We start from the raw sequence: 57,671 nt of genomic DNA on the forward strand, positions 1-57,671 counted from the left end.
CGCCGTTCGAGGAGGAGATCATCATGTGGTGGAACTTCATCGGGCGGTCGCACGAGGACATCGCGCAGGCGCGTTCGGACTGGATGACCGGGACCCGGTTCGGCGAGGTGAAGGGTTACGACGGAGATCCGCTGCCCGCTCCAGAACTCCCGTCCGTGCCCCTGAAACCCCGGGGTCGGGTGCGCTGATCTGCGTGGATGCGCGTTGAAGGGGGCGCGTGGGCGATGCAGAACTCGGTGCCGGAGCCGGTCGATTGCCGCTGCGACGAAGACCCTGAAGGAGGCCCCCGGGGGCGGCTCTAGAGTCCAGGGTGGGACCTTGTGTGGCAGGGTCTGGCAAACCCAATGCTGACCCAATGCTGACCCAATGCTGACTTACCTGACGGTGTGTCAGTTCAGCGGAGGGTTCTGTGTTCGCAGGTCCAGTGCGTCTAGGTGTCTCTGCCGGCGGGCGGGGCGCGCCTCAATGCTGACCCCTTTCGCGGCTGCGGTGGACAAGGTGCACAAGAGGACTCCGACAGCTTTGACCCTGTGTGCCAACTGGTGTGGCTGGTTGTAGATACTGAACAACCACGGCCGCCCATCAGCTTGCTGGGCGCCGACCTCCCACGCCCAGCTTTCCGGCGTTCCGCATCGAGAACTCGACGCTGCCCCGTTGGGTTTGCTGACCACATCCGTTCGAGCTCGTGTCGGGACAGTGCGGTGGCCTTGATTGACGCGCTCTGACTGGTAAGAGGTTCTTCGTCTCCTGGTGGTACACGCCTGACCTCCCTTCTGACCTGCGACAAAGGGTGGAGACGTCTGGTGTGAGGCTGAGTTGGTCCGCACCTGGTCCGGATCTTAGTGAGGAGACATGACGCTAGCGAGTGGGCCTCGCGGTCCCACATGGCACAGGCAGGCAAATCCGTCTCGGAGCGTCCAGCCAGTCCAAAGCGAACGCCTATGTCCAGTTTCGGGCCTTCGAGTTGGAGGGTGCCCACGGGGTTGGGGCCTCTTCGTGTGACTGGTCAAGGGGCCAGGTCATAGCCCTCGGATCCGCCTTGGCTGCTTCCACTACGCTCCCGAGCCCGCCCCAGGTGGCGCGGATGTGGGCGGGGTTGTACTCGCACGCTGCCTCGCGGTTCGGCAAAGGGCGCCCATCCTGTTGGTGGGGGAACGCGCGGTGTTGGGGGCGCGGGTTCTGGCGGCACAAGGGATACGGTTTACCTCCACTCGCGCGGAGGCGAGGGGTGAGAGCCGAGCATCGAACTGGCCTCCGGGACCACCACGAGCACGCCCGCTTCTTCGCTGGACTTCGCCGCCCTTGCGCTCGCGGGGATGGGCCAGGTCGGCTTCACGGTCGGGTACGGGGCCAGGCACGATGCACCTCGCTTGTCTGTTGGTGGCCACCGTTACGATCAATGTGTGTCCATAGAGGCGATCACTTCCAGCGTCACGGCAGCTGTCGCCCTTGTCGGCGTACCTGCGGTCTACATCCAAGCCCGCGCGGCTCGCCTCTCGGCAGTCGCCGCAGGCCGAGCGCAACTGGAGCACGCGCGGCGGACCAGCCAGCACGCGGCGTGTGTTGAAGTGTTGGCTGCCGCAGACGAGTTGAAGCGGTCATGCGATGTCAGCGGCAGCGCGGCATCATGGCTGGGCATGATCTACGAAGGTCAAGCGGATGAGGATGAGTCAGTCAGGGCGCGGGCCGCCGCGGGGCGGCAGGAAGCTGAGCAGCGACAGAACGAAGCATTTGATCACGCCTTCGAGGCGTATGAGCGTCTACGCAAGGCGGTGGCACGCCTGGAACTGGAAGGGCCAGATCGTCTCATAGCGCCGGCCGCTCGGTTGGCCGACATGGGGGACCTGCTTCAGCTACCTGGTGGGACCCCCACGTTTGACGAGGATGAGCCCGTCTGGGTAACCGAGCACGATCAGCGGCCTTTTGCGTGGGTCGTGAGCCAGTTCCAGCAAGCTCGCACCGAGTTTGTTCGGGGCACTCGTACCTACTTCAACAGCATCTGATGGCGGAGTCCTGGAACGTATGTCCGGTCAGGAAGCGCGCCGACAGCCAGCCGCGGAAGGCGAGAGCACGAAGGGGGCGCAGTCCCGCGGTGCCGGTGACGGCCGGTCGGAGCTCGCTATGGCGGCCGATGCCGAACCACTTCCAGACGTGCTCGGAGAGGGTGTGTCCTCGGTCGTCTCGGGCAAGGGCTACTCCGAGCAGACCCTGGGCTGGACCTGCCCGCCGATCCGCACCGTAGAAGCAGCCGACCGTTGGACCTGGTTGATCCTCGCTGCCTTCACCCAGCTACGTCTCGCCCGTCCCCCGACGGCCGTGGGAGACCCCGCCCGACAGGCTCGACCTCGCCCGAGTCCGCCGCGACTTTTGGCACCTCCGCCCAAAGGCCGCCTGCCCAGCCGGAGCACCGAAAGAGACGCAGCCCGGCCCAGGACGGCCGCTCGGCCGTAAGAACAGCCAACCCACCCCACGCTACGACGTGCACACCATCGGCAAAAACGGCACCGCAAAGCGACGAACGAAGAAATCAACAACTCCATGCCCACGCCGCACAAGTTGAAGATCAATTTCACGCTCCGTCGCCCTCGCGGTGTTGGCGCCCACCGGTCTGCCGGATTCTCGCCGGGCGGAGACCACGAAGAGCGTAGGATCCCGTAATTATCGATCAAGGGCCGCGCCGCCCGGGGGCTCCTTCCCGGAGAAGAGGGCGTCGCGGCCTCTGTCGGCGGGGGACTGTGTGTACTTGGCGCATCTACGGGTCGAGAACTTCCGGGTCTTCGGACCCGCAGCGCAGGGCGACGGCGAGCGGAATGATTCGCTGAGCCTGTCGTTCACAGCCGGGACGAATGTGCTCGTGGGGGAGAACGACAGCGGGAAGACGGCGATCGTCGACGCGATCCGGCTGTGCCTGCAGTCCGCGGCGGCGGATTACTACCGGGTCTCTCAGGACGACTTCCACCTCGGGAAGGGCGGGAGGGCGGAAACCTTCACCATCGGGTGCGCCTTCACCAACCTGTCGACCGAGGAGCAGGCGGTCTTCCTGGAACTGCTCACCCACGACCGCGACGGCACCGCCTGGTTGTGTGTCACGCTCAAGGCCCAGCGGATGGATCCGCTGCGCAACCGGGTCTCGGTCACCACCCGGGCCGGACCGGATGGCAACGGCCCCGCCCTGGACGGCGCTGCTCGCGAACTCCTGCGCGCCACCTACCTGCGCCCCCTTCGCGATGCAGAGGCGGAACTGCGCTCGGGCCGCGGGTCACGGCTGTCCCAGATCCTCGCCGGCTACCCGGCGATGAAGGACCAGGACGTCGATGACTTCGACCCGACCGGTGATGAACCCCCGTCGTCCCTGAGGGGAATCCTGCGGCGTGCTGAGTGCGATATCCGCGACAACAAGGCTGTCGCGGAGGTGAGTGAGGACATCAACTCGGCGTACCTGCAGCGGTTCGCGATCGGTGACGACGTCCTTCGCGCCAAGATCAGCGTTGCCACGGATGCGACGCTGGTCCGCGCGCTCGAGCGGCTGGAACTGAACCTCTTCACAGCATCCGACGAGTGGACGCGACGCGGACTCGGTTACAACAACGCCCTGTTCATGGCCGCGGAGCTGCTCCTGCTGGGCAAGAACGAACTGGCTCCTCTGCTGCTGATCGAGGAGCCCGAGGCGCACCTTCACCCACAGTTGCAGACTCGGATCATGGACCTGCTGCGGGACAAGGCGCAGGGGCCGCAGGATGGTGACAGGGTGCCTGTGCAGGTCATCCTTACCACCCACAGCCCCAACCTCGCCTCCTCGACGCCGGTCGAGTGCCTGACCCTCGTCGCCCGGGGGCGTACGTTTCCGCTGCGGCGCGGTATGACGCGCCTGACCGAGGGGGATTACGCGTTTTTGACCCGGTTCCTGGACGTCACCAAGGCGAACATGTTCTTCGCCCGGGGTCTGGCGATGGTCGAGGGAGACGCCGAGGCGATCTTCCTGCCAGCGCTCGCCGACGCCCTGGGCATGCCCTTCAACGAGCACGGGATCAGCGTGGTCAACGTCGGTCACGTCGGCCTGTTCCGCTACAGCAGGGTCTTCCAACGCACTGGTGAGCAGATTCCGGTCCGCGTGGCCTGTATCCGCGACCGCGATCTCGTGCCAGCCGGCACTCCCGAGGTCATGAGGGGCAAGCTTGCGCGCTGGACCGATATGACGGAGGAGGCGATCTCCGCGTACGTCGCGAACCTCACCACCGGCGACGACGGGCCGGTGAAGACGTTCGTGTCCGACTGGTGGACGCTGGAGTACGACCTCGCGATCACGTCCTGGACCATGGCCAGGCTGATGTACCGCGCGGTCAAGTTGGCATCCGTCGCAGCACGGTCCTGGCCGGACGCCGACAAGACGGAGAAGGCCATCGCACGGGCCGACCGGGTTGTCGACACGTGGATAGGGCAGGGCCTTTCTCTGGAAGAGGCCGCCCTGAAGATCTACCGGCCGCTCAAGCTGGATAACGTCAGCAAGCCGATCACCGCACAGTTCGCCGCCCAGTTGCTTGCCTCGACGCCGCTGGTTCGCAGCGACGTCCCGCCCTACCTGCTCGATGCTTTCACGCACCTGTGCGGCGAGGTGGCCCCGTGACCCGCACCTACCTGCCCGATGCCTTCGCCACGGACAAGGTAGAGGCCATGGTGAAACTCCTGGGGCTGGACCCGCTCGATGCCGAGCAGTGGGACTTCCTGCAGAACGAGAGCACGCAGGACCTCCAGGCCGCCCCGGGGTCGGGCAAGACAACCTTGATCGGACTCAAGCTCGCCCTGATGGCCGACGCGTGGACCTCCCCGACGCGCGGGGTGTGCGTGCTGTCGCACACCAACACGGCCAAGAACGAGATCGCCGACCGGGTGGGCCTTCTCGCCGCGGGACGCAGCCTGCTGCGCTATCCGCACTTCATCGGCACCATCCAGTCCTTCGTGCACACCTTCCTTGCGCTGCCGGCCGTGCGGGCCAAGAGAGTGGAGGTCCGGTCCGTCGACGACGCGGCCTTCGAGACCGCAGCGCTGCGGCTCCTGCAGCGCCCCGAATACTCCACCCTGCGCAGCTATGTGGAGCACCAGCACGAGGGCACCTCCATCGTCACCGGGGCGACGTTCACCTACCGGGACGGCGAACTCGTGGTTACCGGAGCGGCCGGGGATCCGCGCTTCGGCCCCCAGTCTCCCAGCGGAAAACAGCTGGACCACCTCAAACGGACTCTGGCACGCCGGGGCATCTTCCGCTTCCAGGACATGTACGCCATCGCCCAGGAGTATCTCGCCCGGCACCCGGGTATCGCCGCGGCGGTCACCACGCGCTTCCCGTTCGTTCTCCTCGACGAAACGCAGGACACCAGCGCCACCCAGCACGAACTGCTGGATCTCGTGTTCGCTTCCTCCTCCACCGTCGTGCAGCGGGTGGGCGACACCAACCAGGGCATCTACAGCGACGCGGCCTCCGTAGGAGGGTCCGCCTCCCTGTTCCCGCTGCCGGGGGCGCCGGAGCTGCCGGTCAGCCGCCGCTTCGGGCCGCAGATCGCGGCCGTGGCCAGCCGTCTGGCCGTCCGGCGGCCCCAGCACGTCCGCGGGGCCGGCCCCGACGGCCAGGTCGCGGTTCTGCTGTTCGACGAAACCACGGTGTCCGACGTCGTACCGACCTTCGAGCGCATGGCCGCTGTTACCGTCCCCGAGGACGTCCTGGTGCGGCGTCCACCACGTGTACTGGGTGCGCGACAGAACCCGAAAACCTCACCCGTCTACCCGCAGTCGATCTCCTGCTACCTGCCCGGATACACCCCGACCAGCCGCCAGACGGCTCACCGCACCCTGATCGGCGCGGCCCGCGCTGCAAGCGCCCGGTGGAGGACAGCCCCGGACAGCCACGAAGCGGCCACCGAGTTGTGGAACGCCGTGCGCGCGTCCGTCTCGTCAACGACCGGCGACGGGCTCCCGGCCCTCAGCCGCGTGGAGAGGTCAATGGCGACGACCGGAGGCAAGGTGCGGATCCTACTGCGTGAACTCCTCCTCAACGCAGACGGGTTCGACGCAGCGAGCTGGGAGGAGGCCACCGAGCAGCTGGCCGTCCAGCTGAAGCTCCTCACCGGCTGCCAACTGCGCCAGTCTGAAATGGAATTCACCACCGCTGTTGCGGCAGGCACGGTTCTCGGGCCCGCTCCCGCGGCCGTCGCCGCAGTACCGGCGGCGCGGGCCGTACCGGGGACCATCCAGAGCGCGAAGGGCGAGACCCACGCGGCAACACTGATCCTGGAGTGCCTGGGGAAGACCGGCAGGAAGTTCGACGTGACCGAGGCGCTGCGCATGATCGCCGAAGGGAGCGACCCGCTGCGCGAGCTGAAGAGCGTCCAGGCCGCCGTGCAGCTCGTCTTCGTCGGCGCGACACGCCCAACCCACCTTCTGGTGCTCGCCGCCCACCGCGACCGCAGCAAAAAGTACGCAGACGCGATGGCCGGCGCTGGCTGGGATATCCGGGACCTCACCAAGCACTGAGCCTTCGCCAGTTTGAATTCGCAGGTTAAGGGACCGGGGTGGCCGGTCCTCGGGATGCTCGTGCTGGTCGTGGGCGGGAGCCCTGTTGGCGGTCAGACGCTGCGTGGTCTTCTGCGCCCAGCAGGGCTCCTCGCGGTCGATGCGGACCAGGACAAGCGTGTTCTCGGCGACGGTGTGCCAGGCGTTGGCTTCCAGTGCGCCGCGATCTGTTCGGTGTCGGGGCCGGTGACGGTGGCGACGACGGCGCTCGCGTGGATGGGGTGGGTATCGAGCAGGACCCGGGCGTCGGGTGAGGGGCGTGGGCTGCGGCCTAATTCAGCTTCGTGCAGTCGTGCCGCCCTGGGCAGCTGCTGTCGCCGACTGGAACCCTAACGGCCGCTGGAGTGCGATGGGCGGACTGGTTTCGTGAGGAACTGCCTGGAGCCCAATGTTTAATTGGCACGCCGGGTGCCTCGTGCGTCAAGAAGCCGCACGTAACGCACACAGCGCACGTAACGCACGCGAGCGTTATGCCCAGAATGTCCGCCGCAGGGTGCTGACCTGCGGCTACTTCCACGCGTTTGCGCTCCACATGTTTCGCGATGACGCAGCATGTGGAGTGTGTGGCGATCTTTGAGCCCGCCGAGAAGGGCCGCTGACCTGCAGTTTTGCCTGGTGTGCATTATGGTCGTTGTGTGTGTTACGGGCGATATCTTGACGCACGAGCGACGCACGTGACGCACGCATGACGCACTCTCTGATGGGGCATCAGATGCATGAAAGCCGCCTCTGTCCCCCCGGGTCGTCTGGGACAGAGGCGGCTTTCATGCGCTCAGCGAGAGCTTTGGCGCGGACCGCTGTGGCGGTCACAGTGTCCGCCGAGCCCGATGTCGTGGGCACCGTACCGAGTGGTGTTCCGCACCTGAGTTGAGATGGTCTCGCGACTCATCCGCCGGCCCCAGGGCGTGAGGAACAAGGGGCCTTGCTCGCGGTCGCCGATGGCCTCTCGCAGCAGCCGGAGCGTCTCCTCGCTGACGGGGATTGCACGCCTGATGTGGGTGACGTCTCCCACGTTCAACGCGAGGGCGTCGTCCAGCTTTACGTTGCCTTCCCAGAGCAGCCTGACGAGGGAGCGGACGCGTGCTGGGATGGCCTCGTTGGCGAGAAGGGTCTCGATATCGCGGGCTGAAGGCCCCTCACGCGGCACATACGCGCCTGCCTGGAGCGCTTGCTCTGGAGGGTTGTTGCGGGCAGCTTCGGCTTCGTCGTGCAAAGGGCCTCCCATTTTCAACTTCTGGCCCGAAGGTGTGGCGGGTTGCGTGAAAGCGGATCTGAGTTTGGAGGCGACTCCTCATGCTAGGCGGGCCCGGACGAAGGGAGCCGCGGCTGCGGAAATATCCCTGCGCTCAATGCTGTTCTCGTGTGGCACCGAGATCATGAAGGGGGAGTGGCGGTCCTGAAGCTGTTCACGACAGCAGGCGATGTCCAGGAAGTCAGCGCGCGGCTTGCCAAGGTCGAGGCGGATGTGCAGGACCTCGTCGAGGCACACATGGAGACGATGCTCGGCATCACCTTCCTGGCGAGCGAGTACGTCATCGACTGTGTCGATGGCGGGCGGATCGACTCGCTGGGCCTCGACGAGAACGGCGCACCCGTGATCGTCGAGTACAAGCGCGGCACCGACGCAGGCGTGATCAACCAGGGCCTCTACTACATGGCCTGGCTGACGAACCACAACGACGCCTTCCGGAACCTGGTCCGCGACCGGCTCGGGATCACGGCCGCGTCCCAGATCCTGTGGAGCGAACCCAGGCTGATCTGCGTGGCCGGCGACTTCACCCGCTACGACGCGCACGCCGTACGCGAGCACCGGCGCTCGATCGACCTGGTCCGCTACCGGTACTTCGGCAGTAACCACTTCGGCCTGGAGACCGTAGCCTCCGTCACGGGGCACTCGGCTCCGGTCAAGCGGGTACGCCGCCGCGCGGCCGGGGCGCCGCCGGTCCGGAACCAAGACGGTGCGATGGCCGAACTGATCCAGGCGGTCGACGAGGTCCTGGTCGGACTCGGGGAGGGCGTCACCCGGGTACAGCGCAAGCAGTACCGCGCCTACCGACGGCTGCGGAACTTCGCCAGCGTCTGCCCGCCGCAGCAGACCAAGATCCTCGTCTACCTCAAGGCCGACCCGAAGGAGGTCGACCTCGTACCCGACTTCACCCGGGACGTGACGGGGCTCGGCCACCATGGCACGGGTGACTTGGAACTGCAGCTGCGTACGGAGCGCGACCTGGAGCGCGCTGGAGACCTTCTCCGCCTCAGCTACGCCGCGGCATAGAGGTCTCCCGCTCCGGCATCAGCCCAAGCGGAGTGTGGAGTTGTGGGCTGTCGTCGTGATGCTGCCTTTCGACGTGATGGGCAGGGAATGGCGGTGGACCACTAATGGTGCGGAGGATTCCCGGTTTCGCTAACCGGGGGTTCTGTGCTAAGTACCGAGGGGCCTCCGCTCCCTCGGCTTCAGCGTCCGAATGCGGCGTTAGCACAGCGGATCGTTCCGCAGTCAGCTGTCTGCAGGCCGCGTCCTTTTTCGTCCAAATCAGGCTGCACCCGTTGCGGGTCAGGCGCCGGGTCATGAGCGTGATGAACCCCCAGTTCAGGTGGGCTTCGGCGTGTTGGGGAAGTCGCTCGTAGCGCCTAACGTTGCGGCGGGCCTCGAGCGCACCGCGGACCGTAGACGCGAGGAGGCCCGTACACGCTGTGCGTGTACGGGCCTTTGATCGAGCGCCGGGCAGGCCTTGCACCTGCATTTCCCCGCAGGAAGTGGGGCGTCTTTCCTTGGACCACCAACGCATCACCGGCTGCCGCGTGTTGTGGCGACCAATTCAAGATCTACTGTATCGGACAGAGGGGTGGGGGTGCGACATGAGGCGGGCGTTGGGCGCGAAGACGGAGGCGGGAGAGCGCGCCAGGGCGGCTCGTGCGCGAAAGCGTTTGAGGTAGTAGGCCATAACGGTACCGTTCGCGCTGCCGGCGACCGCAGCCGACGCAGGGCGGCGCGCGTCCTCGGCCGCGTAGGTGATGTTCAGGCGCCAGGTCTTCAGCTTGTCCGCAACCTTCGATGCGACCGTGCGCCACTTGAACCACAGGGGTAGTTCGCGGAACGGCACGTAGTCGAGGGTGTCGTCGACGGCGGTTTCGGCGAGGCCGCGGTGGCCCTCCGCCCGCAGGGCGGCGTACAGCTCGGGGGTGAGGGTGCCGTTCAGCCGGGCCGCGGTGTACGCGAAGCCGCGCTGGCCGCGGTCCGGCAGCCGCATCGCCTTGATGATGCGCGGCGAGGCCGCGGCCAGCGGGTAGTTGCGGGCCAGGCCGATGGCCGCCGTACCCAGACCGTTCTCACCGCGCTCGTACGCCGCGTCCCAGTCCGCGGGGTCGTCGACTCCCAGCAGACCTTCTCCGGTCTCCCAGTTCCACTCGGCCGTCATGGCCACTCTTCCTCCAGCGCTGACGGTCCCTACGCGCATGGGTGGTGTCACCCGCTGGTGCGGGTGTCATCTGTCGCCAACTACCGGGCTCGGTCACCTCGGGAGCGGCGCCGGCGCAGGGCCGACACGGCATCGCTGATCGGCTCCGTGGAGCGCAGCCACCAGCTCTCCAGTTTGTTGCGCACCCCGGTGACGATCTTCCGGCGCTTGAACCATGGCGGGAGCTCGCGGAACGGAACGAACGTCAGCGTGTCCCTGATGGCGTGCTCGGCGAAACCGCCCGGGCCCTCCGCCCGCAGGGCCTCGTAGAGCTCGGGGGTCAGCCGGCCGTGGAGGCGGGCGGCGGTCCCGGCCGCGGTGAAGGCGAATCCCCGCTGGTTCGGGTCGCTCAGCCGCATCGCCCTGATGATGCGCGGCGACGCCTCCTCCAGCGCGCACTGGAATGCCAGCCCGATCACCGCCGTTCCAAGATGAGGCTCTCCGCGCTCGAACGCCGCATCTACCGCGGCGGGATCATCGACACCCAGCAGTCCCTCGCCACTCTTCCAGTCCCATTCGGCTGCCATGAACGGCCTTCCTGCCTCGTCCCGTCAGCCGTCGCACGGGGGCGGGAGCACCTTCTGCTTCTTGAGGTTGTTGATCATTCCCTTTTTCTTCAGCTTGTTCAGGTCACCTTCCGTGATGCTGTCAGAGGGGTACTTCCCCTGGACATGGCCATGGTAGATCTCCTTTGTGATCTTGCCGCTCTTGTCGGTTTCGTAGTGGTGCCGGTCAAGGACCACGATCTCGTTGTTGACGTGGTCCACGCCGAGACGCCGGAACTTGGCGGGGTTGTTCGGGTCGCCCAACGGAATCGACCGGTCCAGCGCCGCCTGTCCGTTCGCGGGTGCTCGCCCGATCTCGCCCTTGGCCGACGAGCTGCTGCCCGAGCCGTGCTTGTCGTAGGTCGAGTCGTCGTAGATACGGGTCGGCTCGTCGCCCTCCAGGCCGAGCGGGTCGCTCCAGCGCAGCGGGTTGTCGACGTACGCGTGGTGGTTGGGGTCGGGGAGCAGGCCGAGCGGGTCGGGGGTGAGGTAGCTCGCCGTGTCCGGGTCGTAGTAGCGGGAGAGGTTGTAGTGCAGGCCCGTCTCCGGGTCGCGGTACTGGCCGGGGAAGGCCAGCGGGCACAGGCCGTCGTCGTCCCAGTCGTCCCGGTCGTCCCCGCCCAGCCGCCTTCCCCACAGGGTGGTGGCGGACCGCCAGGCGATCTCGCCGTCCTCCCCGACCAGTTCGCTCGGCGTGCCGACGAGATCGGTGACGATCGCGTAGAACCGCCTGTCGACCTCGTCCGGGTCGGCCGTACGCCACCGGCTGCGCACCTGGGCCGCCGCGCGGTGCGTACCCGGCTCCCAGTCCCAGGTGTCGGTCTCCACCACGCCATCCCGCGTCGACTGCCGCTCGGCGAGGTTGGCGCCGTCCCAGGTGAAGAGGGTCTCCTCGGCGACCGAACCGTCGTCGGCCAGGCGCATCTTGGCCGTTCGGCGGCCGAGTGCGTCGTAGCGGTAGGCCCATACTCCGCGGTCCGGCGTCTCGGCCCGCGCGAGCCGGTCATCGGCGTCCCAGGCGTACGTCCAGATCCGGCGGAGGCCGGACAGCGTCCGCCGGATCACCCGTACCAGGCGCCCCTGCGCGTCGTGCTCGTACGTCGAACGGCCCGCGGCGGTGACCCGTGTCCCGGAGTGATGTGCCGGACCCTGCGCATCCTGGCCGGCGGGGGCCGGGTGCTCGGCGGCCGTGAGGTTGCCGAGGTCGTCGTAGGCGTAGGTCTCGGTCCAGGTGGCGGCCGACACCCGGGTGACGCGGCCGGCCGGGTCGAGAGCGAAGGTCCGGGCGCCGGACAGCCGGTCCTTCACCCCGGTCAGGTGACCGTCCGCCCGGTAGGCGTACGAGCGGGACTGCCGCACGGCCTGCCCCTCGCCGCTGATGCCCGCCCTGCCCGCCCCACCCGCTCTGACGACCTGCTCGACGAGGCGGTGCCCCGCGTCCCAGCACTGCGTCAGGGTCGCCGCAGCGCCAAGGCCACGGGTGGTCTCCCGCCCCGCGGCGTCATGGGCGAAGGTCAGTTCCCCCGCCGCGGTGACCAGCGAGGCCGGCAGGCTCGCGGAGTCGTACGACCAGTGTGAGGTGGCGCCGGACGGCGTGGTGCGCCGCACGCGCCTGCCCAGCGCGTCGTAGGCGCTGGTCACGGTCCGGCCGTCGACGGTCTCGGCGACGATCCGACCGGCCAGGTCGTAGGCGTAGGCGACGCTGCTGAGCCGGCTCGTGGCTTCGAGGAGCCGTCCGGCCGGGTCGTAGCGGAACGAGGTGAGTGTGCCGTCGTCGGTCCGCGCGGTCACCACCCGGCCCGCGGCGTCCCGGGTCACCCGTACCGTCTGACCGGTGCCGTTGGACCGCTCGACCTGCTGACCCGTCGGGTCGCAGTGGTAGGTGAGGGTGCGGCCGTCGAAGTCGGTCTCGCCGATCAGCGTGCCCGCCGCGTCGTAGCGGTAGCTCCACTCGTCGCCGCGCGGGTTGCGCACGCTTGTGAGTTGTAGCTCGGTGTCGTGCGCGAAACGGTAGCGGGTGCCGTCCGGGTCGGTCCTCGCGCTGGGCAGGCCGAAGGCTCCGTACTCGAAGGTGGTGGTGGCCCCGGCGGCGTCGCGGTACTCCGTGACGTTGCCCTCCGCGTCGTACGTCCACGACTCCCGGCCGCCGTCGGCGCGTTCCCGCCACAGCAGTGACCCTTCGGTGTTCCAGCCCTGGCGGATGGTCCCGCCGACCGCGTCGTGGATCTCCACCACGCGTCCGAACGCGTCCCTGCGGATGGTGACGACGCTGCCGCGCGGATCCGTGACCCGCACCGGAAGGCCGGCCCCGTCGTACTCGTACCGGATGGTGTTGCCGAGTGCGTCCGTCTCGGTGATCCGGAACCCGTGCTCGTCATAGCCATACGACGTCACCGCGCCCAGCGGGTCGGTGCTCGTGAGCAGATTGCCCCGCTCGTCGTACGAGCCCTCCCAGCGCGCGCCGTCGGCCTCGGTGATCGCGGCCGGAAGGACACCGTCCACGTACTCCAGGGTGACGCTCGTACCGTCCGGGCGGTCCATGCGCAGCGGCTGGCCGTACGTGTCGAGGGTGAAGCGGGTCGTGCGGTCCAGCTCGTCGGTACGGGACAGCAGACCGCCGCGGGCGTCGTACTCGGTGTGCACGGTGAAGCCGAGCGGATCGACGACACGGGTGAGGTGGAGCCGCTCGTCGTAGTGGTACTCCGTGGTGTGGCCGAGCGAGTCGGTGTAACGGGTGACGCGGAGGTCGGAGTCGTAGGCGATGACGCAGTCGAGGGCGGAGTCGGCGCCCTCGCCGCGCACGCAGCGGTCCTCCTCGTCGTAGGTGAAGCGGAACCACTGGTCGGTGCGGTCGGTCCACGAGGTCACGCGTGCGTGCTGGTCGTAGCCGAGCTGGTAGGGCAGTGGGGAGGAGTCGCGGATCTCGCTCAGGTTGCCGTCGGTGTCGTAGCCGTACCGCAGGAGGGTCGTGCCGTCGGGTCCGGCCTCCGGATCGCGCAGGCGCAGACCTGTCACCCGGCCGCCCTCGGTGTCGACGTCGATGTGGTATCCGCCGGAGTGGCGCACGGCCACGGGGGTGCCGTCGGAGGCCCGGTCGAAGTCGATGCGGTGACCGTTGGTGTCGGTCACCGCGGCGAGCGGCATGGTGAACGCCTCGTCGGCCGCCGCGGGGCGGTGGGTCGGCGCGAAGTGGCGGGTGTGGCCGGTGTCGGGGTCGGTGATGCGGATGGGCGCACCCGGTGCGCCGTCCCAGTCCAGCGGCCAGCGCGGTCCTGCCACGGGCAGGACGGACGAGCCGGGTGAGGGCACGGGGTAGAGGAGGATCATGCCGTCCTCGGCCGCGAAGAGGGCTCCCTCGTGGTCGAGTTCGAGGCGCTCGTCCAGCGTGGAGGCCCAGGAGCGGCCGAAGCAGCGGCCCGAGAAGTAGCTCGACAGGTGGGTGCGGCGCAGCACCAGCGGAAGCAGGCCCGGCAGTTCGACGTCGGTCTTCGTCATGATCATCTCGCCGGAGACCATGTCGATGGGGTCGCCGTTCCTGCAGCGGCTCTTGACGGGCTTACTGGTCCCCACGTCGTCCGCGCCCCGCCGCAGGCCGTTCTTGAGGCCCTTGCCCATCCCCTTTAGGCCCTTCATCCCCTTGGCGAGCTTGGCGGCGGTGGTGATGCCCTTGGCGCCTGGAATGCAGTCCATGGCCGCGAAGGCCACGTCCATGAGGGTGGCTTGGCCTTTTGCGTATTTGCTCAAGGTGTCGGCGAGGACGATGGTGCCCGCGACGATGACGATGGCGGCGAGGATGGGCCCGCCGATGATGATCGCGATGATGCCGACGACGGCGACGACGACCTTGCAGACGGCGACGATGGTGTCCCAGTTGTCGGAGACCCAGTCGCCGACCTCCTCCCACCACTTGCGGTTCGGGATACCCGCGTCGGAGGCCTCGTCGATCTTCTTCTTCGCCGTGCCGGCGGCTTCCTCGCGCATCTTGCGCGCGTCGGCGGCCATCTTCTTCGCCGCTTCCAGCGCGCTCTTGGCGGCGTCGACGTCGCCCTGGGCGGACTTCTGGGCCTTCTCGGCGGAGTGGGCGTTGCGGGTGGCGGCGCGGACCTTGTCCTCGTCGGGCTTGGGGACGTCCTTGCCGCCGCCGGGCTTGTCCTTGTACTTGTCGGCTTCCTTGCCCGCCTTCTCCACCCAGGAGTCGGCGGAGGAGAGACGGGACTTGGCGCTGCTCAGGTCGGCCTGGGCCTCGCGGCCCTTGACCAGCGCCTTGTCGGCCAGGGTCTGCGCGCGCTCCAGTTCCGGCCAGTACGCGGACAGCGCGTCGCCCGCCATCTCGTAGGACTTACGGAGCTTCTTCAGCTTACTGGGGGCGTCCTCGAACTTCTCCGTGAACGCGTCGGCGGTCTTGCCCACCCACTTCAAGATGGCCTCGTCGCCGGCCATCCCCTTGATGTCACGGAGGACCCTGCCCACGTCGTCGGCGAAGTCGTGCAGGTTCTTCGCGAGACCGCGGACTCGCTGCGGATCACCCGGCGTCGGATCCTTGTCCAGATCAAGGACATGCCAATCCCGAGGTCGGTCCCCCACCATACTGCAACCCCTGTCACGCGCACTCGTCAACTGCTCCGACACGTGAACGTACAAGGTCATGGCGCTTGTCGGGTATTCGACAGTGTCACGACTGGGCGACGTAGGTCGTGGCTGGAAGACGAAGGTCACGGCTCCGTGACGGTGCGGGGCGTGTGGTCGGGGGCGTGTGGTCGGAGGCGTGTGCTCGGCGCGAGCGATGCGTGGGCGGTGGAGCTCAAGCTGGACCGCGTCCCCCGCCAACTTCGTACGGAACTACTGCGGCAACAACTGATCCCGCGGGCGACGTTCAAGAAGATGCCACGTCGGGGAGCACGGGAATGCTCAGCGAGTTCACCCCGCTGTCCACTTCCCGGCACCACTCCCCGACGAGGGACAGGATGCGCAGCATCGCGGGATTGTCTCCGAGAACCTTCCGCATACACGCTGCGCACGTCGCCCCGGTGAGCCTGCCTCAGCAACCGGGGTGGTCAGCACCGTCCCCACCCCCTAAAAGGCGCTAACAGAGCCGTTGGACGTGGCGGTGCGTGATCAGACAGACGGCGAGTCCGAGGAATGCTTCGTGGATGTCGTCGCGTCTTTCCCAGCGTATGCGCCGGCGGCGGAACCCGTGGAGCCAGGCGATGGTGCGCTCGACGACGTAGCGGAAGACGCCCAGGCCGGTGCCGTGCGGTTCGCCCCGTCTTGCGTTCGGCTAGGGCCCCGGCACGCTCTTCGATCTTGAGCTGGCCTCCTGACCACGGACTACTCCGGCCGGCCCGCGAGGCTAGGCGGCACCCTGCTCGATGTCGCCTCCACCAGCGACCGGCAGTCCAAGTCGAACTACACGGCCACCGCCGCGTACACCAACTGGATACAGTCCGCCGCCCCAACGGCTGACGACAGACAGCGGGTAAGCCTGCGCCGCCGCCTTGGCTCGGCACTGCGTCGTCGTCACGGGCCATCAACCAACCAGTTGACACGGTTGGCATGTTCGTGACACTCGTCTTGGTCCCCTCTTTCGGTCCCCCAAGGGTCCGAGAGCCCCCGCGTGTGAGAGGACAGTGATGGTGCACTTTTTACGGTTGGGTATAGCCGGTGCCGCGGCAGGGATGCTCTTGACCGCGGTCCCGGCGGCACACGCCGTGTCCGCGGCCGAGCCCACCATGCCGAAGCGCGTGGCCGCGCAGGTCACGCTCCGCTACGACGCCAGCCGAGCGGCAGGCTGGGAGCAGGCGATCTCTGCCGGGGTCGCCTCATGGAACGGCAACGTCGGCAACGTCAAGCTGGTCAAAGCCGCCCCTGGTAGCCGAGCGGAGATCCAGATCGTAGCCACCACCGGCTGGCCGCAGGCCACACTCGGACCGGTCCGGCCGGGCGGCCGGGCATGGGTCGAACTCGGCAGCCAGGCGGTCTCCCAGGGCTACGACAAGACCCGCATCGTCGCCCACGAACTCGGCCACAACCTGGGCCTGCCGGACACCAAGCCCGGCCCCTGTTCGCAGCTGATGTCGGGCTCCAGCGCCGGTACGAGCTGCCGTAACGCGGTGCCCGACGCGGCCGAGCGCTCGCGAGTCGAGAACGCGTACGCGGGCGGCGCCGCGGCACACACCCGGACCGGCGGCCGCGTGCTGGTGGACGCGCCCTAGTCGGCAAGGGCCACCCCGACGTGACGATGCCTGAACCCAGCTATATAGCGGTCAGGCATCGTCACCCGCGCGTGTGCGGAGGCAAGCGGTCATGCCTCCGACGAAGGCCGGCCTCCGACAGGCCCACGGCTTCTCCCTCAACGTCTCCAACTGCCTGACCACCGCCGAGAACACCGCGTACGGCAACGCCATCACGCGCGAACTCGGCGCCCGGTACGGCTGCACCAAGCCGTTCGCGGTGGACACCAGCCGCAACGGCAACGGCTCCAACGGTCAGTGGTGCAACCCCTCGGGCCGCCGCATCGGCACCCCCACCCAACTGGGCGGAGGCGCCGAGATGCTCCTGTGGATCAAGGCCCCGGGCGAGTCCGACGGCAACTGCGGCGTCGGAACCGGCTCCTCGGCCGGGCAGTTCCTCCCCGTAGTCGCCTACAAGATGATCTGCGGCTACTGATCCGGGGACCCTTGTCCGAGGATGAGCATCGCCTCGGCGATCTCACCGGCCGCCGCCCCGGGGATCGCGGTGGCGGCCTCCTCGAGGACGAGCAGCCGCGCCCCGGGGATCTCGCGCGCGATCGCCTCGCCGTTGCCGACGGGGAAGAACGGGTCGCGGCGGCCGTGGACGACGAGCGTCGGGATGTCGATCCCGGGCAGGCGCTCGCGCCAGCGGGGGGCGCAGTCGAGCCGGGAGAACACCACGCCCAGCTGGTTGGCCGTCTGGACCGGGGGCGTGGTGTCGGGCGTGCGGTCCCAGACGCGCGCGGCGATCTCGCGCGCGGCAACGGGGTCGTCGCCCCGGATCTCCGCGCCGGCGGCGGCGAACTCCGCGACCGCCTCGCGGTCGGTCCAGTCGGGCTGCGGGCGGGCGAACAGCCGGCTCATCGTCGCCCGGTCATGGTCGGGCAGGTCGGCGTCGGGCGGGCCGGGGGCCACCGCGCGGGTGCCGACCAGCGTGAGCGCCGAGAACACGGCCGGATGGTCGAGCACGGCCACCTGCGCGACCATCCCCCCGACGCCGATCCCCCCGAGGTGCGCGGGCCGCCCGCCGAGCGCGCCGGCGAGGGCCGCCGCGTCGGCGGCGAGGTCGCGCAGGGTGTAGGCGGGTGCCTGCGGGTTTGCGCCGGTCGACTCCCCGCTGTCGCGCAGGTCGTAGCGCACCACGCGGCGCCCGCCGGCGGCGAGGCGCTCGCACAGCGCGTCGGGCCAGGAAAGCATCGTCGTCCCGCCCGCGAGCAGGACGAGGGGTGCGTCGTCGTCACCGAACGACTCGATGCCGATGGCGACCCCATTGGCGTGGACCGTGGCCACAGTGGTCATCGGATCTCCGGGAGTACGTCGTCGTAGGACGGCCACGTCGCGCGGTCGAGGTCGGGCGCGGCAGCCACCGCAAGGATTCGCGTCATGCCCGGGCAGACCCGATCCACTGCCCGAACTCATCGCCCATGCGCTGATCGCCCTCGTGCTCACCGGCCCGGCGGAGGCCGGTGGTGGCGACCTCAGGCGGAGATTCGGGCGAATGGGTAGAATTCTGGCATGGGGAAGCGGCCTGTGGCGCCGACTGCGCCCGAACTCTTGCTGGAGACCGACAGCGGCTCCACGGTGATGAGTCCGAGCCGGGACTATCACGTGGGCCGCGACCCGCTGAGCGACATCGTCATCGACGACGCCCGCGTCTCGTGGCATCACGCCGTCCTCCACGCCGAGCTCGATCACTGGACCATCGAGGACGAGCACAGCACCAACGGAACGTACGCCGACGGGCGGCGCGTCGAGGAGGGGGAAATCGGGCCGGGCAGCGTCATCCGCTTCGGCAGCGTCACCGACGGCCCGCGCGCGGTGGTCGTCGGGCGCACTCCGCCCGAACCCCGCGCTCCCGAACGCCCCTCCTCCGTCAGCACGCCCTCGGCCACCGGCACCTTCCGGCAGCCGACGACCGTGCGCCCGCTGCCCACCCGCACCATCCGCATCGGCCGCGCCGACGACAACGACGTGGTCATCGACGACCTGGTCGTCTCCCGCAGGCATGCCGAGCTGAGGGTCCTCCCGGACGGTACGTACGAGATCGTCGACCTCGGCAGCCACAACGGCACCTACCTCAACGGCCAGCCGGTGGACCGCGCCCCTCTGGCGCCGGGGGACATCGTCGGCGTCGGCCACCGCGCGTACTGCCTCGTCGGCGACCAGCTGCAGGAGTACGTCGACACGGGCGAGGTGTCTCTCGACGTCCAGGGCCTGACAGTCACCGTCGACCGGGGCCGCAAGACACTCCTCGACCAGGTCTCGTTCCCCGTCGGCGAGAAGTGCCTGCTGGCCGTTGTCGGGCCCAGCGGCGCGGGGAAGTCCACCCTGCTCAACGCCCTCACCGGGCTGCGCCCCGCGGACGGCGGCACCGTCCTCTACGACGGCCGCGACCTCTACCGCGACTACGCGGAGCTGCGCCAGCGCATCGGCCTCGTACCGCAGGACGACATCCTGCACGCCCAGCTGACCGTGCGCCGCGCCCTCGGCTACGCCGCCGAACTCCGCTTCCCTCAGGACACCGAGCAGGCGGAACGCCGGGCCAGAGCCGACGAGGTCATCCGCGAACTCGGTCTGGAACAGCGCGCCGACCAGCCCATCCACAGCCTCTCCGGCGGCCAGCGCAAACGCGTGAGCGTCGCACTCGAACTGCTCACCAAGCCCTCGCTGCTCTTCCTCGACGAGCCCACGTCCGGGCTCGACCCCGGCATGGACCGCTCGGTGATGCACATGCTGCGCGGCCTCGCCGACGACGGCCGCACGGTCATCGTCGTCACGCACAGCGTGCTCAGCCTCGACGTGTGCGACCGGCTCCTCGTCCTCGCCGCGGGCGGGAAGATCGCCTATTACGGGCCGCCGCGGGACGCGCTGCCGTTCTTCGGCTTCCCGCAGTGGCCGGAGGCGTTCGAGGCCTTCGAAGGCGACCGCGACCGGGACTGGGCACGGGACTACCACCTCTCGCCGCTGCACCAGCGCTACATCGTCAACTCCTCCGCGCAGCCGTTCCCGAGGCCCTTCCCGCAGGACGGCACGACTACGCCCGGCTCCTTCGCGCCGCCTCCGAAGCCGCAGAGCTGGGGATCCCAACTGTGCACGCTGGTGCGGCGGTACGCGGCCGCGCTCGGCGCGGACCGCACGTTCCTCGCCATCATGATCGCCCTGCCGTTCGTGATGGGCGCCATGGCCCGCGCGCTGGCCGGAAGCCGGCTCACGCAGGAGACGGCGATGAACGCGCTGCTCATCCTCTGCGTTGGCGGAGTCTTGACCGGTGCCGCCAACGCGGTGCGCGAACTGGTCAAGGAACGCGTCATCTACCGGCGGGAACGGGCGGTGGGGCTCTCCAGATCGGCGTATCTGATGTCCAAGGTCGTCGTCCTCGGCACGGTCACGGTGCTCCAGGCCGTCGTGCTGACCCTCGTCGCTCTCCTCGGCGTCGACCTCAACGCGCCCGGCGGCGACGGGGTGTTGCTGCCACCGCTGGTGGAAGTCACCCTCGCGGTGGCCCTGCTGGCGTTCACCGCCATGATGCTGGGCCTGCTCGTATCGGCGCTGGTGCGCAAGGAAGAGGTGACGATGCCGCTGCTCGTGTTCCTCGCCATCGTCCAGGTGGTCTTCTGCGGCGCACTCCTCAAGCTGAACGGCGTGCCCGGCGTCGAACAACTGGCGTGGCTGGTGCCCTCGCGCTGGGCGCTGGGCGCCATGGCGGGCACCATCGGCCTCGGCAGGATCGTCCCGGGCGAACTGACCACCGACCCGCTGTTCCGGCACTCCGCGGGTGTCTGGCTGCTCAACATGGGGATGCTGGTGGTCCTGTCGGCCGTCTTCGGATACGTGGTCGCCAGGCTGCTGCGCCGCCATGAACCCGCCGTGATGCGGAAGTAGGAGCGCCGGCGATGACCCCCGCGGACTTCCGCCCCACCCATGTGGTTCCCCAGGACGGACTGCCCGCCTGGGAGGCACCCGACGTGGAGCGTCCGACGACCCCTCTCGACGCGCTGCTGCCCGTGCAGCTGGTCGACCGGCTCGGCGACTGGGGCCGGATCGTGTGTGCCAACGGCTGGTCGGCATGGGTCGACGGCCGGCTCCTGCTCGCCGTGCCGCGCGATCCACCGGGCGCGAGCGGCCCCCTGAGCCGCACGGCGGACCCGCGTCCGCTGTTGACCAGGGCCGAGGACGCCCTCGGCCGCTACCGGAGTGCGGCGGAGGAACTGGCGGGCGGCGGCGACGGGGAGTCCTTCCGGCGCGGGACGCACGGGCTGCGGGTGGGCGTGGTCGTGGAGGGCGAATCGGTGTGGCTCTACGACGCCGACCACGAGCGGTGGGTGTACTGCGACGGAACGAGGCTCAGTACGTACGCGGCGACGGAAGGGCCCGCCACCGAGGGGCACGGCGATGACCACGAGGCCGCCGAACCCCAACGGGCAGCCGCCGCCGACCCCGGCGCTTCCCCTCCGCCTGACGAGGAACCGACCCGCCTCGTCCCCGCCGCGCAGGAACCGACCGACGGAACCGACCGTTCGACCGCCGGGATGGGGCCGGGGGAGACGCAGGTGGTAAGCGAGGTGGCAGGGCCTGAGCCGACGCGGGTGGTGGGCGAGGCGGTAGGGCCTGAGCCGACGCGGGTGGTGGGCGAGGCGGTAGGGCCGGGGGAGACTCAGGTGGCCGATGAACTGCACACCCCGCACGGCGGACACCCCGCCCCATTTCTCCCGCCCGAGGGGGACGAACCCCATCAGCCGCTCCGGTCCGGTGACGCCTGATGGCGGCCGCGCCGGGCGAGGGCCGCCCGAGCCCGCACTCCGGGCGGCCCTCCGAGCTGATCGGGCAGCGGATCGCGGACTACCGGGTCGAGGGCGAGATCGGCCGCGGCGGCATGGCCGTGGTCTACCGCGCCAGGGACCTGCGCCTCGACCGGACCGTCGCCCTCAAGCTGCTCGCCCCCGAACTCGCCCGCAACGACACCTTCCGGCGGCGCTTCACGCACGAGTCACGCGTCGCGGCCGCGATCGAACACCCACACATCGTGCCCGTCTTTGAGGCCGGCGAGACAGAGGGGGTGCTCTACATCGCCATGCGGTACGTCCCCGGGAGCGATCTGCGCCACCTGCTCGACCGCGGCGGCCCGCTCTCCGTCACGGCCGCGCTCCGCATCGCCACCCAGATCGCGTCCGCGCTCGACGCGGCGCACGACCACGGCCTGGTCCACCGGGACGTCAAGCCCGGCAACATTCTCATCGCCAAGGGCACGGACAGCGACCACCCCGAGCACGCCTACCTCACGGACTTCGGCCTGACGAAGAAGTCCTTGTCGCTGACCGGATTCACGACCGTGGGCCAGTTCGTCGGGACCCTCGACTACGTGGCGCCGGAGCAGATATCGGGCCGCCCGGTGGACGGCCGATGCGATGTCTACAGCCTCGCCTGCGTCGTGTACGAGACCATGGCGGGCGGGCCGCCGTTCCAGCGCGACGACGACATCGCCCTCCTCTGGGCCCATCAGTACGACCAGCCGCCCCGCCTGACGGAGAAGCGGCCGGGTGCTGCCCCCGGCCTCGACGGGGTCCTCGCGAAGGCGCTGGCCAAGAGCCCGGAGGACCGGTACGGGTCGTGCCTGGAATTCGCCGCCACGATGCGGGCCGCGGCCATGGGCAGCAGTACGGACGGTCACCCCCCGACGCGGGTGGACCGCCGCGTCGAGCAAGCCCCGGCCCACCCGGACGCGCCCCCCGACCCACCCCGCTGGGCCCAGCCGGTCTTCCGGCGGCTGACCGAATAGAGCGGCCTGTCTAGAGCGGCCGGTCTCCCGACGGCCGACCGCGCAGCCCGCGCCAGGTCAGGCCCCGGGCCGCACCTCGCCCCGCCGATGGACCCGCCGCGCCAGCACCCCGCCGAGGAACCCCGAGACCAGACCCCAGGCAACGGCCAGGAGCAGCGCCTTCCAGAGGTGCGGCCGCAGCTCCACGAGGCCGGACAGGCCCCCGCCGAGATCCCCGATGCCGAGGAGCGAGAGCCCGTAGTGGGCCGACACGCCCGCCAGGAGACAGACGGCGAGCACGGTGAGGGCCAGCGCCACCGCCATGTGCACGGCGTGCTGCCAGGCCCGCATCCGTGCCGGGGAGCGGGCCACCATCAGGAACGCCGCCGTCGGCACCAGGACCGCCGTGACGACCAGCAGCCACCACACGCGCCCGTCGTGCTCGGCGAGAGTCCGCAAGCTGAGCGTGGAATCGGCCGGCGTACGCAGCACCTCGTCGAGGACCCGCGGCATGGGCAGCCCGAACGGCCCGTCGACCCGGCCCTCCCAGGACGCGCCGAGCCCCAGGGTGAAGGCGAGCCAGACGAGGTTGGGCAACCCGAGCAGCAGCACCGCGAACGTCTCGGCGGCATGGCCGCGGGTCGCCGCCACGACGAGGCCGGCGGCGAGCCCCAGGGCGGCGTACGACAGCAGCAGGAACACCATGGCGTACGCCGCGGGACGCACCGATTCCTGGAAGCGCAGCAGGCGGGCGGGGAGCGGGGCACCGCGCGAGACGGACAGTGCCACGACGAGGACGCCCGCGAGCCACAGCAGCCCGAAGACGAGGGTCAGCGGCACGTCCGTCTTGAATCCGACCTCGGGCGAGGAGTCCAGCAGATCGCCGATCTCCCCGGCGGGCCCGTCGCCGAGCGCGATCGCGAAGCGGTGCCGGGCCAGCAGGCCGAGGCCGGTGAGCAGCAGCACCCACAGCACCGCGATCCGGGCGGCCCAGCCGGCGAGTTCCCGCACGTCGGCCACGGCCCGGTGCCGCAGCGGCCGGAGGAACCCGGCGGCGACCACCAGAGCGCCGACGAGGCTGACGGAGAGCGGGAGCACGGAGAGCCCCGCGTCCGTCTCGGCGATCATCCCGGCGTCGCCGGAGAGCCCGACGGAGCCGCCGACCGCCATCACGACGACGGCCGCGACGACACTCGGGAACGCCCCGCCGGGCAGGTCGGCGGCGCCCGCGGCCCACAGGCCGAGCCCGGCGACGACGGCCATGGCCGCCAAGGAGGCGAGCACGGCCGCAAGGGCATGGGGCCAGCCGTTAGGGGCCCGTCGGCTCTGCTCCGCGCGTTGCGCCCCGGCCCGTCGCGGCGGTGTCTGCTCGCTCACGGTGCCACGCTAAGCAGCGCGGGACCGGTCCGCCTTTCGAGAGGGACTTCGGGAGGGCTTACGGGAAGGCCGACCGGCGCCGGCTTGCGGGCCCCCGGACGTCGGGGCACACAATAGGCGCGTACCGGGATAAAAGGTACGTCGCCGATCCCCCTACACAGGGAAGTGTTCGTGAGCGTCGAACCACCGTCGTCAGGACGCCCCACAGGACCCCCTTCGGGCCCGCTTTCGGGTCCTTCGCAGCCGAGCCCCTCGGGGCCGGGCGAGACCCAGGCGGGCGCGAGCCCCGCCGGTTCGACGCCGCCTCCGGGTGGTGCGCGGCCCTCGGGCCCGCCGAGCGGCGGCCCGCCGAGCGGTCCGGCCGGTGGCGGGGGCCGCGGCGGCGGGTCCGACGGCCCGGGCGGGGGCGGTCCCGGTGCCGGTCGCGGAGGAGGTCGCCCGTGGTGGAAGTCGGCGCCCCGCGTCGCGGCGATCTCCGCCGCGGTGGTGGCGGCGGTGATCCTGGCCGTCGTCCTCACCCGCCCCGAGGGCTCGTCGGAGTCGGGCGGCGAGGTCCTCCTCCAGCCCGCGGGCAAGTCGGGGCCCGACCCCTTCACGCAGTCGACGGCCCGCGAGGGCTCCACACCACCCTCCCCGAGCGAGCTGCCCAGCTCGTCCGCCTCGGCCAACGTGACGCGCGGCGTCGACGGCGCGGCGCCCGGTCTCTACGGCGGGACGCGGAAGGTCGGCAGCTGCGACGTGGAGAAGCAGGTCGGCGCGCTCCAGAAGGACCCGGCGAAGAACAAGGCGTTCGCCTCCGTCCTCGACATCGAACCGTCCGGCGTCCCCCGCTACCTGCGCTCGCTCACGCCCGTGCACCTGCGGCTGGACACCCGCGTGACCAACCACGGCTACCGCGACGGCCGTGCCACCGGCTACCAGGCCGTGCTGCAGACCGGCACCGCGGTACTGGTCGACGACCACGGGTTGCCGCAGGTGCGCTGCGCCTGCGGCAACCCGCTGCTGCCGCCCGTCGCGCAGAAGAGCGCACCGCGGCAGACGGGCGACGCGTGGCCCGGGTACCGGTCCTCGAACGTCGTGGTCGTGGCGCCCGCCACTCAGGTCGTGAACCAGTTCGTCGTGTACGACCCGGACAGCGGTGACTGGTTCACCCGGGGCAAGGGCGACACGGGCACCGGCGACAAGAAGACGAAGCCTCCGGCGACCAGGCCTCCCTCACGGCACCCGGACACCCAGTCCCCCGACGAGTCGACCTCGACAGCCAGTACGCCGCCGTGCGACGCGCGGTCCCCCGGGGCGCCCCCGGCAAGCTCGTGCCCGCCCTCGTCGGTCCTGCCGCCCTCCTCGCCCGCCACGCAGCCGCCCTCCTCGGCCGAGGAAGAATCGCCCGCGTCCGAGCCCGTACCACCGCCGTCGTCCCCCGAGGAGGACGGGAGCCCGTGAGTAAGCGGATGTCGCCGGGCCGGCAACGGCGGGACAGTACTCTCCTCGCATGACTGACAATGCACTGCGTTCCGTCACCGTCGAGCGGGCAGGCCCCGGCCGGTTCACCGCGACCAACGCCCGGGGGAGCACGCTGACCTTCGGCACCGGCGGGGGTGCCGACTTCACGCCGGTCGAGTTGTTCCTCGCGGCGATCGGCGGTTGCAGCGCGGCCGACGTGGAGGTCGCCACGAGCCGTCATGAGGAACCGGCCGCGTTCACCGTCACCGTGACCGGCACCAAGGTCGAGGACGAGGGCGGCAACCGGATGTCGGACCTCGGGGTCGCCTTCCACGTCACGTTCCCGGACGGTCCGTCGGGGGAGCGCGCCCGCACCATCCTGCCCCGGGCCGTGAAGACGTCGCACGACCGGCTGTGCACGGTCAGCCGCACGGTCGAGGCGGGCACCCCGGTCACCGTGACCGTCTCCGACGGCACCGGCGACGCCTGACACGCTGTCAGGCGCGCAGCGCCTTCGCCATGTGCTCGACGAAGGCCGCCAGGGACGGCGCGGTGCACGAGGCGCACTCGCTCAAGCGCCGTGCGGCTACCGCGACCCGGCCGGTGACCATCCCGCCGCAGTTCGTGCGCATCCTGCGCGCGCACATCAAACGGTTCGGCGTGGCGCCGGACGTTCGGGTGTTCCGGAACCAGGCCGGCAACTACGTGGACGCGTCTGCGTATGGCATTACATGGGCGCGCGCACGGAAGTACGCCCTGACCCGCACGGAACCCGCCTCCGGTCTGGCCAAGCGGCCTTACGATCGGCACGCCGGGATCTCGTTTCTGGTTGTACTCCGGTGCGGACCCAACCGAATGCGCTCGTCGCGCGGGTCAGAGCATCTAGGCCCTCTTCCGGCACTACGCCAAGTTCCTGGCAGCCTGGGAGGTGAGTGGGGGTTTGGTCCGTGACTGGTCCGGAAGAGCTTATGGCATCAACCGGCGCCTGCTCTGAGCGGGCCGGGCGAAAGGCGCCTGACGGGTAAGAGCCCAGTTCAGGCGCCTTTTTTCGTGCGTCTAGAAGAAGCCGAGCTTCTTCGGTGAGTACGACACCAGGAGGTTCTTCGTCTGCTGGTGATACGCGTGTGGCGACTGCGTTGATCTGCGAAGACGCGGGCGCTGTCGGTGATGGCCGCCAACTTGGTCCGAGAGTGGTCCGGATCCTGCGCGACGGAACACCTCCGCTCGCGGGGGGCAAGTCTCGGTGTTCCCCGCTCACTTGTGTCTCCAGCCGACTCCCGCCAGGAGAGAGCCATGCCCGAAGTGCCCGCCATCCCGACGCATCAGGCCGCTCCCGGCCGGCCGGATCCTGCCCCGGACGTCGCCGCAATGCTGAACGTGTTGGAAGCCTGGCCCCCGGCCGGGCCGTGCCTGTCAGGCAGCGTTTCCAGTCGAGGTCCGTGCGGCACCGGAGACCGGGACGGCGCCCGTGTCCTCGGCGACCGCGGCCTTGGCCGGTACCCCGATTCCGAGTTTCTCGAGGATCTTCTTCTCGATCTCGGTGGCGAGGTCGGGGTTGTCCTTGAGGAAGTTGCGGGCGTTCTCCTTGCCCTGGCCGAGCTGGTCGCCCTCGTACGTGTACCAGGCGCCTGCCTTGCGGACGAAGCCGTGCTCGACGCCCATGTCGATCAGGCCGCCCTCACGGCTGATGCCGTGGCCGTAGAGGATGTCGAACTCGGCCTGCTTGAAGGGCGGCGCGACCTTGTTCTTGACGACCTTGACACGGGTGCGGTTGCCCACCGCGTCCGTGCCGTCCTTCAGGGTCTCGATGCGGCGGATGTCGAGCCGCACGGAGGCGTAGAACTTCAGCGCGCGGCCACCGGTCGTGGTCTCCGGGGAGCCGAACATCACGCCGATCTTCTCGCGGAGCTGGTTGATGAAGATCACCGTCGTCCTCGTCTGGCTGAGCGCGCTGGTGATCTTGCGGAGGGCTTGGCTCATCAGGCGGGCCTGCAAACCCATGTGGGAGTCGCCCATCTCGCCCTCGATCTCGGCGCGCGGCACCAGGGCCGCGACGGAGTCGATCACGATCAAGTCGATCGCGCCGGAGCGGATCAGGATGTCGGCGATCTCCAGGGCCTGTTCGCCGTTGTCCGGCTGGGACAGGATGAGGGTGTCGGTGTCGACGCCGAGCTTCTTGGCGTACTCCGGGTCCAGAGCGTGCTCGGCGTCGATGAACGCCACCGAACCGCCGGCCTTCTGCGCGTTCGCTACTGCGTGCAGGGTGAGGGTCGTCTTGCCGGAGGACTCCGGCCCGTATACCTCCACCACACGGCCGCGGGGCAGGCCGCCCACGCCGAGCGCCACGTCCAGCGCGGTCGATCCGGTGGGAATCACCTCGATGGGCTCATTGGGCCGCTCGCCGAGGCGCATGACCGCACCCCTGCCAAACTTCCGCTCGATCTGGGCGAGCGCGGTGTTCAGCGCCTTTTCGTGGTCGGTTCCTGTCATGAGCTGTCACCCGGTCCGATGGTGTGGCACGCCGCACGTCGGAGAACGTGAGCGTTTACTGCCGACAACGGACGTCTCGGAGGTCCCAGTAAGCGAACATCCGATCGATTTGCGTGTCCAGTGAAAGGTACCAAACTGCGGGGGAGCGGGAGGGGACGCGCACCGGACCGTTCCGAGAGTGGCGATGCCGCCTTCGCCTCAGACGGGCGTGGAGTCGGAGTCGGCCCTCCCGAAGGGGAGCGGTGTGGCGGCGAAGACGGAATCCGGGTCGACCGCAGACTTCACGGCCAGCAGGCGCTGGGTGTTCGGCCCGTAGGAGTCCGCGACCTGGGCGGGAGTTTCCGGCCCCAGGAAATTTACGTAGCCGCCCGGCAATGAGAACGGTTCGAGCGCCGCGTGCAGCTCTTCCAGCCAGCGCAGGTGGGGTGAGCTGCCGACGGTACGTCCTGCGTGGTTGTTGCTTTCGCCGCTCTCCCACATGGAGATCAGCTCGACCATCAGGTGCGGTTCGCGCCGGCCGAAAGCCGTCGAGCCGAGAGGCGGGCGGGTGGCGGCACCATGGAACTGGTGCCACACGATCGCGGAGAACGGTGAGGTGAAGTCCTGGGCGGCTCGGTCCAGGGCGGTCGCGATGGAGCTGGAGACGCTCTGGACGGTTCGCGTGCGGATCGCGCCCATCCGCCCGGGTGGAACATGGCGTCCGTCGCGGCCAGTGTCGCGGAACGGGCGACAGGCCCGACCTCGGCGAGCACGGGTGTACCGAGCCCGGCCAGCGCCCGCACCGGCCCGTTCTCGGCGTTCCCCACCTCGAGCTCCCCCGACCAGGTCGGCGCGACGTACACGGTCGGCTTGCCGTCCGGGCCGGGAAGGAACCCCACGTCCACCGTCAGCTCGTCCGGACTGTCCTGAAGGATCCCACCGAGGTCGGCCAGCATGCCGGCGCTCTGGGCGATCGGGTACAGGATGGTTCCCGACACCACTGTCGGCACGGGGTGCAGACGTGTCCGCGCCGAGGTCACGACACCGAAGTTGCCGCCGCCGCCGCACAACGCCCAGAAGAGGTCCGGATGATGTTCGGCGTCCGTGTTCACCCGTGAACCGTCGGCCAGGACGACCTCGGCGCCGAGCAGGTTGTCGGCTGCGAGCCCGAACTGCCCGAGGAGGGGACCGTACCCGCAGCCGAGCGTGAGGCCGACCATGCCGACGGAGCCCGCCGTTCCGGTGACGGCAGTCAGGCCCGCCCGCTCGGCGGCCGAGACGACGTCGGACGAGAGCGCCCCGCCACCGACCGTCGCGCAACGGTTGTTGACGTCGATCCGGACTTCCCGCATGCCGGTCAGATCGAGAACCAGCCCCCCGGGACGGAACGCCCGGCCCCAGAAGTCGTGACCCCCGCCGCGCACGGACAGCGGTACCCCATGGTCACGAGACGCGCGTACTCCGGCCTGCACGTCAGCGGTGGTCGCGCACCGGACGACGACAGATGGGCGGACATCCACCGCCGCGTTGAACAGCGCCACGGCTCGTGCGTACTCCGGTCCGTCGGTGAGCACACGGTCCGGTGATATACGGGACCGCAGCTCGGTCAGCAAGGCGGTGCTGACTTCGTCGTGGGCGTCGGTACCGGCAGGTATCTGCATGGTCACTCCTGTGTGTCGTGGTGGGAGATGGAGCTCGGCGCTCTGGACGGATCAGGACGGATCAGGACGGCAGGTCGGGCTCGGCGCACTGCCGGGCGAGGACGGCGACCATGTCGGGCAGCAGAACGGCCACGGGGTCATGGGTCAGCTCCGTCATGCGGAGGCGTCCCCGGAAGGTGGCGACACCGAGGACGTGCTCGCCGCGCAGCTGAGTGGTCTGCGCCGGTCCCCACAGAGCGGTGAGACAGGTGCGGTCGTGTGCCGGCGTCTGCACCGCCCCGAGATTGGTGATCTGGATGTCGGCGGCGGTGGCGACGGTCATCATCGCCTCGGCCTCCTCGGGGGTGGCGGGCGGCTGTTGCGCCAGCGCCTCCGAGCCGGCCTTGAGTACCTGCGGTGCACGCCGGTGTGCCAGAGCCTCGTGATGGTGGCGGGCCAGTTCCCAGAAATCTCCGGCCTGGGATGCCTCACTGGCAGTCCGTGCTCCCGCGAACCGGTTGGCGACGGCGTCAGGCAGACCTGCGGAACGGCGCAGGTCGATCGGGCTCAGCACCCTCACCCGGGGGCGGCCCGCGCGGTGGAAGACCGTGCAGGCGGCGGCGCACAGTGCGGCGTGCACGGAAACGCCCTCCGTGCGGCAGCGGGTCACGAGCCGTGCGGTCAGACCGCGTTGCAGTGCCAGGGCGGAGACGTGCGGTGACCGTCCCGAGAACTGCGTCAGCTCACCGGGCGCGTTCACCAGCTCGTCCGGGGGTGGGCCCGCGGTGGGCGTCGGAGCGTCGAGAGCTCGCAGGAGGGCCTCCTGGGGGGGGCGGTACATCCTGCTCCGGGGTCGGCTCGGCGTCCTCCTTGTCGCCGTCGAGGGCGGCGACAAGGTCCGTTACCACGCGCATGCCGCCGGTGCCGTCGGTGATCTGGTGGGCGAAGGTCAGCACGATGAAGCTGCCGGTCTCGGCGGGAATCAGTACGGCGCGTATCAGTGGGCCGGGCTCCGGCGCCATGGGGCGCGTCTGCTCACCGGCGACAACCGCCTGCCAGGGAGTTCCCTCGGCAGCGGTTTCGATCCTGACCGGGCCCTCCGCCCAGCGGTATCGGGCCTGGGGAGCTCGGCGGTCGACCGAGACGCGAAGCAGCGGGTGCAGTGCCTGCACACCCCGCAGCGCCCGCGCCGGCGTCTGCCGGGACACCTTCCGGTTGATCTCGGCGACCAGGGAGAACTGGACGGGGTTTCGGTGCATATAGAGATCGATGGTCCGCTCGAAGGCTCCGAGTTCCCTCACCGTCTCCGCGTGCGTATGGCTGATCGACATCCGCAGGCCCCTTCTTCGCTGAGGTGATATGACGGTTCGCTACCTGAACGCATCGTGGCGAGGCTGGAGTCAGGCCTTCTGCCGAGCGATCGTCTCGGCCGGTCGGCCGGGCACCAGGCGCTTCGACGTTGTACGGAAGGCCCAGGCGACGACCAGCGCGGCCACCACGGTGAGGGGGGTGCCCATGGCTATCTTCGCGAAGGCGAGCCAGCCGGTGGCGTCGTGCACGTAGAGCCACTGCTTCACCATGAACCGGGCTCCGAGGACGCTTGCCGCCGCGAGGGTGGCGATGTCGTGTGCCCGCAGAACCTGACGGTCCTCGCGCCAGGCGTGCGCGCCCCCGTGCAGGAGGTTCCACGCCACGCCGGTCAGGGGGCGGCGGAAGAGGACCGAACCGAAGGTGGCGAGGAAACCGGCGAAGGCCACCCAAATGCCCAGCAGGAAGAAGTCCTTGGCGGAACCGGTGAGCGCGACGATGCCTGCCGCGACCAGAACGCCGGTCAGGCTGCCGGAGGTGGCGAGAAGACGTTCCCCGCGTACCAGCCTGGCCAGGGTGAGCACCGCACCGGTGCCAACGGCCGCGATGACGGCCGCCTTTGTCGACAGCAAGGCGAGAGCGATCACGAACACTGCGACCGGGACGGTCGAGTGGACGAAGCCCGCCGTGCCGCCCATGGACTCGAGCACGGGTGGCCGGGGAGGAAGCGGCGTGCTTCCAGGGATCCTGCCGTTGGTGGGAGAGGGGCCGTACTCGCCTGCGGGGCGGGACATCGATCACTCCTGGCAACTCGCTGCGGTTTCAGCGTTCTGGGGCATTTCTCGTCGCAGTGGAACTGCGGTTCAGGCGCTCCAGCCGCCTCCCACGGCCCGGCTCGCGAGATAGGAGTCGCGCAGCGCCTTACGAAGGCCGGGGACGAACGCGTCGAACCGCACCGCATGCGCCTTGAGGTCGGACTTGTAGGTGTGGCGGTCTTCCTTGCTCCACACGGAGGCCAGTTCCAGCTCCACGGCCAGGACGGACATGGCGAGTTCGTCCGTCAGGTCCTCCGCGGGAGGGTCGTCGAAGACGGTCGCGCGCACCCGCTCCTGGAGAGCGCGCACCAGATCCGGGCGTACCACGGTGACCCGGTCGATGGGGACGACCCCCAGCTTCTTCTCCCGCGTGATGGCGACATCTCCGGAGGCGAGCAGCTGGTCGCGAACCGGGGTCTCGGCGGTGTGGGCCTTGTCGTGCAGGAACTTGAGCCAGCCCTTGGGCCTGTCCTCAGGCAGGTCGTACCAGACCGCGGTGGTGAACGGGTCCTCAGGCGGGTTGCCGGGGAGTCGCCGAACCTTCCCTCCGGTGGCGTCCAGCAGACCCTCGCGGGCCAGCTCGGTCATCGCTCCGGCCCGTAACAGTTGGCCGTGCTTTGCCTTCCTGTGTGACTACTACCTCGGGTTCGGGTCGTGAAACTGGTGACGTTACGGCACACTTTCATGCGTCCCGGAAATGGACATTTCGCGACACAATTGTGTTTTGTGTTCCGCTTGATCGGTGAGGGGGCGCGGTGGCGTCGATGCTCGGGCTGTCGGAGACACGGGGCCGCTGCTCGCCCTCGCGGCAGAACGCGCTCGCGGTCCCGCTCAAGGAGTACGGCGCTGTCCGCAGGATCATTTACGCGGCGAAGTACCTGCCGGATCCCGCCTACCGCCGCAAGATCGCCTGGCGCCGGCCCGAGCAGCAGAACGAGCAGGCGTGGTGCCTGACCGTCGTGACGAACGCGGTCGTGTGCCGGCACACCGAGTACATGGGCTTGGCCGTCGGCGTCCACCTCGCGGCGGTCAACTACTACGCCTCGATCACCGTCGACTACTGCCGGCGCAGGCACGCGCCGGCACAGCGGAGGTTTGGTCTGTGACCACTCTCCGGCGCTGAGATGCCGGGCCGACCGGCACCGGCACCGGCGTCACGCCGCGCCAGCCGGACCGGTGGCGTGGTCCGCTGCGAGGCGCGGGCTGGGGACGGTGGGCAGGGCGAGGCCGAGCCGGTTGCTCGAACAGCGGTCTGGAGGTGCCGCCCCCCTCAGAGGGTGCTGTCAGGAATCCAGGAGCCGTGGATCATGGCCGGGACGCGGCGGGGGAGATGGACGGTGGCGACCGGTGGCAGGGACAGGTCGGAGGCGTCGAGGACGAGGAGGCGGGAGCTGTCGGAGTTGAGGTCGCTGACGACGGTCAGGAGATACCCGGCGTCCTCGCCCGCCTGTGGGCCGCCTGTTGCCGGGGCGGCGAAGACGGCCTCGCTGGGAAGACGACCGGTGCCGAACGGCTTGATCTGGCGGGCGCCGGTGGTGCGGTCGTACTTGACCAGGGCGTGCGTGCCGTCGCCGAGGTCGTCGGGGAAGGAGAGTGCGTACTGGTAGCGGTGCTCGCGGCCGGTGAACGCGTCGTTGATGGTGGGGAATTCGACGGTGAGGTCGTCGGTGTGCTCCTGCGTGACCCGGCCGGTGGCGAGGTCCACGGTCCAGCGCGTGGCCCGCGAGCCGGAGGTGGGCTCGGCACCGCGGCCGGGGGCACCGACCCACCAGTTCCAGGAGCGCTGCCATCCCTCGTACCCGACGGCCGGGCCCTCGACGACGATGCGGCCGCCGGCGTCCTCGTAGGCGTTGGCCAAGTGCATGGCGTAGCCGGGCGCGATGTCGAACCAGCGCACGCGCCCGGCGCCGCCCTCGCCGCGCGGCAGGACGCCAATGCGGCCGGGCTGGTCATCGCTCCAGGCATACGGGATGCCGGAGTGCTCGGACGGGTCGAAGGTGACCGACCCTTCCACGAAGACGGCGTGGTGCTCGGTGAGGGCGAAGTCGTGCTTGAGCGCGGCACTCGCGCCCGGGACCTCCTGGCTGTGCAGCACGGTCCCGTCGGGTGAGGCGACGTGGTGGATGAGGAACGGAGGGAAAGGTGAGGAGGCGAAGAAGTGGAGTTCGCCGGTGACCGGGTCCTCCTTCGGGTGGGCGGTCATCGCGGAGGTCAGCTTGCCGCCGAAGTCGAAGGCACCGACCGTCTCCAGCTCCGCGGTCAGCTCGAAGGGCAGGGCGGCCTCGCACAGGGCGAGGAGACGGCCTGCGTGCTCGATGACGTGGGTGCCGGCGGTGCTGGCGGTCAGGTCGGGGCCGTGCTCGGTCAGGTAGGGGGCCCCGTCCAGGGCGGGCGTGTGGACCCAGCGGTTGCGGTACCACTCGGCGCGGCCGTCGCGCAGCCGGATGCCGTGAACCACCCCGCTGCCCTTGAACCAGTGTGTGGGGGTGATGCCCGGCTTGGGGTTGTGGCTGTTGCGGATCAGGCGGCCGGTCAGCTCCGGCGGCAGGGTGCCCTCCACGGTGAGGCTGGTGGCGGTGATCTCGTCGGCGACGGGAGTGTAATGGCCGGTGAGGTAGGGCTTGGCGGTCATGGCAGGTGATTTCCTTCGGCGAGTGGGGTCGAGGAAACGAGGAGTTCGAGGTGGGGCGGGGCAGTCAGGATGGGCGTTCCGCCCTGGTCTTGGACCTCTTCTCGAAGGTCCATGCGTGAATGCCGTCGATGCCGTGCGCGGGGTCGCCCCGGACGATGCGGCGCCAATTCCGCTCGGGCCGGGCCGCGACATGGGTGTGCAGGGCCCAGACGTGGGTGAGGGAGGCGTGGACGGTCGTGGGGAGTCGTACGACGGCCGGAGCGGACGCGTCGATGGGATGGGCGACCGGGGTCTCGGGGATCATCGGTGGACTCCTTCCGGGGCGTTGCCGTTGGAGGGACGGGTGGGAGCACCACTGGTGGTCGGGGTTGCGCGGCGGGACAGCAGCGGGGTGAGGGCGGCCGCCGTGGCGGCGATGGCGGCGGCCAGGAGAAAGGCCGCCCGGTAGCCGTGTGCCAGCGCTGCCGGGCCGCCGGCGGCACCGGTGAAGGCGGTGGCGAGGGTGCCGAGCAGGGCCAGGCCCACCGCGCCGCCGAGCTGGCGGGTGGTGTTCACCAGCCCGCCGGCCGCTCCGGCATCCGCCGGCCGCACACCGTTCACCGCCGCACCGGTGAGCTGGACGAAAGCGATGCCAGGCCGAGACCGATCAGTACGGTCGCACCACTCAGGCCCGCCAGAGTGGTGCCCGGTGCGCTGAGGAGGGCAAGCCACAGCAATCCGCCGGCCTGGGCCATCAGGCCGACAGCCAGGGTGCGGTGCGGGGCAAGGAGGCGGGCCAGGCGCGGAGCGAGTCCCGCACCGAGCATGTTCGCCGCCGCGAGCGGGAGTTGCGCCAGCCCGGCGGCCAACGGGCGCGCGCCGAGCACTTGCTGCTGGAGCAGCGGAAGGAAGAAGAACAGCCCGACCCAGACGGCACCGAGCAGGGCCATCAGGAGATTGGCCGGGGCGACCGGCCCTTGGGTGAGCAGCCTCGGCGGCAGCAGCGGTGCCGGATGGCGCCCTTCGATCCGCAGGAACATCAACAGCAGCAGTCCGGCCGCGAGCAGCGACCCGAGGACGGGCGGGTCGGCCCAGCCGTAGGTGCGTGCGGCGGTGAGCCCGTAGACAAGGGCGACGATCGCGGCCGTGACGGACAGCGCGCCGAAGACATCGACGTGCGAGCCGCCCACGTCGCCGCGCGGACCCCCAGCATCGGCAGGGACCAGACGGAATGTCGCGACGAGGGCCAGGGCTGCCCCGAGCGCGCAGACGTGGAAGATCCAGGGCCAGCCGAACGCCTCGGTCAGCAGCCCGCCGAGCAGTACCCCGGCCGCACCGCCGGCTCCGGAGACCGCCCCCCACACCCCCAGGGCACGGGCGCGGGCGCGGCCGGGCGGAAAGATCCGCACCACCAGGGCGAGCGCGGCAGGTGCCGCCGCGGCGGCACCGACCCCCTGGGCGGCACGGGCACCGATCAGCATCCAGGGAGCACCGGCCAGCCCGGCGGCCACCGAAGCAGCGGCGAACAGGCCAAGGCCGGCGATGAGGACCCGGCGGGCTCCGACCAGGTCGGCGACCCGGCCACCGAGGAGCAGCAGCGCCCCGAAGGCGAGCCCGTAGGCGTTGACAACCCACGCCATCCCGCTGTCCGACAGCGCCACACTGTCCCGCAGCTGCGGCAGCGCGACATTGACGACGGACGTACTCAGGACGACCACGAACTGCGCTCCGGCCAGGGCCGCCAGGGCGGCGCCCGGAGCGACCGATCCCGGACCGCTGCCCCTGACGGGTGGCCAACCCCGGCCTCGGGCACCCACGATGCGTCGCATGGCTCCCAACCTCCCATGTGTGTGGTTAACCACTCACTAATCAGTGCCGAAAAGGGGCGACCCGCAGCCGATCAGTGGACGCGGGCCGCCCGGCCCGGAATCCCGCCCCAGCGTGACGAACCGTATTCGCCGACCTCAGTAGTGCGTGATGCCGGCGGCGAGCGTGCGCGCCCAGGGCCCGTCCGCCGTTTCCGCGTCGAGTGAGACGAGGAGATGACAGAGCATCCCGACCGCGAAGAACTCCTGGACCTGCCGCTCGTCGCCGCCGGAGGCGCCGCGCACGTACTCCACGACACGGGCGTACCCGGCGCGAACCGCCTCCCGGATCACCGGCTCGGAGATCGCGGCCGCTTGAGCGTGCAGCTGGACCAGAAGCAGGTCGTTGTCGCTGATCAGCCCGGCGTACGCATCCCCCATGGAGTCCAGGACCAGCTCGGGCGAGCTGCCCTTCGCCTCGGCCGCGCCGCGCTCCAGCGCGGCACGGACCTGGACAAAGCAGTGCTCGACGACCGCCGCGAAGAGGGCTTCCTTGTTCGGGAACAGCCGATACACATACGCCTGGGAGATGCCGGCGGCCTTGGCGACCTCCGTGGTCGTGGTCCCGAAGTACCCCCGGGCCGCGAAGGCGCCGATCGCGGTGCGCAGCACCGTCTCGCGGCGCTCATCGGCGGTGGAGAGCTGGCGTTGCCGTTCCGTCTGCATGTGAGTAATAAACCACTCACAAATTGGGGCGTCAACCGCCATCGAACACGCAACTCGCTACATCCGCCTCCGATACCCGCCCCGCGGCCCCGTCCGGTGATGGAGCAGGGCGCGGAGAGGGCCCTGGAAGCTGGGCAGTCATGGCCACAGGGATGTGCAGCCGGCGGACTGGGGCTGAGGCACATCCTTCGAACCTCAATCGCTCTCCCTGCTCCGGTCTGCCGTTGCGTCATGGTTTTCAATGGGCCCACGGCGCGACCGCGCCGACTGCACCGGACGGTGAGGGAGACATCGATCATGGCGTGGAGCACCCGGGAGATGGCGGAGCTGGCCGGCACCAGTCTCAGGGCCGTACGGCATTACCACGCCATCGGCCTGCTCGAGGAGCCGGAGCGCCGCTCCAACGGGTACAAGCAGTACGGCGTCCAGCATCTCGTCCGGCTCCTCCGGATCAAGCGCCTCGCCGCTCTGGGGTTCTCTCTCTCCCAGATCGCGGACATGCGTGACGGCCCGGGTTCCGACCCGGACCCGCGTGATCTGCGGGCCCTCGACGAGGAGTTGGCCGCCACCATCGAACGTCTGCAACACGCCCGCGCCGAGGTCGGCGTCCTCATGCGCAGAACGGCCACGGCCGATCTCCCCCCCCGCCTCGCCTCCGTGGACGAGACAGCGGAGCTCCCTGACCCGGACCGCTCTTTCGTCACCGTCCTCGGTACGGTCCTCGGCCCCAGTGGGATGGACGCCTACGCGGACCTGCTCCATGAGGAACCGCAGCCGGTGGCACGCGAATTCGACGAGCTTCCCGCCGATGCGGACGACCAGGCACGCCAGAGTCTCGCTGAGCGTCTCGTGCCTCACGTCCAAGGTCTCCGGGTCAAGCATCCCGGGCTGAGCGACCTCGCCTCGGACGCTCCGCGCGGCCGGCAGCACACCGCTCGCACCATCGGCACAGCCATTGCTGATCTCTACAATCCGGCCCAGGTCGACGTGTTGCGGCGTCTCCACACACTTCTGTCCGATACGGGCGACCCAAGTTGACGGCCTCCGGAGAAGGTCAGTCCGCGCGGCAGAACGTGTCCTTCGCGGGCATCTCGCCCTCGACGAGGTAGCGCGTGGCGGTGTTCAGCGCGCAGGAGTTGTTGCCCAGGACGTACACGCCGTGCCCGCTGTCGTCGACGCTGACCAGCCGCGCCCGGTCACCGGACTTCTCGCGCAGCATCTTCCCGTCCCGATGCGGGGTCGACGCGTCCCGCCGGTTCTGCAGGAGCAGCACGTTGCGGGGGCCCTTGGCGTCGATCCTCACCGGCGGTTCGGCGGGGGTGTACGGCCAGAAGGCGCACGGTGTGATGTTGGCGGTGGCGGCGCCGTACAGCGGGTAGCGTTCGCGGTCCTCGGCGACGCCCCGCCGGTAGACGGTGACATCCTCGGGCCATGCGACGTCGTTGCAGGTGACGGAGAGGAACACGGTCAGGGCGTTGTCGTTCGGCGACAACCCCCCGTCCGCCGTTTCCTTGCGGACGGCCGACAGACCGCGCACCGCCGCCTCGTCGCCTTCGAGCATCGCCTGCCGTAGCTGTCGTGCCGACGGGCGGCCCACTTCGCGAAGTCCGGCAGGGTCTGTTCCATGCCGAGCGCGTAGCGGCGCAGGCCGTCGCGGTCGAGGTGGGTGTCTCCGATGTTGCTGTCGAGCACGATCCGGTCGGCGCGCTCGGGGAACATCGACGCGTAGGCGGCGCCGAGTGCCGTGCCGTAGGAATAGCCCAGGTAGCTGGTCTTCTCCTCGTCGAGCGCGGCCCGGATCCGGTCCAGGTCGCGGGCGGTGTTCGCCGTGGTGAGGTGGCGCAGCATGCCGTCGTCGTTGTCCGCGCACTGCTCGGCCGCCTGCTCGGCGACCTTCGCCTGTGCGGTGACCGCAGCGTCGTCGACCGCGTACGGCGGGATGTTGGAGTAGTAGGGGCTGCCCGTGGTGAAGCCGCAGCCGGCCGGTGTGGAATGACCGATCCCGCGGGTGTCCATGCCGATCAGGTCGTAGCGATCGGTGACGCCGCTGGGCAGGCCCTGGGCCACCAGCAGCGCGGACAGCGCCAGCCCGGACCCGCCGGGGCCGCCCGGGTTGAGCATGAGGACGCCGCGCCGCTTGTCCGGGTCGGCGGCGGCGAGCCGGGAGACGGTGAGGCCGATCTGCTCGCCCTCCGGGTCGGCGTAGTCCAGCGGGACGGGCACGGTGGCACACTGCAGCTCGGTCGGAGCGGCTTCGGCCACGACGTCGTCAGGGCACTGACCCCACTTCACCCGCGGCGTCCCGGGCTCCTCCGCGGCGGCGGGCACCGCGGTCAGCGAGCCGCCAAGGCCGAGGACCGCCAGGAGGGCCAGGCTCTGGCCGACACTGTCTCGTCGTTTCATGTCAAGTCTCCGCATGCCGGTTCGGGGTCGTGGTCGCGCCCATCCCACTCCGTGCCCTTGGGGCAGGGTCAACAAGGGCCGGCGTGGAACCGGCCGGGGTTGACCGTGCCCCAAGGGCACGGTTTTGAATGGCTGCCGGGGGACGATGCCGGAGAAAGGGCTTCTGGTGGCGTGGAGTACGCGTCAGCTGGCGGAACTCGCGGGCACGACGGCCAAAACCGTCCGGCACTACCACGAGATCGGCCTGCTGGACGAGCCGGAACGGGCGTCCAACGGCTACAAGCGGTACGGCATCAGCCATCTGGTCCGGCTGCTGCGCATCCGCAGACTGACCGATCTCGGTGTGGCCCTCGCGGACGTCCCCTCGGTCGAGAGCGGTGACGAGGCGGCACGGCAGATCCTCAGGGACCTGGACGCCGAACTCGCGGCGGACATCGAACGCCGGCAGCGGATGCGGCGGGAACTGGCGGCCGTCATGGAGAACCGGGCCGCGCTCGACATGCCCCCGGACTTCAGGACGCTCGCCGACAACCTGCCCGAGACCCAGCGGTCCCTGCTGCTGGCCTACTCCAGCATCCTCACACCCGCGGCGATGGCAGCTATCCGAGAGCAGCTCTCGGCACCTCGCGGGGACCTCGAAGCGGAATTCGCGGCGCTCGACGAGGACGCCCCCGACGAAGTACGGCAGCGGCTGGCGGAGCGGTTGGCGCCCGATGTCCGCCAACAGCACAGGGACCCCCCGGCCTGGCCGACCTGGGCTCCTCCTCGCGCCGGGAAACGGCGGTCGCCGAGTCGGTCGTCACGCACGCCCTGGTCGAGTTCTACAACCGCGCCCACCTCGACGTGCTGCAACGCGTCCACGCGATCCTCTTCGAGGACGACACCACGGAGAGTGAAAGCAATGACGCGCGGGGATGAGCCGGCGTGCCGGGGCCCTCGCCCTACCCGAGCTGACGGCCGCCGGACCGTGCGGACTGGACGGGGCCCCGCGAGAGTGCTGTTCCCGGCCGTGCCGGAGTGCTGCCGGTGCCGTCCGGGGCGCCGAGTCGCTGGGCTACGTACTCCTGCACGTCGTCCCGTAGTTCGTCGGGGTCCCATCTGCTCCGCGACAGCAGGTGCCGCAGCCCGTACGGACCGTTGTCCTACTCCACCGGGCTCGCCGCGCTGCACGACGGGTGGTGCCAGTTCCAGACGCCCCACTTGCTGCCGCCGCAGTCCGGCCACGAGTACGACAGCGGTCCGGTCCCGGATCAGTAGCCGTAGATCATCTTGTAGGCGACCTCGGGGAGGAACTGTCCGGCCGAGGAACCGCTTCCGGCGCCGCAGTTGCCGTCGGACTCACCCGGGACCTTGATCCACAGGAGCATCTCGGCGCCTCCGCCCAGCTGGGTGGGGGTGCCGATTCGGCGGCCTGAGGGATTGCACCACTGGCCGTTGGAACCATTGCCGTTGCGGCTGGTGTCCACGACGAAGGGTTTGGTGTAGCCGTACCGGGCCTTGAGTTCACTGTTCACGGCGTTGCCGTACGCGGTGTTCTCGGCCGTGGTCAGGTAGTTGGAGACGTTGAGCGAGAAGCCGTGGGCCTGTCGGAGGCCGGCTTCGTGGAGGCGACGGGCCATGGTCGCCGCGCTCGTCCAGGCCGGGTTGCCGGCGTCGAGGTAGACCCAGGTGTTGGGAGCCTGGCGGTTGAACTCTGCGAGAGCGCCGGTGAGCATGCCCTCGCGTTCGTCGATCTGGGCCTGGGTCATGCAGTCGTAGTCCCCGAGGGAGTCCGGTTCGAGGACGACCAGTGCCGGGCGGTTGGCGATCCCGCCCGCGAACTGGGCGATCCAGTCGGCGTAGGCGGACGGCGAGGAGGCTCCGCCCGCGGAGTGCCCGCCGCAGTAGTCGCGGTTGTAGATGTTGTAGGCGACGAGGATGGGCAGTTTGTCCCGGGCGTCCGCGGCGCCCACGTATGCGCCGGTGGCGGTGCCGATGGTGCCGCTCCAGGAGCCGAACCAGCGGGCCGTCGGGGTGCCCGCGATGGAGGCGTTGATCGCGGGCGCCCGGCCGTCACCGGGGTTGGCGGTGACCCACCGCTTCGCGCTGGAGTCGGGGTCCACATAGAACCCGCTGGTCATGGTCGTCGGGTCGGCTGCGTGGGCGGGCGGTGCGGCGGCGAGCGCGAGCGGCAGCCAGGAGAGCGCTGCCACCAGGGTGAGGAGTCTGCGGCGCATGACGGTACCTCGGCTTTCAGACAGGGATGCGGCAGCAGCCTCGAGAGCCGTGCCGGGGGCGGGAGCGGCGGCGGCCCCGGAGGCCGCGGTCAACGGGAGGAAGGAACCGGCGGCCAGGCCGGTGGCGGCGACCAGGACCCGGCGGCGGTCCATGGACTGCTGAGCGCGTGACATATCCATGTGGAGTTCTCCTTGTGCTGCCCGGAGGGGTGCGGTGAACCTGCATGGTGTGCGTCGAGGGGAACGGGCGATCCGTGGCCGCGGCCCGGTGCCGCGCAGTCGCGAGGTGGTGGAGGCCTGCGGGCTGCCGCCGCTCACCCGGAACACGGCCACGCCCTGCGCGGGTACGCTCGCCGAGATCTGCCCGGAGGTGCTCGACGTGCCGCCGGCCCACAGGCCGCTGAGGGTGAACGACCCGCCGGAGCGTGAACCGCGCGGCCTGCTCGTCACGGGTGCCGCTGGAGGAACACCAGTCGTACTCGTAGCCGCCGTCCCGCATGCCCGAGGACACCGTCGCGTCGGCGGCCTGGCGGACCTGAGCCTCGGTGATCCCACACCCGAAGCCGTTCCAGCTGTTCCAGCTGTTCCAGTCCAACGGTGGGGTGAGTGCCGGCTGCCGGGGCGCGGCCGAGGCCGTGGAGTGATTGGAGGCCGTCAGGGACGCGGCGACCGGCAACGCGGACACAGCGAGGAAGCGGAGCAGGCGTCTGCCTGACCGTCTGGACATCGGGGCTCCTGCACCGGAAGGGAACGCCATGAGGTGGGCACTGCGCAGCACGGATGCGGGGCCCGGCAGAACGGCAGCCGGGCCCCGGCCGGCTTCAGCCCGCCGCGCTGTTCAGCGCCGCGAGGACCGCGCCGTATGCCTCCTTCTTCTGATAGTTGCCGTTGAAGAGCAGCGGGGTTTCCCGGGCGCGCCAGGAGTACTTGTCGGTGACGCCCCACACGGTGATGCCGTTGCACCGGGCGACGGCCAGGCACGCCTGGGCGACCTGCCGGTACACGTTGGCCTGTGCCGCGCCGGAGCCGCCGACGTCGAGCTCGGTGATCTGTACGTGCACGCCGAGGTCGGCGAAGCGCTGGAGATTCTGGCGGTAGGTGCTGAGGTTCTCGTTCTGGGAGAGGTGGCTCTGGAAGCCGACGCAGTCGATCGGGACGCCGCGGGCGCGGAAGTCCTTGACCATGCGGTAGATGCCATCGCTCTTGGCGTTGATGGCGTCGGTGCCGTAGTCGTTGTAGCAGAGCTTGGCCTTGGGATCGGCCGTCTTCGCGGTGCGGAAGGCGTCCTCGATCCAGCCGTCACCGAGCTGCTTCTGGAGGTTGGATTGGCGTCGGCTGCCGTCCCACTCGAACGCCTCGTTCACCACGTCCCACGAGTCGATCTTGCCCGCGTAGTGGCCGGCGACCTTGGAGATGTGGTTGCGCATCGCCTGGCGCAGGTTGTCGCCGGTCAGTCCCTGGACCCAGCCGGGCTGCTGGGCGTGCCAGACCAGGGCGTGGCCGCGTATGTACTTGCCGCGCTGCTGTGCGTAGTTGACGAGTCGGTCGCCACCGCTGAAGTTGAACTGATTCCGGTTGGGCTCGGTGGCATCCCACTTCATCGCGTTCTCAGCGACGACGCTGGAAAACTCCCGGTTGAGAGTGCCCTCGTAGTCCGCCTCACCGTAGTGCTCGGCGACCGCGGTGCCGAAGTACCGGCCGCTCTGGGCGGCCGCGGCGCCGAGGGTGCCGGCGGCCTGAACGGTGGATGATGCGGAGGGAGCGGCCGGAGCGGTCGGCGAGAACGCCAGGACACCCGCTGCGGCCAGGACGCCGCTCGCCGCGACGGTGCTGGCGGACCGGGTGCGTCGTGAGGTGGTGCGGGTGTGCCTTCCGGGGGAACTGCTGGTCATTGAGTGTCTCTCTCTGGTGGGGGGGGGGGCGGGTGGCGGTGTGGGGCCTGAACGCGTACGGCCTGGGCCGTCAGACCAGGGCGGCTTCCCAGCGGGTGCCCTCACCGGTGGCGTCGGCGGGGAGGCGGTCGCGGGCGGCGGTGTCGTCGTACAGACGCCAGCGGAACCAGTCCACGAGGGTGTTCTGGGTCCGGCCGAAGGTGGGGAACCCCGGATTCAGGTACGCGGCGTGGTCCGCGCCGACGTGGGTGAGGAACGCCTTGGGCGCGGGCAGTTCCTCGTACGCCCGCCGGGCCAGGGCGTAGTCGCAGGTCGGGTCCTTGTCACCGTGGATGAACAGCACGCCGGCCCGTACTGAGGCGGCGGGGGTGCCCATGTCCACGCAGGCGACCGGTACGGCGGCGACGATCCGCTCGTCGGGCCAGGCGGTCACCAGGCCGTGAATGGTCATGCCGCCCATCGAGTGCCCGGAGACGCCGACGCCGGCCGCGGTGTCGATGTGCCCGGCGAAGGGGCCGCTCCCGTTCAGGGCCAGGGTCCGGGTGATGACCTCGGAGACGTCCCTCGACCACTCGCCTCCGTAGACGGAACCGAGGTTGGTGTTGTCGGAGATCGAGGGGGCGGGGCAGATGAAACCGGCGGAGGCTATCGCGTGGGTCTGCGAGGCGTAGGAGTCGGAGTTGCCGCCCATGCCGTGGTTCCACTCGGCGACGGGGAACACACCGTCGGCGACGGGGGCGTTGGGAACGGGGGCTCCGCCGGGGGCGCCGGGGGTGGGGTAGAAGACCTTGGTGAACAGCGAGCGGGCGCCGCGGCTCCAGTTGAACTGGCGCACTCCGACGGCGAACTCCTTGCCGGGAGCCGAGAGTTCGGCGCCGGAGGCGGGGTGCAGTGCGGAGCCGAGCAGGGGGGAGCTCAGGCCCGCTGCCGCGGCCGCGGTCAGGCCGAGGAAGGTACGTCGACTCAACGACATGTGCGACTCCTTGCATGTGGGGGGAGGGGGGCTCAGTAGGTGGAGTCGGTCCGGGTGGCCAGGCCGAGGCGGTAGGGCAACTGCGAGCACTCGCTGCCGGATTGGGGGTCCCGGCCTTGGTAGAGGAGCTTGAGCTTGCAGGGGTCGATGGTCATGGTCTGGCCGTTGGTGGAGCGGACCAGCTCGCCGTGGCTGATGTCCTTCGTCCAAGCGGAGCTTTGGTCGACATATCGAACGGCAGCCGGATCGTCGGACGTAGGAATAATGGGTCGCTTGACGGAGCCCGGTCAATGCCGCGCGCGTAATACTTTCGGCCTTTTCCCGGAAGTCTTTCGGAACTTTCAACACCCTTGGTGAGCCCGCGACTTAGGGGGCTTCGGTGCGTGCCGCGGCCCGGCCGCCCTCGCGCCCCCGGAGCGGAAGGGCACCGGGGGCGCGTCGTGCCGTACGTGCGTCAGGCCTTGCGGGTTACGGGGCGGTGCCCCACAGGAGTTGGCCGCCGGAGTAGACGCCGATCTTCGGTGCGTCCGTGTATGCACTGGCGGTGCCGTGGCTGTAGTCGTCGGCCTCGTTGAGGTTCGACCAGTCGGCTCGGTGCAGCCGCAGTTGGATGTCGCCGGTCGAGGCGCCTGCGGCGAGTGTGCCGCCGGTGACGTTGACCTTGAGGTAGCGGTTGGCTCCGGCCGTGGTGCCGTTCGTGGACACCGAGTGGGTGAGGTTCGAGCAGCCGATCTGTGCCCAGTCGCACCAGGTGGTGTACGAGGAGGCCGAGTCGTCGAACCAGTAGCGGATCTCGACGTCCTTCAGACTCTGCGTACTGCTGCCGGTGTTGACCAACTTCAGGTTCATCCCGATGGCGTTGTCCGTGACGCTCGTATCGCTCGTCTTGTACTGCACCTTCAGATTGCCGGTGCCCGGCCCACCCCCCGAAGTCGTCGTGCCGGTGACCTGCGCCGACTGGGCCGAGGCGTTCCCGGCGGCGTCCCGCGCCCGCACCTTGTACTGGTAGGTGGTCGAGGCGGTCAGAGAGCTGTCGGTGTACGTCGTGCCGCCGGTGGAGCCGACGAGGGTCCCGTTGCGGTACACGTCGTACGACGCGACGCCCACGTTGTCCGTCGAGGCGGTCCAGGACAGTGACACCGACGACGAGGTGGCGCCCGTCGTCTTCAGTCCCGCCGGGACGCTCGGCGCCTCGGTGTCGGGGCCCGGGTCGCCGCCGCCGTTCAGCGGCGGGTAGGCGTTGGTCAGCAGCATCTGGAACTGTGCGGAGAACCAGCGGCCGGCCAGCGGGGAGTTGGCCATGGCGCCGGTCGGATTGTTGCCGTTGCGTGCGTTGCCCTCATAGGTCGGGTCGCACATCCGGTCGAAGCCCTTGCCCTCGTCGTTGTCGATGGGCTGGCTGTTGCCGTCCGACTCGCCCGGGGGCTTGGCCCACACGTACGCGTCTATGCCCGGTTCGGGCGCGGTCCGCGGGCGTTCGCCGACTCCGGCTCCCTGCTGGTTGCACCAGTTGCCGGTGTGGATGCGGCGGTCCACCCTCCCACCGTCGACGTAGGCGTCGACGGAGGTCTGCGGGCCGGGTCCTGTGGGTCGTGCGGTGCCGCCCCAGCCGTTGCGGGCGGTGTCGATGAGCATGCCGAGGCCGGGGTTGAAGCCGCCGCGGCTGACCAGGCGCTCGCGCAGCGCCTGGGCGAAGGACAGCTCGTCGACGTAGTAGTTCCAGTCGACCCACTTGGCCTGGCGCACGGTGGTGCCGTTCACCGAGTCGGTGACCTTGAAGTTCGGCTCCTTCAGCGCACCGTAGTTGGCGGTGTTGACGATGAAGCCGGCGACGTCGTCAACCGTCGCGCCCTCGGAGGTGGCGGCCTTCTTGAACTCGTCCACCGCCGGGTCGAAGTTGGTGTCCCAGCCGAGCCAGCCGTGGTGTCCCGCGTCGATGTAGTTGTAGACGTTGGGGATGTCGCCGAGCTTGTTCAGCGCGTAGCCGACGCCCTTCTGGTACGACCCCAGCTCCTTCACGTGTCGGCAGGCCTCCGTGGAGCCGGCCGAGCTGCCCGCGTTGGTGACCATGTTGGGCAGCGAGTCCGGCTCGATCAGCGCGGAGATCCGCAGTGCCGCGTACTTCGGGTCGGCGAGGATCTCCGCGATCGGGTCGATGTACTCGGACTTGTACCGGCCGAGCTCCTCCGCCTTCAGCTCGCCGTTGGAGGCGAGCGCGGCGCAGTCGCGGCCCGGCAGGTCGTAGATGACGACCTGGAAGAGCGTGGCGCCCTGCGTCAGCGCGGTGTCGAGGTGGGCGCGCAGGCCACGGCCGTTGGAGGTGCCGGTGATCGCGGCGATCCGGTCCATCCAGACGAAGCTGGGCTGGTCGGCGATGACGGAGCCGCCGGGCTCGGCCTTCGCCTTGGCGGACCAGTCGGGGTTGACGTACGGCTTGGCGCCCACGTACGGGTTGTCGACGCGGGCCGCCGCGGCCGCCGAGGCCGGTGCGGTGGGCAGCGCGACGCTGAGCGTGGCGCCCATGGCGAGCGCCGGCAGCAGCGCCGCGAGCCTCCTGAAGCGGCTCTTGCGTCTGAGGTGCATGGTGGTGTTCATCGTTGCTCGGTGTTCCTCTCGGATAAGGGTGTCCGGGGGGTTGATCAGGGCGCGGTGCCCCACAGGAGTTGGCCGCCGGAGTAGACGCCGATCTTTGGTGCGTCCGTGTATGCGCTGGCGGTGCCGTGGCTGTAGTCGTCGGCCTCGTTGAGGTTCGACCAGTCGGCTCGGTGCAGCCGTAGTTGGATGTCGCCGGTCGAGGCGCCCGCGGCGAGTGTGCCGCCGGTGACGTTGACCTTCAGGTAGCGGTTGGCCCCGGCCGTGGTGCCGTTCGTGGACACCGAGTGGGTGAGGTTCGAGCAGCCGATCTGTGCCCAGTCGCACCAGGTGGTGTACGAGGAGGCCGAGTCGTCGAACCAGTAGCGGATCTCGACGTCCTTCAGACTCTGCGTACTGCTGCCGGTGTTGACCACCTTCAGGTTCATCCCGATGGCGTTGTCCGTGACGCTCGTATCGCTCGTCTTGTACTGCACCTTCAGATTGCCGGTGCCGGTCCCGCCGCCGGGCTCAGTGGTGACGCTCACCGGACCGGTGGGCGGCGAGACATTCCCGGCCGCGTCCCGGGCGCGCACGGTGTAGTTGTACGCGGTGGACGCCGTCAGTCCGGTGTCGGTGTACGTCGTGCCGCCGGTGGAGCCGACGCGCGTGCCGCCGCGGTAGACGTCGTACGACGTGACGCCGACGTCGTCCGTGGCGGGGTCCCAGGCCAGCGAGGCGGACGACGAACTCGCCCCGGTGGACCGCAGGTTGCGGGGCGCGGTCGGCGGCGTGGTGTCCCCGTCGCCCGAGCCCTTGCCGACGTCGAACGAGAAGGAGTTCACGCCAAGTCCCTGGCCGCCCTGCCAGATCTCGAAGCCCGCCTCGGCGTCGATCAGGTAGTGCGCGGGGTTGATCTGTCCGCGCGCGGTGGCGTCGTCGACGAGGCGCTTCACGTCGAGGTCGGTCACCGCGGTGGCGCCGCCCTGCAACACGTACGAGATGACCTTCCACCCGGACGCGCCGGGACCGGTCCACACGTCCCACGTCCGGCCGTCCGCGGTGATCGTCGCCGTGCGGGAGCCGATGGGCTGGACGCCGCCGCGGTGGTTGATCCAGATCATCAACTCGGTGCCGTCCGGCTGGTCGTCGGTGGTGGGCGTGGAGTTGAACCACAGGTCGTACGCGGCGTTCCAGGCACCGGAGGCGACCTGCGTGGTGTCGAACGTCGACCGGGCGCTGCCCAGCTCGCTCACCCGGATCGGCAGGCCGCTGTTCGTCGTGCACGCGCCCCAGTGGCAGCCCTTGTAGCTGGACGGGTAGGTGGCGGGCGGCCCCGCCGTGGTGAGCGAGAAGTTCGCCTCGGTCAGCTTCCAGGCGCCGGTCGCGGTGTCCACGCTGACGCACTGGCGGGCCGAGGAGTTCCACTCGTTCTGCTGGTACGTGTACGCGCCGCCCTGCAGCTCGGTGGTGCCCCACTGGGTGCAGTCGGTGACCGGCGCGGCCGCCGCCGGGCCCGCCCCGGTGAACAGCGCGAGCCCGGCGAGCAGGATGCTCGCGGCGGTGGCGGCGAGGGCACCGCGCAGGTGTCGGCCCGTCATGGCGCCGTCCCCCAGACGAGCTCGCCGCCGACATGCGCGGTGATCTTGGAGGCGTCCGCGAACGACGTGTTGGTGCCGCGGCTGTAGTCGTCGGCCTCGTTGAAGTTCGACCAGTTGCTCTTGTGTATGCGCAGCTGTATCTCGCCGGAGTCGCCGCCCGCGGCGACGCTGCCCGCGCCGGCGCTGAAACCGACCTCCAGGTAGTGGTCCGCGCCGGTCTTCGGGCTGCTCATCGCGACCACCCGGTGGGTGATGTTGGCGGCGCCGAGCATCGCCCAGTCGCACCAGGTGCTGTACGTGGACGGGCCGCCGTCGCCGGTGAAGTAGTAGCGGACGGTCACTGTGGAGAGGCTGAGCGCGCCGCCGCCGGTGTTGCCGACCTTCAGGGACATACGGATGGCGTTGTCGGTGGCGTTGGAATCGGTGCTCTTGTACTGGACCTTGGCCCCGCCCGTACCGCCGCCCGCCTTGGTGGTGCCGGTGACCTCGGCGGACAGTGCGGAGGCGTTGCCCGCGGCGTCGCGGGCGGCGACCCGGTACTGGTACGCGGTGGAGGCGGAGAGCCCGGTGTCGGTGTAGGTGGTTGCGGTAGGGGTGCCGACCGGGGTTCCGTCGCGGTAGACGTCGTACGCTGCGACGCCGGTGTCGTCGGTGGACGCCGTCCAGCTCAGCGACACGCTGGTGCCGGTCGTCGCCGTCACCCTCAGGCCGGTCGGGACGGTCGGCGCGGTGGTGTCACCGCCGCCGGGGCCGCCCTCGTCGCCGAGGAGCTCGGCGTACGAGGCGAAGGAGAGCGCCAGCGCCGCCTGCGCCCAGAAGCGGTGGTACGTGAAGACCGGCGGGGCGCCGCCGTCGAGGTACGTCTGCACCTTCGACCAGCCCGGCTCCTGCTTGAGCCACGGCCGCATCCCGATGAAGGTCGTGCCGGAGCCCAGCTTCACGCCCTGCGGGGAGGTGCCGGACCAGCCCGCCGGGAAGTACACCGGGTCGTCGAAGCGGTCGTAGTCGCGGCGGGTCTCGGGGACGGCGATGCCCTTGGCGTCGGCGTGCTCGGCCATGGCGTCGAGCAGGGACTTGGCGAGTCCGGCGGCGTCGGCGTTCTCGGACTTCGCGGCGTAATAGATCAGCGTCATGGACAGCGCCGCGCCCACGCCGACGTCGTCGCCGTAGTCGACGACCGCTACGTGCAGGCCGGTGTTGGCACCGGGGTTCGTGGCGCTCCAGGTGTCGGGGGCGCCGGTCCAGCGCAGGGTGGCGGGGAAGCGGTAGCTGCCGTCGGCGCCGACGGTGGTCTCCTCGGAGGCCCAGGCCACCCACTTGTCGAGGACTGCCTTGGCGGTCGCGTTGTTGGTGACGTAGTAGTACTGGGCGACGCGCTCCATGCACCAGACCTGGAAGCCGAACCAGTTGTTGCTCGGCGGGTCGTGGTAGACGGGCTGCCAGTCGTACGCCATGCCGTAGAACGTCGGTGTGCCGACCGGCGGGGTGCCGTACTGGCCGTCCCAGCTGTTGGAGCAGCCGCCGGCGAGCCCGCCCTCGGAGGACTGCAGCCAGCGCAGGAACTCCATCTGCCGGGTGAGGGACTTCTGCCAATCGCCCTTCGCTGTCGGTGACTTGGGGGTGAGGGCGGGGATGGTGGACAGCGCCCAGGCGGCGAAGGGGTTCTGGTAGCCCTGGTGGGCGATGCCGTCGCCGATGCGCCAGGCCCAGCCGCCGCCGGTGCCCGCGGAGCCGCCCCAGGCGTAGTACCAGGACAGCAGGTAGTGCTGGGCATCGCGGCCGGAGGCGGGCTGGCAGCCGGTCGGGCTGGTGCAGTCGCCGATTTTCTTGAAGTACTTGTCGAACATTGAGTAGCGCAGGTAGTCGCCCATCTTCGCGGCCTTGGCCACGGAGGCGGAGACCTGGCTCGCCTTGCCCTGCGCCGTCGCCCACGTCAGCGCCCAGTACGCGGCCTGCACGGCGCGCGCGTCGGCGTCGGGGGCGTTGGTGTACTTCCACTGCTTCGCGTACGAGGAGTCCTTGACGAAGAGGTCGAGGTAGCCGTTGGGGCCGCCGTACTTGAAGAGGTCGGTGCTGGGCTGCGGGATGGTCTCCCAGACCGACTCCTGCGCGCCGCGCTGGTAGCTGTTGATGAAGGACGCCATCTTGCCGGGGCCGAGCTCGTCGCCGGTGCCGGGCTTGTTGCCGAAGCCGTAGACGTTGTCGAGGTCCATCAGCCAGTGCATGCCGTAGACGTCCATCGTCCCGTACGCGGAGGCGAGTTCGGCGGCGATGGGGTCGGAGCCGACGGCGACGGAGGAGTTCAGCTCGGACGGGTAGCTGGTGACCTGCGGGTGCTCGGGCGCGTAGGTGGCGGGCTTGGAGGGGGTGTACGAGTCGTTGGTGGACTGGTCGATGTGCGGCGGGATGATCGAGGCCTCGGCGACCTCCCAGGACTTGTTGAACGGGGCCCAGTCGCCGGTGACCCGGCCGTACGCCGCCTCCAGCCAGATCCAGAAGCTGAACGCCTCGGAGGTCGTCTGGTGGCCGTGGTCGGGAGCCTCGACGATCAGGGTCTCGGCGCAGTGGTAGGGGATACCGTCCGGGCTGAAGTAGCCGCTGGCCGGGTTTTTGATCTTGCTGTACTGGGTGAGGAAGGCCTCCGTGTAGGGGCCGTCGGCGGCGGCCGCTTGTGCGGCGGACCCGGCAGGGGCCTCGGCAGGCCGGGCGAACGCCTGCCCGGCGCCGAGGGCGACGAGCGCGCCGCCGGTCACGCCGACGAAGGAACGCCGGGAGAGTAACGCGGATCTTTCGGATCTTTCGGGCACTTCGGGGTGTGCGGACACAGGTCCTCCAGGAGGGGGTCCGGGTGGGAGTGGTGGTGGTGCCGCCGGAACGGTCCGGGCGGGCGGGGCCGGCCGCCCGGACCGCGGTTCAGGGGATGGTGCCGTAGACCGTCCGGCCGTCGAGGTGGACGGTGATCTTCGGCGCATCCGCGAAGGACGTGTTCGTACCGCGGCTGTAGTCGTCGGCCTCGCTGAAGTTCGACCAGTCGCTCTTGTTGAACCGCAGTTGTGCCTCGCCGCTCGAGGCCCCCGGGGTGAGGCTGCCCGCCGTGGCGGCGAAGCCCACCTCCAGGTAGTGGTCGGCGCCGTCCTTCGGCCCGCTCATCGCGACGACCCGGTGCGTGAGCTTCCCGCAGCCGAGCACTGCCCAGTCGCACCAAGTGCTGTACGTCGTGGCGCCGGACCCGCTGCTGAAGTAGTAGCGGACGGTCACCTTGGAGAGCTCGACGGCCGAGTCACCGGTGTTGACCAGCTGCAGCCCGGGCTTGATCGAGTTGTCGCCGGCGGACTGGTCGTTGTTCTTGTACTGCACCTTCAGGGCGCCGTCGCCCGTGCCCGCCGGCTGCGTCGTCGCGCTCACCGGAGCGGACTGCGCCGAGGCGTTCCCGGCGGCGTCGCGGGCCCGCACCGTGTAGGCGTACGCGGTGGAGGCGGCGAGCCCGCTGTCGGTGAAGGACGTACCGGAGGCCGTCCCCACCTTCGTGCCGCCGCGGTGGACGTCGTACCCCGTGACGCCCGTGTCGTCGGTGGCGGCGTCCCACGTCAGGGAGACGGAGGCCGAGGTGGTGCCGGTCACCCGCAGCCCCGACGGCACGCTCGGGGCCCGGGTGTCGACCGCGCCGGTGTCGCCGAGGGCCTTGCGGATCGCGTCCATGACGACGGGCTTGGGCTGCAGGTTCCCGTCCCACGGGAGGGCCGAGCCCTCGCCGTCGAAGACGCCGGGGATCCAGGAGTACTTGTCGGTATAGTCCCAGACCGTGATCCCGACGCACCGGGTGACGGCCAGGCAGGCCTCGGTGACCCGGCGGTAGTAGTCGGCCTGGGTGGCCTCCTTCGCCGTGTCCTTCGGCAACTGCATCCGCACGTCGAGCTCGGTGATGGCCACGTCGAGGCCGAGGTCGGCGAAGCGCTTGATGTTCTGCTGCATCTGGTTCGGGAATCCGTACTGGATCGCCAGATGCGCCTGCAGCCCGACACCGTCGAGCGGCACGCCTGCCGCCTTCAGGTCGCGGGCGAGGGCGTAGAGGGCGTCGCTCTTCGCGCCGAGCCCCTCGACGTTGTAGTCGTTGATGTACAGCTTGGCGTCGGGGTCGGCGGCCCGGGCGGCGCGCAGGGCGTGGGCGACGAAATCCTTGCCCATGGCGTTGTGGAACGGCGAGTCGCGGAAGCTGCCGTCCTCGTTGAAGGGCTCGTTGACGACGTCCCAGGCGGACACCTTGCCGCGGTAGTGGCCGGCGACCTCGGCGATGTGGTTCTCCATGGCGGGGCGCACCTGCGAGGCGGGCAGCTGCCCCACCCAGCCGGGCAACTGGCTGTGCCACACCAGGGTGTGGCCGCGGACGCTCTGGCCGTGCGCCTGGGCGAAGTCCACGATCCGGTCGCCGCCCGAGAAGCTGAACTGCCCCTGGGTGCGCTCGGTGCTGTCCCATTTCATGGAGTTTCCGGGGGTGATCTGCCCGAACTGGGAGCCCAGGATCTGGGTGTACGGGGCGTCGGACAGTTCCCCGTTGTCGGTCGCCGAGCCGAAGTACCTGCCCTTGGCGTCGGCGAGCTGATGCAGCGTCGGCGGCTCGGCCGCGGACGCCGGCGACGGTGTGAGCCCGATCGAGGCCGCCGCGAGGGCGAGGGTGGCGATCAGGGCGGCGATGCTCCGAGACGCCCGTCTTCGGGCGGGGGGTATGGGCGCCGGCGTCATGCTGGTTCCTCTCTCCGAATGCGGGAGGGGGATGCTCGAATGTCACCGAACGCCCTGCGACAGGGTTCAACCGGTCACGGCGCTCGGCCTCCTACCCGCGACTCTGGTGGGAGATAGTGCAAGACTTGAAGGTGTGGGAGCGCTCCCAAAGTGCTGTAGCGGGGTGCACCTGTCAAGGAGTTGGGTCGAAACTTGCGGAGCAACTGAAGAAAACGACGACAGCTCGGGCTGCGCCTGCCCTCCGCAGACAGGAACCACCACAACCGCAATCCGGACGACAACCGGAAGGTGATCCGCCCTGACGGCTGGGCGGCATCAGGGCCCGTTACGCCGATGTCGTCTGCGCCTCCGGGGGTTCAAAGACAGGCTCTCAGGCCTCCACGGCCGGCCGCCGCTCCGTGCCGCTGTCGCCGCGCAGCCGTCGGCGCAGCGCCGCGAGCCTCGGGTAGCGCTCGCTGTGCTCCGCCGAGCGGCGGTCCAGCTCCTGCAAGAGGCGCTCGGTGCGCTTGTCGAGGTCCAGCTCGTCCAGGATCCGGTCGACCTCGGCGAGCAGCGCGCCGTGCAGCTGCCACTGCCTGGGGTGCTCCTGCACGTCTTCCAGCAGCATGTCGGCGACCCGGTCACGGGTGACCCGGCTCGCGGCCAAGGCGGCGGTCAGCCCCTCCTCGGCCTGCTCCGCGTTGGCGGCGACCTGGGTGGTGATCAGCCGGGCGAAGCTCTCGATGGCGTTGGCCAACTGCTCGAACAGTTCCTGCAGGCCGGCCGACACGTCCGGCGGGAACAGTGCCTCCTCCGTACGGAACTTCGCCAGGTCGGTGAGGCTCCGGGTCAGCACCCGCAGTACCACCGCACAGATTTCCAGGGTGTCAAGACCCGTCCGCAGCACCACTCGGGACAGCAGCCCCTCCCGGACACGCGGGTTCATTCGCAGGCTCTCCTCCGCCTGCCGCAGCGAGGCGTCGACCTCCACGATGTCGTGGTCGAGCCGCCGCGCCTCGTGCAGCCGGGCGGCCGCGTGCGGGAAGGGCAGGTGACCCTTGGCGATCTCCGCGCCCATGGTGCGGAACATGTGGCCCATTCCGCGCGCCAGCCCGTCGATGGACGTCCCGGCCGACTGGGTCCACACCGGGGGAGCGAACAGCAGGTTGAACAGCAGTCCCACACCGGCGCCGATCAGTGTCTCCAGCACCCGGTGCCAGGCCGCGGACGTGGCCTGGGAAACGCCCAGGACCAGCATCGCGCTGATCGCCACCTCGGGCACGAACTCGTTCACTCGCACGAAACGGCCGATGATCAGCGAGGTGAAGATCGTCAGGCCCAGGCTCCACCAGGTCAGTCCGACCAGGGTGGTGAAGCCGATGGCGATGAGGACACCCACGACGACGGAGTTCACGCGCCGGATACCGGTGGTGAGGGTCGCGTACAGGGTGACCTGGACGACCAGGAGTGCGGTCAGTGGGGCTGTCAGGGGAGCGGGTTGCGCGGGCAGGACCATCAGGGCGACGACGAAGGAGATGACGGCGGCGGCCGTGGAGCGCAGCGTCTGCACGGCGACGGGCTCGGTGGTCCGCCGCACCAGTTTGATCACGGGGGCTGATACGTCCGGCATCTCCTTCACGTGCCCGATCATGAGCCTCTCACCACACTCCAGCCCCAGGAACCCCTCTGACGCCGCTCGGACGAGTGTTGGTGAGCGGGCACCTGCACCGGTGAGGGTGAGGGTGAGGGTGAGGGTGAGGGTGCGGGTGAGGGGGCGGCGGTGCGGCGCCGCCGCGCGCGGTGGCGACGGCGCCGACGTGCGTCAGTCAGCTACGACTCAGTTGTACGTGATGTCCGATGCCGAGAAGCGGCACGTGGTGCCGTCGGGGCCGCTGCCCAGCTGGGTGGGCTCCTTGCCGGTGTTGTTGCCCTTGAAGCGCACGCAGGTCTTCATCTTCTTCTTCGTGTCGCCGTGGATGCGGATCTTCGACAGTGTCGCGGTGTCGCCGAAGTTCTGGTTGACGCCGACGATCGACTTGCCCGGCGCGGTCACGTCGATGTCGCTCAGCACGATCGTGCGCTTGTGCTGCGTCTTGCAGTTGCCGCACGAGCGGACGAGCTTGCCGAAGTCCTCGACCTGGAAGCCGGTCACGGTGAGCTTGCCGGCCCCGTTGAACTGGAGGACCTTGTCGTCGGCCTTCTTCGCCCCGCCGCCGATGACGTTGTACGTCGCCGACGCCGACTTGCCCTTGAAGGTGGCGGCGTCCTCGCCGACGTCCAGCCACCACACGTTCTGCAGCGTGCAGCTGCCCTTGCAGTGGACGCCGTCGGCGGCAGGCGTGCCGATGATGACGTTCTTCAGGACGGCGCCGTCGGCCAGCTCGAAAATGGGGGACTGGCCCTCGTCCTGGCCGCTGCCGCCCAGGGCGCCGGTGCCGTAGAACTTCTTCATCCCGCCGTCGTACTCACCGGAGACGGGGATGGTCTTCGACACCGGCTTGCTGCCGGTATCCGTGGGCCAGGATGAGGCGGCCCCGGCGGGGGACAGCATCGTCGTGGTGACGATCGCCGCACCGGTCAGCCCGAGGGCGGCGGCTCCGCCGATCACCGCCCGGCGCTTGGTGAGCCGGCGACGGTGGCGGACGCGCTGTTCAGTTCGTGCAGTCATGCCTGTTCCTTGCGTGGGGAAGGTCTTGCGCCTTCTGGTCGCCACGGGTGGGGAAAAGGTTGCCGCTATTTTGCAATCAGTCGTCGTGCCGGGCGAAGTCGCCCGACACGGTGAGCTGTCCGCTCCGCGTCCGGGCGGTGACCGCGTAGCGGTCATCCCGGGCGTCCCGGCCACCACGGGCGTGGTTGTACTGCCCGGCGAACACCCACTGGCCGGCCGGGACCGTGCGCCCCTGCTTGAGCACCCACCTGTGGACGAGGTAGCCGTCCTTCTCGGCGATCGTCAGTGTGAAGTCGGACTCGGGCAGCGACCGCCAGGCACCGGTGGAGGCGACCCCGCCGGTCCGGGCGATCCGCAACTCGACGGTCAGCGCGGTCAGTTCCTCACGCGTCTTGAGCGTGACATTGCTCTGCGCCCAGAAGTCGTTGCTGTGCGGGTCCACGGAGCCGTCCGACCACAGCGGCCCGGCCTGTTCACCGGCGGCGGGTGCGCCGGTATCGGGCGTACGGGACGGGGAGGCGTTCGGCTCGCGGGGCTCGCGGGAGGTGCTCGGCGTGGGGTCCGCGGGCGCCGGATGCGCGGGTGCCGGGGTCACCGGCGAGGGCACCCGGCGTGTCGCGTCCGTCGACGGGGCGGGGGTAGAGGTGGGGGTCGGCGAGACCGCGACCGGCTGCTGCGGAGGCTCGCCGTGCACTACGGCCGCCATGCCGTAACCGCCGACGGCGAAGATCCCCGCGACCGCCGCGGTGACGCCCACCGCGCGCACCCAGCCGAACCGGAGCGGACGGGCCGCCCGGGAACGGGGCAGGTCCTCCTGCGCCATGCCGCGTTCGAGCCGTGCCAGGATCCGCGCGCGGTCGGGCCGGTGCGCCTCGGCCGCCTCGTGCAGCTGGGTGCGCAGCTCGTCGTGCACGTCCCGCCGCATGGTCATCGGTCCTTTCCGATGGCAGTCCCGGTACGCGCCATCGCCGAGTGCACCTTACGCGGAGCGTTCCGCGTGCCGAGCAGCCGCTGCAGTTCGGCCATCCCCTTCGACGTCTGGCTCTTCACCGTACCGACCGACACGCCAAGGGCCAGCGCGGTGTCCTTCTCGGACAGGTCGAACGCATGGCGCAGTACGACACATGCCCGCTTCCGGAACGGCAGCCTGCGCAGCGCCCCTTGCACGTCGACCACCCCGGCCACGTCCGGATTCTCTGTCTTCTCCTCCCGCTGCGCCCAGAACAGCGCGACACGCCGCCGCTCGCGCACCGCGATGCGTATCCGTGTCCGGGCCATATTGGCGACCACGCCTCGCGCGTACGCCACCGGGTGCTCGCTCGCCCGCACTCGGTCCCAGCGGTGCCACAGCGCGAGCAGCGCGTCCGCGGCCAGGTCGTCGGCGGCATCCGCCTCGCCGGTCAACAGGTGCGCGAGCCGCGCCAATTCGGCGTAGTGCCGTTCGAAGAAGGCGTGGAACTCCACGGAGGCGGTGTCGTCGACGACTGAGCCCACGGGCGATGTCTCCTCGCAGCGACCTAGGGGTCCCGGAATCCGGCACCTGTGTGTGTCATGTGTGCGGCTTATGAATGTCCGGATGAGATGCGCAAGAGTAGCAGTAAGCAACCGCTTGGTCTGAAACTCCACGGGAAGACGTCGCGGGCACCCTTGCTCGCCTCGCCCTCGTTCAGGAGGTGTGCGGGCAGTTGCCGCGGTACTCCCGGATGGCCGAGTTCGGGCGCGGCAGCGGGCATAGGAACTGCTCGTAGCGGGTGTCGTCGTCGATGAACCGCTTGAGCCAGGCGATGCTGTACTTGGCGATCGTGGTGTTGGAGAAGTTCGGCGTGATGTGCGTGGCGCCGTTCAGCTCCAGGTAGGCCCGGTCCAGCGAGGACGGCATGTT

The 57,671-nt window shown here is 69.8% G+C and carries 48 protein-coding genes and 3 pseudogenes (2 of these 51 only partly in view); 16 read left to right on the top strand and 35 right to left on the bottom strand.

Translation table 11 applies throughout. The features are described 5' to 3' along the window. From ACI2L3_RS12150 to ACI2L3_RS12170, 5 genes and pseudogenes are all read left to right on the top strand, one after another. Positions 1-188, top strand: partial view of a pirin family protein gene (locus ACI2L3_RS12150; protein WP_404752509.1) — the final stretch only. The gene continues 718 nt to the left of window position 1, outside the view; the window shows 188 of its 906 coding nt (coding positions 719-906); the start codon falls outside the window, past its left edge; the stop codon is at positions 186-188. A 1,215-nt stretch (positions 189-1,403) separates the two neighbouring features. Beyond that, a complete protein-coding gene (locus ACI2L3_RS12155; protein WP_404752245.1) occupies positions 1,404-2,003 on the top strand; it encodes a hypothetical protein in 600 nt (199 codons plus the stop codon). 196 nt (positions 2,004-2,199) lie between these two features. Further along, positions 2,200-2,560 (top strand): annotated as a pseudogene (locus tag ACI2L3_RS12160) (transposase); the annotation flags it as partial. 183 nt (positions 2,561-2,743) lie between these two features. After that, positions 2,744-4,624, top strand: coding sequence for an ATP-dependent nuclease (locus tag ACI2L3_RS12165; RefSeq protein ID WP_404752246.1), 1,881 nt, complete (start codon positions 2,744-2,746; stop codon positions 4,622-4,624). Beyond that, on the top strand, positions 4,621-6,525 hold the full coding sequence (locus tag ACI2L3_RS12170; RefSeq protein ID WP_404752247.1) for a UvrD-helicase domain-containing protein: 1,905 nt from the start codon (positions 4,621-4,623) through the stop codon (positions 6,523-6,525). Before ACI2L3_RS12165 ends, ACI2L3_RS12170 begins: the two co-directional genes overlap by 4 nt. 811 nt (positions 6,526-7,336) lie before the next feature. On the opposite strand, the gene ACI2L3_RS12175 is transcribed toward ACI2L3_RS12170, so the two are convergent. Beyond that, positions 7,337-7,777, bottom strand: coding sequence for a hypothetical protein (locus ACI2L3_RS12175; RefSeq protein WP_404752248.1), 441 nt, complete (start codon positions 7,775-7,777; stop codon positions 7,337-7,339). Positions 7,778-7,951: 174 nt separating this feature from the next. Between ACI2L3_RS12175 and ACI2L3_RS12180 the strand changes: the two genes are divergently transcribed. Next, on the top strand, positions 7,952-8,839 hold the full coding sequence (locus ACI2L3_RS12180) for a DUF5655 domain-containing protein (protein WP_404752249.1): 888 nt from the start codon (positions 7,952-7,954) through the stop codon (positions 8,837-8,839). A gap of 544 nt (positions 8,840-9,383) precedes the next feature. Here ACI2L3_RS12180 and ACI2L3_RS12185 read toward each other — a convergent pair. The 4 genes and pseudogenes from ACI2L3_RS12185 to ACI2L3_RS12200 form a co-directional block, all read right to left on the bottom strand. Continuing rightward, positions 9,384-9,983: a hypothetical protein gene (locus ACI2L3_RS12185; protein WP_404752250.1), complete on the bottom strand. Its 600-nt coding sequence runs from the start codon at positions 9,981-9,983 to the stop codon at positions 9,384-9,386. An 80-nt stretch (positions 9,984-10,063) separates the two neighbouring features. Beyond that, positions 10,064-10,441, bottom strand: a complete 378-nt coding sequence (locus tag ACI2L3_RS12190; RefSeq protein ID WP_404752251.1) for a hypothetical protein — start codon at positions 10,439-10,441, stop codon at positions 10,064-10,066. Between the two features lie 132 nt (positions 10,442-10,573). Next, complete coding sequence (locus ACI2L3_RS12195; protein ID WP_404752252.1) at positions 10,574-15,154, bottom strand: DUF6531 domain-containing protein; 4,581 nt, start codon at positions 15,152-15,154, stop codon at positions 10,574-10,576. A gap of 496 nt (positions 15,155-15,650) precedes the next feature. After that, positions 15,651-15,839, bottom strand: a pseudogene (locus ACI2L3_RS12200) (transposase); the annotation flags it as partial. A 358-nt stretch (positions 15,840-16,197) separates the two neighbouring features. Here ACI2L3_RS12200 and ACI2L3_RS12205 point away from each other — a divergent pair. Beyond that, positions 16,198-16,779, top strand: a complete 582-nt coding sequence (locus ACI2L3_RS12205; protein WP_404752253.1) for a snapalysin family zinc-dependent metalloprotease — start codon at positions 16,198-16,200, stop codon at positions 16,777-16,779. Positions 16,780-16,882: 103 nt separating this feature from the next. Beyond that, positions 16,883-17,233 (top strand): annotated as a pseudogene (locus ACI2L3_RS12210) (glycoside hydrolase family 6 protein); the annotation flags it as partial. Here ACI2L3_RS12210 and ACI2L3_RS12215 read toward each other — a convergent pair. Then, positions 17,227-18,087 carry an alpha/beta fold hydrolase gene (locus ACI2L3_RS12215; RefSeq protein WP_404752510.1) on the bottom strand — a complete coding sequence of 287 codons (861 nt, stop codon included), beginning with the start codon at positions 18,085-18,087 and terminating at the stop codon, positions 17,227-17,229. The pseudogene ACI2L3_RS12210 and the gene ACI2L3_RS12215 sit on opposite strands and share 7 nt — an antisense overlap. Before the next feature lie 225 nt (positions 18,088-18,312). On the opposite strand from ACI2L3_RS12215, the gene ACI2L3_RS12220 reads away from it, so the two are divergent. From ACI2L3_RS12220 to ACI2L3_RS12230, 3 genes are read left to right on the top strand one after another with little or no spacing between them, the layout of a single operon-like run. Continuing rightward, complete coding sequence (locus ACI2L3_RS12220) at positions 18,313-20,679, top strand: FHA domain-containing protein (RefSeq protein ID WP_404752254.1); 2,367 nt, start codon at positions 18,313-18,315, stop codon at positions 20,677-20,679. A gap of 11 nt (positions 20,680-20,690) precedes the next feature. After that, entirely contained in the window at positions 20,691-21,557 is an 867-nt protein-coding gene (locus ACI2L3_RS12225) for a hypothetical protein (protein ID WP_404752255.1), read from the top strand. Beyond that, the gene (locus tag ACI2L3_RS12230; protein ID WP_404752256.1) at positions 21,557-22,573 is read left to right on the top strand and encodes a serine/threonine-protein kinase; all 1,017 of its coding nucleotides are present in this window, start codon (positions 21,557-21,559) and stop codon (positions 22,571-22,573) included. Before ACI2L3_RS12225 ends, ACI2L3_RS12230 begins: the two co-directional genes overlap by 1 nt. Positions 22,574-22,630: 57 nt before the next feature. Here ACI2L3_RS12230 and ACI2L3_RS12235 read toward each other — a convergent pair whose 3' ends face one another. Continuing rightward, positions 22,631-23,929, bottom strand: a complete 1,299-nt coding sequence (locus ACI2L3_RS12235) for a streptophobe family protein (RefSeq protein WP_404752257.1) — start codon at positions 23,927-23,929, stop codon at positions 22,631-22,633. A 171-nt stretch (positions 23,930-24,100) separates the two neighbouring features. Between ACI2L3_RS12235 and ACI2L3_RS12240 the strand changes: the two genes are divergently transcribed. Together ACI2L3_RS12240 and ACI2L3_RS12245 are read left to right on the top strand one after the other, a co-directional pair. Next, a complete protein-coding gene (locus ACI2L3_RS12240) occupies positions 24,101-25,372 on the top strand; it encodes a DUF6777 domain-containing protein (protein ID WP_404752258.1) in 1,272 nt (423 codons plus the stop codon). A gap of 49 nt (positions 25,373-25,421) precedes the next feature. Then, complete coding sequence (locus tag ACI2L3_RS12245; RefSeq protein ID WP_404752259.1) at positions 25,422-25,862, top strand: OsmC family protein; 441 nt, start codon at positions 25,422-25,424, stop codon at positions 25,860-25,862. A 7-nt stretch (positions 25,863-25,869) separates the two neighbouring features. Here ACI2L3_RS12245 and ACI2L3_RS12250 read toward each other — a convergent pair whose 3' ends face one another. The 8 genes from ACI2L3_RS12250 to ACI2L3_RS12285 all read right to left on the bottom strand — a co-directional run bounded on the left by ACI2L3_RS12250 (position 25,870) and on the right by ACI2L3_RS12285 (position 32,210). Beyond that, complete coding sequence (locus ACI2L3_RS12250) at positions 25,870-26,004, bottom strand: hypothetical protein (RefSeq protein WP_404752260.1); 135 nt, start codon at positions 26,002-26,004, stop codon at positions 25,870-25,872. 781 nt (positions 26,005-26,785) lie between these two features. After that, positions 26,786-27,862, bottom strand: coding sequence for a recombinase RecA (gene recA / locus ACI2L3_RS12255; RefSeq protein WP_404752261.1), 1,077 nt, complete (start codon positions 27,860-27,862; stop codon positions 26,786-26,788). A gap of 198 nt (positions 27,863-28,060) precedes the next feature. Next, a complete protein-coding gene (locus ACI2L3_RS12260; RefSeq protein ID WP_404752262.1) occupies positions 28,061-28,360 on the bottom strand; it encodes a BBE domain-containing protein in 300 nt (99 codons plus the stop codon). Then, on the bottom strand, positions 28,360-29,502 hold the full coding sequence (locus ACI2L3_RS12265) for an FAD-binding oxidoreductase (RefSeq protein ID WP_404752263.1): 1,143 nt from the start codon (positions 29,500-29,502) through the stop codon (positions 28,360-28,362). The genes ACI2L3_RS12260 and ACI2L3_RS12265 overlap by 1 nt, the downstream gene beginning before the upstream one ends. A 61-nt stretch (positions 29,503-29,563) precedes the next feature. Beyond that, positions 29,564-30,241, bottom strand: a complete 678-nt coding sequence (locus ACI2L3_RS12270) for a hypothetical protein (RefSeq protein ID WP_404752264.1) — start codon at positions 30,239-30,241, stop codon at positions 29,564-29,566. Beyond that, positions 30,225-30,812: a hypothetical protein gene (locus tag ACI2L3_RS12275; RefSeq protein ID WP_404752265.1), complete on the bottom strand. Its 588-nt coding sequence runs from the start codon at positions 30,810-30,812 to the stop codon at positions 30,225-30,227. Before ACI2L3_RS12275 ends, ACI2L3_RS12270 begins: the two co-directional genes overlap by 17 nt. A 69-nt stretch (positions 30,813-30,881) precedes the next feature. Then, entirely contained in the window at positions 30,882-31,583 is a 702-nt protein-coding gene (locus tag ACI2L3_RS12280; protein WP_404752266.1) for a DUF3159 domain-containing protein, read from the bottom strand. 69 nt (positions 31,584-31,652) lie between these two features. Next, positions 31,653-32,210, bottom strand: a complete 558-nt coding sequence (locus ACI2L3_RS12285; RefSeq protein ID WP_404752511.1) for a GPP34 family phosphoprotein — start codon at positions 32,208-32,210, stop codon at positions 31,653-31,655. 149 nt (positions 32,211-32,359) lie between these two features. Here ACI2L3_RS12285 and ACI2L3_RS12290 point away from each other — a divergent pair, with 149 nt between their 5' ends. Next, positions 32,360-32,710 (top strand): hypothetical protein, encoded by a 351-nt coding sequence (locus ACI2L3_RS12290; protein WP_404752267.1) that lies wholly within the window; start codon positions 32,360-32,362, stop codon positions 32,708-32,710. Positions 32,711-32,874: 164 nt separating this feature from the next. On the opposite strand, the gene ACI2L3_RS12295 is transcribed toward ACI2L3_RS12290, so the two are convergent. The 5 genes from ACI2L3_RS12295 to ACI2L3_RS12315 form a co-directional block, all read right to left on the bottom strand. After that, a complete protein-coding gene (locus ACI2L3_RS12295) occupies positions 32,875-34,236 on the bottom strand; it encodes a carotenoid oxygenase family protein (protein ID WP_404752268.1) in 1,362 nt (453 codons plus the stop codon). Between the two features lie 64 nt (positions 34,237-34,300). Next, complete coding sequence (locus ACI2L3_RS12300; protein ID WP_404752269.1) at positions 34,301-34,540, bottom strand: hypothetical protein; 240 nt, start codon at positions 34,538-34,540, stop codon at positions 34,301-34,303. Further along, a complete protein-coding gene (locus ACI2L3_RS12305) occupies positions 34,537-34,791 on the bottom strand; it encodes a hypothetical protein (protein WP_404752270.1) in 255 nt (84 codons plus the stop codon). The genes ACI2L3_RS12300 and ACI2L3_RS12305 overlap by 4 nt, the downstream gene beginning before the upstream one ends. 41 nt (positions 34,792-34,832) lie before the next feature. Beyond that, positions 34,833-36,044 carry an MFS transporter gene (locus tag ACI2L3_RS12310; RefSeq protein WP_404752271.1) on the bottom strand — a complete coding sequence of 404 codons (1,212 nt, stop codon included), beginning with the start codon at positions 36,042-36,044 and terminating at the stop codon, positions 34,833-34,835. A 135-nt stretch (positions 36,045-36,179) separates the two neighbouring features. After that, positions 36,180-36,746, bottom strand: a complete 567-nt coding sequence (locus tag ACI2L3_RS12315) for a TetR/AcrR family transcriptional regulator (protein ID WP_404752272.1) — start codon at positions 36,744-36,746, stop codon at positions 36,180-36,182. A gap of 297 nt (positions 36,747-37,043) precedes the next feature. On the opposite strand from ACI2L3_RS12315, the gene ACI2L3_RS12320 reads away from it, so the two are divergent. Next, the gene (locus ACI2L3_RS12320; RefSeq protein ID WP_404752273.1) at positions 37,044-37,784 is read left to right on the top strand and encodes a MerR family transcriptional regulator; all 741 of its coding nucleotides are present in this window, start codon (positions 37,044-37,046) and stop codon (positions 37,782-37,784) included. A gap of 16 nt (positions 37,785-37,800) precedes the next feature. Here the strand turns inward: ACI2L3_RS12320 and ACI2L3_RS12325 are convergent, their stop codons facing one another. Beyond that, positions 37,801-38,238, bottom strand: coding sequence for an alpha/beta hydrolase (locus ACI2L3_RS12325; RefSeq protein WP_404752274.1), 438 nt, complete (start codon positions 38,236-38,238; stop codon positions 37,801-37,803). Beyond that, a complete protein-coding gene (locus ACI2L3_RS12330; RefSeq protein WP_404752275.1) occupies positions 38,214-39,149 on the bottom strand; it encodes an alpha/beta fold hydrolase in 936 nt (311 codons plus the stop codon). Before ACI2L3_RS12330 ends, ACI2L3_RS12325 begins: the two co-directional genes overlap by 25 nt. A gap of 145 nt (positions 39,150-39,294) precedes the next feature. Between ACI2L3_RS12330 and ACI2L3_RS12335 the strand changes: the two genes are divergently transcribed. After that, positions 39,295-40,503 (top strand): MerR family transcriptional regulator, encoded by a 1,209-nt coding sequence (locus ACI2L3_RS12335; RefSeq protein ID WP_404752276.1) that lies wholly within the window; start codon positions 39,295-39,297, stop codon positions 40,501-40,503. On the opposite strand, the gene ACI2L3_RS12340 is transcribed toward ACI2L3_RS12335, so the two are convergent. The 13 genes from ACI2L3_RS12340 to ACI2L3_RS12400 form a co-directional block, all read right to left on the bottom strand. Then, positions 40,400-41,365 (bottom strand): glycoside hydrolase family 6 protein, encoded by a 966-nt coding sequence (locus tag ACI2L3_RS12340; protein ID WP_404752512.1) that lies wholly within the window; start codon positions 41,363-41,365, stop codon positions 40,400-40,402. The two genes, ACI2L3_RS12335 and ACI2L3_RS12340, sit on opposite strands and share 104 nt — an antisense overlap. Positions 41,366-42,186: 821 nt before the next feature. Beyond that, a complete protein-coding gene (locus ACI2L3_RS12345) occupies positions 42,187-43,257 on the bottom strand; it encodes an endo-1,4-beta-xylanase (RefSeq protein WP_404752277.1) in 1,071 nt (356 codons plus the stop codon). Positions 43,258-43,327: 70 nt separating this feature from the next. Beyond that, positions 43,328-44,230 carry an alpha/beta hydrolase family protein gene (locus ACI2L3_RS12350; protein ID WP_404752278.1) on the bottom strand — a complete coding sequence of 301 codons (903 nt, stop codon included), beginning with the start codon at positions 44,228-44,230 and terminating at the stop codon, positions 43,328-43,330. 32 nt (positions 44,231-44,262) lie between these two features. Next, a complete protein-coding gene (locus tag ACI2L3_RS12355) occupies positions 44,263-44,496 on the bottom strand; it encodes a non-reducing end alpha-L-arabinofuranosidase family hydrolase (protein WP_404752513.1) in 234 nt (77 codons plus the stop codon). A gap of 202 nt (positions 44,497-44,698) precedes the next feature. Beyond that, complete coding sequence (locus ACI2L3_RS12360) at positions 44,699-46,753, bottom strand: glycoside hydrolase family 6 protein (protein ID WP_404752514.1); 2,055 nt, start codon at positions 46,751-46,753, stop codon at positions 44,699-44,701. A gap of 116 nt (positions 46,754-46,869) precedes the next feature. Further along, a complete protein-coding gene (locus tag ACI2L3_RS12365) occupies positions 46,870-48,402 on the bottom strand; it encodes a cellulose binding domain-containing protein (protein ID WP_404752279.1) in 1,533 nt (510 codons plus the stop codon). After that, positions 48,399-51,155: a glycoside hydrolase family 48 protein gene (locus ACI2L3_RS12370; RefSeq protein ID WP_404752280.1), complete on the bottom strand. Its 2,757-nt coding sequence runs from the start codon at positions 51,153-51,155 to the stop codon at positions 48,399-48,401. Before ACI2L3_RS12370 ends, ACI2L3_RS12365 begins: the two co-directional genes overlap by 4 nt. Before the next feature lie 160 nt (positions 51,156-51,315). Then, a complete protein-coding gene (locus tag ACI2L3_RS12375) occupies positions 51,316-53,142 on the bottom strand; it encodes an endo-1,4-beta-xylanase (RefSeq protein WP_404752281.1) in 1,827 nt (608 codons plus the stop codon). A gap of 370 nt (positions 53,143-53,512) precedes the next feature. Next, positions 53,513-54,751: an aromatic acid exporter family protein gene (locus tag ACI2L3_RS12380; RefSeq protein WP_404752515.1), complete on the bottom strand. Its 1,239-nt coding sequence runs from the start codon at positions 54,749-54,751 to the stop codon at positions 53,513-53,515. Between the two features lie 207 nt (positions 54,752-54,958). Further along, positions 54,959-55,789: a pectate lyase gene (locus tag ACI2L3_RS12385; RefSeq protein ID WP_404752282.1), complete on the bottom strand. Its 831-nt coding sequence runs from the start codon at positions 55,787-55,789 to the stop codon at positions 54,959-54,961. 76 nt (positions 55,790-55,865) lie between these two features. Then, positions 55,866-56,720, bottom strand: coding sequence for a hypothetical protein (locus ACI2L3_RS12390; protein WP_404752283.1), 855 nt, complete (start codon positions 56,718-56,720; stop codon positions 55,866-55,868). Next, on the bottom strand, positions 56,717-57,283 hold the full coding sequence (locus ACI2L3_RS12395) for a SigE family RNA polymerase sigma factor (RefSeq protein ID WP_404752284.1): 567 nt from the start codon (positions 57,281-57,283) through the stop codon (positions 56,717-56,719). Before ACI2L3_RS12395 ends, ACI2L3_RS12390 begins: the two co-directional genes overlap by 4 nt. Positions 57,284-57,455: 172 nt before the next feature. Next, positions 57,456-57,671: the end of an alpha/beta hydrolase family protein gene (locus ACI2L3_RS12400; RefSeq protein ID WP_404752285.1), read on the bottom strand. It continues 738 nt past the right edge of the window; only the last 216 of its 954 coding nucleotides appear in the window; the start codon falls outside the window, past its right edge; the stop codon is at positions 57,456-57,458.

It is taken from the genome of Streptomyces sp. NPDC029674 (assembly GCF_044903205.1).
Classification (GTDB): domain Bacteria; phylum Actinomycetota; class Actinomycetes; order Streptomycetales; family Streptomycetaceae; genus Streptomyces.

Bases quoted from the DNA above. Each gene is read 5' to 3' on its own strand.
- ACI2L3_RS12195 (WP_404752252.1), bottom strand. From the start codon at position 15,154: ATGGTGGGGGACCGACCTCGGGATTGGCATGTCCTTGATCTGGACAAG.
- ACI2L3_RS12335 (WP_404752276.1), top strand. From the start codon at position 39,295: ATGCCGGAGAAAGGGCTTCTGGTGGCGTGGAGTACGCGTCAGCTGGCG.
- ACI2L3_RS12185 (WP_404752250.1), bottom strand. From the start codon at position 9,983: ATGACGGCCGAGTGGAACTGGGAGACCGGAGAAGGTCTGCTGGGAGTC.
- ACI2L3_RS12205 (WP_404752253.1), top strand. From the start codon at position 16,198: ATGGTGCACTTTTTACGGTTGGGTATAGCCGGTGCCGCGGCAGGGATG.
- ACI2L3_RS12360 (WP_404752514.1), bottom strand. From the start codon at position 46,753: ATGGGCGCCACGCTCAGCGTCGCGCTGCCCACCGCACCGGCCTCGGCG.
- ACI2L3_RS12220 (WP_404752254.1), top strand. From the start codon at position 18,313: ATGGGGAAGCGGCCTGTGGCGCCGACTGCGCCCGAACTCTTGCTGGAG.
- ACI2L3_RS12275 (WP_404752265.1), bottom strand. From the start codon at position 30,812: ATGTCGATCAGCCATACGCACGCGGAGACGGTGAGGGAACTCGGAGCC.
- ACI2L3_RS12375 (WP_404752281.1), bottom strand. From the start codon at position 53,142: ATGACGCCGGCGCCCATACCCCCCGCCCGAAGACGGGCGTCTCGGAGC.
- ACI2L3_RS12280 (WP_404752266.1), bottom strand. From the start codon at position 31,583: ATGTCCCGCCCCGCAGGCGAGTACGGCCCCTCTCCCACCAACGGCAGG.
- ACI2L3_RS12390 (WP_404752283.1), bottom strand. From the start codon at position 56,720: ATGACCATGCGGCGGGACGTGCACGACGAGCTGCGCACCCAGCTGCAC.
- ACI2L3_RS12320 (WP_404752273.1), top strand. From the start codon at position 37,044: ATGGCGTGGAGCACCCGGGAGATGGCGGAGCTGGCCGGCACCAGTCTC.
- ACI2L3_RS12245 (WP_404752259.1), top strand. From the start codon at position 25,422: ATGACTGACAATGCACTGCGTTCCGTCACCGTCGAGCGGGCAGGCCCC.
- ACI2L3_RS12310 (WP_404752271.1), bottom strand. From the start codon at position 36,044: ATGCGACGCATCGTGGGTGCCCGAGGCCGGGGTTGGCCACCCGTCAGG.
- ACI2L3_RS12385 (WP_404752282.1), bottom strand. From the start codon at position 55,789: ATGACTGCACGAACTGAACAGCGCGTCCGCCACCGTCGCCGGCTCACC.
- ACI2L3_RS12350 (WP_404752278.1), bottom strand. From the start codon at position 44,230: ATGTCGTTGAGTCGACGTACCTTCCTCGGCCTGACCGCGGCCGCGGCA.
- ACI2L3_RS12365 (WP_404752279.1), bottom strand. From the start codon at position 48,402: ATGACGGGCCGACACCTGCGCGGTGCCCTCGCCGCCACCGCCGCGAGC.
- ACI2L3_RS12250 (WP_404752260.1), bottom strand. From the start codon at position 26,004: ATGCGCACGAACTGCGGCGGGATGGTCACCGGCCGGGTCGCGGTAGCC.
- ACI2L3_RS12295 (WP_404752268.1), bottom strand. From the start codon at position 34,236: ATGACCGCCAAGCCCTACCTCACCGGCCATTACACTCCCGTCGCCGAC.
- ACI2L3_RS12340 (WP_404752512.1), bottom strand. From the start codon at position 41,365: ATGCGCCGCAGACTCCTCACCCTGGTGGCAGCGCTCTCCTGGCTGCCG.
- ACI2L3_RS12380 (WP_404752515.1), bottom strand. From the start codon at position 54,751: ATGCCGGACGTATCAGCCCCCGTGATCAAACTGGTGCGGCGGACCACC.
- ACI2L3_RS12225 (WP_404752255.1), top strand. From the start codon at position 20,691: ATGACCCCCGCGGACTTCCGCCCCACCCATGTGGTTCCCCAGGACGGA.
- ACI2L3_RS12230 (WP_404752256.1), top strand. From the start codon at position 21,557: ATGGCGGCCGCGCCGGGCGAGGGCCGCCCGAGCCCGCACTCCGGGCGG.
- recA (WP_404752261.1), bottom strand. From the start codon at position 27,862: ATGACAGGAACCGACCACGAAAAGGCGCTGAACACCGCGCTCGCCCAG.
- ACI2L3_RS12265 (WP_404752263.1), bottom strand. From the start codon at position 29,502: ATGCAGATACCTGCCGGTACCGACGCCCACGACGAAGTCAGCACCGCC.
- ACI2L3_RS12260 (WP_404752262.1), bottom strand. From the start codon at position 28,360: ATGGTCGAGCTGATCTCCATGTGGGAGAGCGGCGAAAGCAACAACCAC.
- ACI2L3_RS12345 (WP_404752277.1), bottom strand. From the start codon at position 43,257: ATGACCAGCAGTTCCCCCGGAAGGCACACCCGCACCACCTCACGACGC.
- ACI2L3_RS12315 (WP_404752272.1), bottom strand. From the start codon at position 36,746: ATGCAGACGGAACGGCAACGCCAGCTCTCCACCGCCGATGAGCGCCGC.
- ACI2L3_RS12330 (WP_404752275.1), bottom strand. From the start codon at position 39,149: ATGAAACGACGAGACAGTGTCGGCCAGAGCCTGGCCCTCCTGGCGGTC.
- ACI2L3_RS12300 (WP_404752269.1), bottom strand. From the start codon at position 34,540: ATGATCCCCGAGACCCCGGTCGCCCATCCCATCGACGCGTCCGCTCCG.